Annotated in this window: 49 protein-coding genes, 1 tRNA gene and 1 pseudogene (1 of these 51 running past the window's edge); 30 read left to right on the top strand and 21 right to left on the bottom strand. The window is 51.5% G+C overall.

Annotated elements, in window-relative coordinates:
* From AAC086_RS00255 to AAC086_RS00190, 14 genes are all read left to right on the top strand, one after another.
* On the top strand, positions 1–392 hold the 3' portion of the coding sequence (locus AAC086_RS00255) for a sugar ABC transporter permease (protein WP_339774010.1). 547 nt of this gene lie to the left of the window's left edge; 392 of the gene's 939 nt are visible here — the last part of the coding sequence; its start codon lies off the left edge, out of view; it ends in the stop codon at positions 390–392.
* A gap of 15 nt (positions 393–407) precedes the next feature.
* A complete protein-coding gene (locus AAC086_RS00250) occupies positions 408–1,253 on the top strand; it encodes a carbohydrate ABC transporter permease (protein ID WP_339774008.1) in 846 nt (281 codons plus the stop codon).
* 28 nt (positions 1,254–1,281) lie between these two features.
* On the top strand, positions 1,282–2,400 hold the full coding sequence (ugpC, locus tag AAC086_RS00245) for a sn-glycerol-3-phosphate ABC transporter ATP-binding protein UgpC (protein WP_339774006.1): 1,119 nt from the start codon (positions 1,282–1,284) through the stop codon (positions 2,398–2,400).
* Between the two features lie 306 nt (positions 2,401–2,706).
* Entirely contained in the window at positions 2,707–3,792 is a 1,086-nt protein-coding gene (locus tag AAC086_RS00240) for an extracellular solute-binding protein (protein ID WP_339774004.1), read from the top strand.
* Between the two features lie 121 nt (positions 3,793–3,913).
* Positions 3,914–5,077, top strand: a complete 1,164-nt coding sequence (locus AAC086_RS00235; protein ID WP_339774639.1) for an ABC transporter ATP-binding protein — start codon at positions 3,914–3,916, stop codon at positions 5,075–5,077.
* Positions 5,074–5,955: an ABC transporter permease gene (locus tag AAC086_RS00230; protein ID WP_339774002.1), complete on the top strand. Its 882-nt coding sequence runs from the start codon at positions 5,074–5,076 to the stop codon at positions 5,953–5,955. The genes AAC086_RS00235 and AAC086_RS00230 overlap by 4 nt, the downstream gene beginning before the upstream one ends.
* Positions 5,956–5,965: 10 nt before the next feature.
* Positions 5,966–6,826: an ABC transporter permease gene (locus tag AAC086_RS00225; protein WP_339774001.1), complete on the top strand. Its 861-nt coding sequence runs from the start codon at positions 5,966–5,968 to the stop codon at positions 6,824–6,826.
* Positions 6,827–7,273: 447 nt separating this feature from the next.
* A complete protein-coding gene (gene ugpB / locus AAC086_RS00220; RefSeq protein ID WP_339773999.1) occupies positions 7,274–8,572 on the top strand; it encodes a sn-glycerol-3-phosphate ABC transporter substrate-binding protein UgpB in 1,299 nt (432 codons plus the stop codon).
* Positions 8,573–8,657: 85 nt separating this feature from the next.
* Complete coding sequence (locus AAC086_RS00215; protein WP_339773997.1) at positions 8,658–9,536, top strand: ABC transporter permease subunit; 879 nt, start codon at positions 8,658–8,660, stop codon at positions 9,534–9,536.
* 9 nt (positions 9,537–9,545) lie between these two features.
* Positions 9,546–10,400, top strand: coding sequence for a sn-glycerol-3-phosphate ABC transporter permease UgpE (ugpE, locus tag AAC086_RS00210; RefSeq protein ID WP_339773995.1), 855 nt, complete (start codon positions 9,546–9,548; stop codon positions 10,398–10,400).
* A 69-nt stretch (positions 10,401–10,469) separates the two neighbouring features.
* Positions 10,470–11,540, top strand: coding sequence for a sn-glycerol-3-phosphate import ATP-binding protein UgpC (locus AAC086_RS00205; protein WP_339773994.1), 1,071 nt, complete (start codon positions 10,470–10,472; stop codon positions 11,538–11,540).
* Positions 11,541–11,720: 180 nt separating this feature from the next.
* The gene (locus AAC086_RS00200; protein WP_339773993.1) at positions 11,721–12,194 is read left to right on the top strand and encodes a GAF domain-containing protein; all 474 of its coding nucleotides are present in this window, start codon (positions 11,721–11,723) and stop codon (positions 12,192–12,194) included.
* 68 nt (positions 12,195–12,262) lie between these two features.
* A complete protein-coding gene (gene ssb / locus AAC086_RS00195) occupies positions 12,263–12,796 on the top strand; it encodes a single-stranded DNA-binding protein (RefSeq protein ID WP_339773992.1) in 534 nt (177 codons plus the stop codon).
* 172 nt (positions 12,797–12,968) lie between these two features.
* Positions 12,969–13,415, top strand: a complete 447-nt coding sequence (locus AAC086_RS00190) for an NUDIX domain-containing protein (protein ID WP_339773990.1) — start codon at positions 12,969–12,971, stop codon at positions 13,413–13,415.
* Positions 13,416–13,480: 65 nt separating this feature from the next.
* Here AAC086_RS00190 and AAC086_RS00185 read toward each other — a convergent pair whose 3' ends face one another.
* Both AAC086_RS00185 and AAC086_RS00180 read right to left on the bottom strand, forming a co-directional pair.
* Positions 13,481–14,473 (bottom strand): histidine phosphatase family protein, encoded by a 993-nt coding sequence (locus AAC086_RS00185; protein WP_339773988.1) that lies wholly within the window; start codon positions 14,471–14,473, stop codon positions 13,481–13,483.
* Positions 14,474–14,710: 237 nt separating this feature from the next.
* The gene (locus AAC086_RS00180; protein WP_339773986.1) at positions 14,711–15,133 is read right to left on the bottom strand and encodes a YchJ family metal-binding protein; all 423 of its coding nucleotides are present in this window, start codon (positions 15,131–15,133) and stop codon (positions 14,711–14,713) included.
* A gap of 578 nt (positions 15,134–15,711) precedes the next feature.
* On the opposite strand from AAC086_RS00180, the gene rpoH reads away from it, so the two are divergent.
* Positions 15,712–16,581, top strand: a complete 870-nt coding sequence (gene rpoH / locus AAC086_RS00175) for an RNA polymerase sigma factor RpoH (protein WP_339773985.1) — start codon at positions 15,712–15,714, stop codon at positions 16,579–16,581.
* Between the two features lie 89 nt (positions 16,582–16,670).
* On the opposite strand, the gene AAC086_RS00170 is transcribed toward rpoH, so the two are convergent.
* Together AAC086_RS00170 and AAC086_RS00165 are read right to left on the bottom strand one after the other, a co-directional pair.
* Positions 16,671–17,123: an NUDIX hydrolase gene (locus tag AAC086_RS00170; RefSeq protein WP_339773983.1), complete on the bottom strand. Its 453-nt coding sequence runs from the start codon at positions 17,121–17,123 to the stop codon at positions 16,671–16,673.
* Entirely contained in the window at positions 17,124–17,396 is a 273-nt protein-coding gene (locus AAC086_RS00165) for a hypothetical protein (protein ID WP_339773981.1), read from the bottom strand.
* A 198-nt stretch (positions 17,397–17,594) separates the two neighbouring features.
* Between AAC086_RS00165 and AAC086_RS00160 the strand changes: the two genes are divergently transcribed.
* Positions 17,595–18,473, top strand: coding sequence for a DUF502 domain-containing protein (locus tag AAC086_RS00160; RefSeq protein WP_339773979.1), 879 nt, complete (start codon positions 17,595–17,597; stop codon positions 18,471–18,473).
* Between the two features lie 131 nt (positions 18,474–18,604).
* Here AAC086_RS00160 and recG read toward each other — a convergent pair whose 3' ends face one another.
* Entirely contained in the window at positions 18,605–20,692 is a 2,088-nt protein-coding gene (gene recG, locus AAC086_RS00155; RefSeq protein WP_339773977.1) for an ATP-dependent DNA helicase RecG, read from the bottom strand.
* A gap of 247 nt (positions 20,693–20,939) precedes the next feature.
* On the opposite strand from recG, the gene AAC086_RS00150 reads away from it, so the two are divergent.
* Entirely contained in the window at positions 20,940–21,215 is a 276-nt protein-coding gene (locus tag AAC086_RS00150; protein WP_339773975.1) for a succinate dehydrogenase assembly factor 2, read from the top strand.
* A gap of 4 nt (positions 21,216–21,219) precedes the next feature.
* Entirely contained in the window at positions 21,220–24,717 is a 3,498-nt protein-coding gene (gene mfd / locus AAC086_RS00145; protein WP_339773973.1) for a transcription-repair coupling factor, read from the top strand.
* Positions 24,718–24,775: 58 nt separating this feature from the next.
* On the opposite strand, the gene AAC086_RS00140 is transcribed toward mfd, so the two are convergent.
* The 12 genes from AAC086_RS00140 to AAC086_RS00085 all read right to left on the bottom strand — a co-directional run bounded on the left by AAC086_RS00140 (position 24,776) and on the right by AAC086_RS00085 (position 37,417).
* Positions 24,776–25,441, bottom strand: a complete 666-nt coding sequence (locus AAC086_RS00140) for a DsbA family oxidoreductase (protein ID WP_339773972.1) — start codon at positions 25,439–25,441, stop codon at positions 24,776–24,778.
* Positions 25,442–25,474: 33 nt separating this feature from the next.
* Positions 25,475–26,695: a phosphopentomutase gene (locus AAC086_RS00135; RefSeq protein WP_339773970.1), complete on the bottom strand. Its 1,221-nt coding sequence runs from the start codon at positions 26,693–26,695 to the stop codon at positions 25,475–25,477.
* Between the two features lie 79 nt (positions 26,696–26,774).
* The gene (gene deoC / locus AAC086_RS00130; protein WP_339773968.1) at positions 26,775–27,611 is read right to left on the bottom strand and encodes a deoxyribose-phosphate aldolase; all 837 of its coding nucleotides are present in this window, start codon (positions 27,609–27,611) and stop codon (positions 26,775–26,777) included.
* Positions 27,612–27,708: 97 nt separating this feature from the next.
* Positions 27,709–28,848 (bottom strand): succinylglutamate desuccinylase/aspartoacylase family protein, encoded by a 1,140-nt coding sequence (locus tag AAC086_RS00125; RefSeq protein ID WP_339773967.1) that lies wholly within the window; start codon positions 28,846–28,848, stop codon positions 27,709–27,711.
* A 75-nt stretch (positions 28,849–28,923) separates the two neighbouring features.
* Entirely contained in the window at positions 28,924–31,113 is a 2,190-nt protein-coding gene (locus AAC086_RS00120; RefSeq protein ID WP_339773965.1) for a methyl-accepting chemotaxis protein, read from the bottom strand.
* Between the two features lie 72 nt (positions 31,114–31,185).
* Positions 31,186–31,932 carry an ABC transporter permease subunit gene (locus tag AAC086_RS00115; protein ID WP_339773963.1) on the bottom strand — a complete coding sequence of 249 codons (747 nt, stop codon included), beginning with the start codon at positions 31,930–31,932 and terminating at the stop codon, positions 31,186–31,188.
* Positions 31,933–31,934: 2 nt separating this feature from the next.
* Positions 31,935–32,627 (bottom strand): ABC transporter permease, encoded by a 693-nt coding sequence (locus AAC086_RS00110; protein ID WP_339773961.1) that lies wholly within the window; start codon positions 32,625–32,627, stop codon positions 31,935–31,937.
* A gap of 89 nt (positions 32,628–32,716) precedes the next feature.
* Positions 32,717–33,514 (bottom strand): transporter substrate-binding domain-containing protein, encoded by a 798-nt coding sequence (locus AAC086_RS00105; RefSeq protein ID WP_339773959.1) that lies wholly within the window; start codon positions 33,512–33,514, stop codon positions 32,717–32,719.
* Between the two features lie 86 nt (positions 33,515–33,600).
* Positions 33,601–34,374: an ATP-binding cassette domain-containing protein gene (locus AAC086_RS00100; protein ID WP_339773957.1), complete on the bottom strand. Its 774-nt coding sequence runs from the start codon at positions 34,372–34,374 to the stop codon at positions 33,601–33,603.
* Positions 34,375–34,756: 382 nt separating this feature from the next.
* Entirely contained in the window at positions 34,757–35,476 is a 720-nt protein-coding gene (locus AAC086_RS00095; protein ID WP_339773955.1) for a response regulator transcription factor, read from the bottom strand.
* A gap of 29 nt (positions 35,477–35,505) precedes the next feature.
* The gene (locus AAC086_RS00090) at positions 35,506–36,654 is read right to left on the bottom strand and encodes a HAMP domain-containing sensor histidine kinase (protein ID WP_339773954.1); all 1,149 of its coding nucleotides are present in this window, start codon (positions 36,652–36,654) and stop codon (positions 35,506–35,508) included.
* A gap of 469 nt (positions 36,655–37,123) precedes the next feature.
* Entirely contained in the window at positions 37,124–37,417 is a 294-nt protein-coding gene (locus tag AAC086_RS00085) for a hypothetical protein (RefSeq protein ID WP_339773953.1), read from the bottom strand.
* Positions 37,418–37,703: 286 nt separating this feature from the next.
* Here AAC086_RS00085 and AAC086_RS00080 point away from each other — a divergent pair, with 286 nt between their 5' ends.
* Positions 37,704–39,494: an autotransporter domain-containing protein gene (locus tag AAC086_RS00080; protein WP_339773952.1), complete on the top strand. Its 1,791-nt coding sequence runs from the start codon at positions 37,704–37,706 to the stop codon at positions 39,492–39,494.
* Positions 39,495–39,972: 478 nt separating this feature from the next.
* Here AAC086_RS00080 and AAC086_RS00075 read toward each other — a convergent pair.
* Positions 39,973–40,062 (bottom strand) — tRNA-Ser (locus AAC086_RS00075).
* 171 nt (positions 40,063–40,233) lie between these two features.
* Here AAC086_RS00075 and AAC086_RS00070 point away from each other — a divergent pair.
* The 10 genes and pseudogenes from AAC086_RS00070 to AAC086_RS00025 all read left to right on the top strand — a co-directional run bounded on the left by AAC086_RS00070 (position 40,234) and on the right by AAC086_RS00025 (position 49,509).
* Positions 40,234–40,737, top strand: a complete 504-nt coding sequence (locus AAC086_RS00070; RefSeq protein WP_339773951.1) for a hypothetical protein — start codon at positions 40,234–40,236, stop codon at positions 40,735–40,737.
* Between the two features lie 12 nt (positions 40,738–40,749).
* Positions 40,750–41,064, top strand: a pseudogene (locus tag AAC086_RS00065) (ElyC/SanA/YdcF family protein); the annotation flags it as partial.
* A gap of 36 nt (positions 41,065–41,100) precedes the next feature.
* Complete coding sequence (locus AAC086_RS00060) at positions 41,101–42,108, top strand: lytic murein transglycosylase (protein WP_339773949.1); 1,008 nt, start codon at positions 41,101–41,103, stop codon at positions 42,106–42,108.
* A 40-nt stretch (positions 42,109–42,148) separates the two neighbouring features.
* Positions 42,149–43,210, top strand: a complete 1,062-nt coding sequence (locus AAC086_RS00055) for a septal ring lytic transglycosylase RlpA family protein (protein ID WP_339773947.1) — start codon at positions 42,149–42,151, stop codon at positions 43,208–43,210.
* 125 nt (positions 43,211–43,335) lie between these two features.
* Entirely contained in the window at positions 43,336–44,511 is a 1,176-nt protein-coding gene (locus tag AAC086_RS00050; RefSeq protein WP_339773945.1) for a D-alanyl-D-alanine carboxypeptidase family protein, read from the top strand.
* Complete coding sequence (tmk, locus tag AAC086_RS00045; RefSeq protein WP_339773944.1) at positions 44,508–45,176, top strand: dTMP kinase; 669 nt, start codon at positions 44,508–44,510, stop codon at positions 45,174–45,176. The genes AAC086_RS00050 and tmk overlap by 4 nt, the downstream gene beginning before the upstream one ends.
* Entirely contained in the window at positions 45,173–46,276 is a 1,104-nt protein-coding gene (locus AAC086_RS00040; protein ID WP_339773942.1) for a DNA polymerase III subunit delta', read from the top strand. Before tmk ends, AAC086_RS00040 begins: the two co-directional genes overlap by 4 nt.
* Positions 46,277–46,361: 85 nt before the next feature.
* The gene (gene metG / locus AAC086_RS00035; protein WP_339773940.1) at positions 46,362–47,927 is read left to right on the top strand and encodes a methionine--tRNA ligase; all 1,566 of its coding nucleotides are present in this window, start codon (positions 46,362–46,364) and stop codon (positions 47,925–47,927) included.
* Entirely contained in the window at positions 47,924–48,742 is an 819-nt protein-coding gene (locus AAC086_RS00030) for a TatD family hydrolase (protein ID WP_339773939.1), read from the top strand. Before metG ends, AAC086_RS00030 begins: the two co-directional genes overlap by 4 nt.
* Positions 48,739–49,509 carry an MBL fold metallo-hydrolase gene (locus AAC086_RS00025; protein ID WP_339773937.1) on the top strand — a complete coding sequence of 257 codons (771 nt, stop codon included), beginning with the start codon at positions 48,739–48,741 and terminating at the stop codon, positions 49,507–49,509. Before AAC086_RS00030 ends, AAC086_RS00025 begins: the two co-directional genes overlap by 4 nt.
* Positions 49,510–49,702: 193 nt before the next feature.
* Here the strand turns inward: AAC086_RS00025 and AAC086_RS00020 are convergent, their stop codons facing one another.
* Positions 49,703–52,894, bottom strand: a complete 3,192-nt coding sequence (locus tag AAC086_RS00020; protein WP_339773936.1) for a multidrug efflux RND transporter permease subunit — start codon at positions 52,892–52,894, stop codon at positions 49,703–49,705.
* Positions 52,895–52,918: 24 nt separating this feature from the next.
* The gene (locus tag AAC086_RS00015; protein WP_339773935.1) at positions 52,919–54,145 is read right to left on the bottom strand and encodes an efflux RND transporter periplasmic adaptor subunit; all 1,227 of its coding nucleotides are present in this window, start codon (positions 54,143–54,145) and stop codon (positions 52,919–52,921) included.
* 921 nt (positions 54,146–55,066) lie between these two features.
* Here AAC086_RS00015 and gndA point away from each other — a divergent pair.
* Entirely contained in the window at positions 55,067–56,485 is a 1,419-nt protein-coding gene (gene gndA / locus AAC086_RS00010) for an NADP-dependent phosphogluconate dehydrogenase (protein ID WP_339773933.1), read from the top strand.
* Between the two features lie 723 nt (positions 56,486–57,208).
* On the opposite strand, the gene AAC086_RS00005 is transcribed toward gndA, so the two are convergent.
* A complete protein-coding gene (locus AAC086_RS00005; RefSeq protein ID WP_339773931.1) occupies positions 57,209–57,502 on the bottom strand; it encodes a hypothetical protein in 294 nt (97 codons plus the stop codon).
* Positions 57,503–57,671 lie beyond the last annotated feature (169 nt).

Here is a 57,671-nt window from a genome sequence, read left to right as displayed (position 1 = left end):
CGATGATGCTGATTTACGCGGCCTTGCTGGCCATTCCCGACGATCTGGTGGATGCCGCCATTGTCGATGGCGCAACCCATTTCGAGGTGTTCTGGCATATTAAAATGCCCTTGATTTTGCCCACGGTCGCCATGGTTTCAATTTTAACATTTGTCGGTAATTTCAATGCCTTCGATCTTGTTTATGCGGTGAAAGGTGCGCTCGCCGGGCCGAATTTCGCCAGCGACATCATGGGTACGTTGTTTTACCGCACCTTCTTTGGCTATCAGTTGCAGCTTGGCAGCCCCACACTTGGCGCGACCGTCGCATCGCTGATGTTTATGATCATTCTTGCCGGGGTGTTGTTTTACCTGTTTGTCGTGCAGCGCCGCATGTCGCGCTATCAACTGTAAAAGGGGGCTGCATCCATGGCTTTAAATCTTCGCAAGGATCAGGCATCCCGTGCTGTCATCGTCCACGCGGTCTTGCTGAGTTACACGCTGATTGCACTGTATCCGGTGTTTTTAATCGTGATTAATGCGTTTAAATCCCGTAAGGGCATTTTTCGCGAACCAATGGCGCTGCCAACCACCAAGACTTTCAGCCTTTCCGGGTTTGAAAAGGTGTTGGCCAAGGCCGATTTCGGGACTTATTTTTTCAACAGCATCTCGGTGACAGTCGTTACGATTGTTGTGGTTCTGTTGCTTGCGGCAATGGCGGCCTGGGCCTTGTCGGAATACAAGTTCCCTTTCAATACCGCCCTGGCAATCTATCTGGCGATTGGCATTATGGTGCCTATTCGCCTTGGCACCGTTTCCATTCTCAGCCTGATGGTCGATTTGGGGCTGGTCAATACGTTAACATCGCTGGTTCTGGTTTATGTGGCGCAAGGGTTGCCTCTGGCGATTTTCATTCTGACCGAATTCATGCATCAGATCCCCAAGGATTTGAAGGAAGCCGCGCGTTGTGACGGGGTTGGCGAATTCAAGATCTTTTTCGCGGTGATTTTGCCGCTGGTACGCCCGGCTGTGGCAACGGTTGCGGTGTTTACCATGATTCCGATCTGGAATGATTTGTGGTTCCCGCTCATTCTGGCACCGGGCGATGGCAAGCAAACCATTACCCTGGGGGTACAACAGTTTATCGGGCAATATGTAACGGACTGGAACGCGGTTCTGGCGTCGCTCAGTCTCGCCATTATTCCCATCCTGATCCTTTATCTGATTTTTTCCCGCCAACTGATCCGCGGCCTGACATCTGGCGCAGTGAAGTGATTTACGGGTTACAGGAGCACTTTAAAAAATGGCCGATTTGAAACTGGACCAGATCCGCAAAAGCTATGGCGCCGTTGATGTCCTGCATGGCATTGATCTGGATGTAAAAGACGGGGAATTTGTTGTTTTTGTTGGCCCGTCGGGCTGTGGCAAATCAACACTTTTGCGGATCATCGCCGGGTTGGAAGACATCAGCAGCGGCGACCTTATGATTGATGGCGAGGTTGTAAACAATAAAACCCCCAAAGACCGTGGTATTGCCATGGTGTTTCAGTCCTATGCGCTTTATCCGCATATGACGGTTTACAAAAACATGGCCTTTGGCCTGAAACTGGCCAATACCGACAAATCCGCCCTTGATCAGCGCGTACGTGCTGCGGCATCCACCCTGCAACTTGATAATTTGCTGGATCGACGCCCATCCGAACTGTCGGGCGGGCAGCGCCAGCGTGTCGCCATTGGCCGTGCCATTGTGCGCCAACCCAAGGTTTTCCTGTTTGATGAACCGCTGTCAAACCTTGATGCTGCCTTGCGGGTGCAAACCCGGATCGAAATTGCCAAGCTGCATCAAAAGCTGAAATCAACCATCGTTTATGTCACCCATGACCAGATCGAAGCCATGACGCTGGCCGATAAAATTGTGGTGATGAATGCGGGCCGGGTCGAGCAGGTAGGGTCGCCGATGGATTTGTATCATCATCCCAAAACCCGGTTTGTTGCCGGTTTTATCGGGTCGCCGGCAATGAATTTTACCCGGGTCAAAATTACCGCGACCAGCGCCGAAACCGTTACCGTCGAAATGCCTGGTGGCGGCAGCGCCATTTTGCCATTCGTTGTTTCGAGCGGGCAGGTGGGCAAGGAAGTTGAACTGGGCATTCGCCCCGAACATCTTGAACTGAACCGTGAAGGTGACCTCCCGGTCAGCGGCGAAGTCGAGGTTGTCGAAAAACTTGGCGACTCCACGTATCTTTATGTCGGTCTGGCAAATGGTGATCGGGTGACATTGCGGGCGCCGGGCCACAGCCGGGTTAAAATTGGTGAAAAGGTTACCGCCGCTGCCGATGGCGGGGCGGCACATCTGTTTGACGATAACGGTCAGGCTTTTGCCAAGGTGAATTGCCCGGCAAAATATAGTGCCACCGAATAGGGGCTTTTTATTGCGATATTTGTCTGTTTGGGGGCGGTCCTTGGGGCCGTCCCTTTTTCATTGATAATCCGGGATAACACTGACGGATCATCCGATATTTTGTTGCAGAACTTTAACTTGCGGTTTTGATGGAAACATGGCGAAACTTGTAACGAAAAGTTCAATAGAAAATGAAATCAGTCTTTTTGGTTTCATTTCAACATAAAGTTTGCTGATAATATCATTTGGCGGTGCTCCATTGCGCGGGCTGTGGGGATCGTGACTGGTGGCAGATTTTGAATTTCGTCAACAAAGGGGTTCGTTACAATGTCTAAAAATACCGGTTCGCTGCGCGCAACCATGCTGGGTGTTTCTGCACTGGCAGGCGTGATGATGCTGGCAGGCGCTGCCCAGGCAGAAGAATTGCGTTTGCTGACCTGGGGTGGTTATGCCCCGGATGACGTTATCGAAATGTTTGAAAAGGAAACCGGCATTAATGTCGAAGTAACCCTTTCAACCAATGAAGACATGATTTCAAAATTGCGCGCTACCGGTGGCGGCGGTTTTGACCTTGCCCAGCCGTCACAGGATCGCATTGCCGGTGCCCAGATGGAATATCGCATCTACAAGCCGCTCGATCTGTCAAAAGTTGACACCGCAAAATTCATTCCTTCCATGCTGGCAGCAACCAAAACCAACACCACCGTTGATGGTGAAGTTTATGGTTTGCCCCATATCTGGGGGACCAGCGGCCTTGTGGTTGATACTAAAAAAGCACCCGACGTTAAGGACTATACCGATCTTTGCAATGACAGTGTTGCAGGCAAGGTTTCCTACCGCCTGAAACGGCCGACCCTGATCGGTTTTGCCTTCGCCATGGGCATGGACCCGTTTGCAGCCTATAGTGACGAAACCAAATATCAGGAAATCCTCGACAAGGTTGAGGAAAAGCTGATCGACTGCAAACCCAATGTTAAAACTTATTGGGAAGGTGGCGATGCGCTGCTAAACTTGGTGCGTTCGGGTGAAGTTGTTGCAGCCATGGCGTGGGATACCGGCGGGTGGAAGCTCAATAACGATAATGCCGACATCACCTTTATCGCCCCGAAATCGGGTGCATTGGGTTGGGTTGATACCTTTGCTTTGCCGCGTAAATCCGAAAACGAAGATGCGGCCTACAAATGGATCAACTTTGTCATGCAGCCTGAAATTGCGGCCAAAATTACCGCAAGTGCCGGTAACTTTACGGCCTCCAAAGGGGCTGATGACTTTGCCGAAGACAAGTTGAAAGCCCAGTTCAAGAACAGCTTCCCGCAGGAAGCCCTTGATAACATCAAATGGTATCCGCCGGTTCCGGCCGGTCTGGAAACCCTTGAAGGCAAGACGCTGGACCGGATTAAAGCCGCCCAGTAACGGCAATCTTTCATGGCATCCCCGGCATCAATCCGGGGGTGCCATATTTGTTAAAAAACAAAAGATGCGATCCATTTCGTACCAAAATAACTAAAAATATTCAGGATGATTCGGGGTGAATATGGTCGACCAGTTTGATTTGGAATGCCGTGACGTTGTCAAAACATTTGGCCAGTTCAAAGCCGTGGATAAGGTTTCGCTGACCATACCGCCGGGATCGTTTTTTTCCATTCTGGGGCCGAGCGGCTGTGGCAAAACAACCTTGTTGCGCATGCTGGCAGGGTTTATCGAACCCACAGCGGGCGATATCCTGATCAAGGGAAAATCGGTTCTGGGCGTTGCCCCTAACCGGCGACCCGTCAATATGGTGTTTCAACATCTGGCACTTTTTCCGATGATGAATGTTGCGCAAAATGTTGCCTATGGCTTGCGCCGTCGCGGGGTAGACCGGGCGACAATCGATAAAAAAGTTGCTGAAACGCTGGCGCGGGTTGGCTTGCCCGATTCAGGGCCAAAACAGATCCATCAGCTTTCTGGTGGGCAAAAACAGCGTATCGCCATCGCCCGTTGTCTGGTGCTTGAACCTGCCGTGTTGCTGCTTGATGAACCGTTGGGTGCGCTTGATTTGAAATTGCGCGAACATATGAAGGTTGAACTCAAGCAGCTTCAGCACGAAATTGGCACCACCTTTGTCTACATCACCCATGATCAATCCGAAGCCCTGGTGATGTCTGACCAGGTGGCGGTGATGAATGCCGGTCGCTTTGAGCAGGTCGGCACCCCGCAGGAGCTTTATTATAAGCCCGATACACCTTTTGTTGCCGGATTTGTCGGCGAAAGCAATCGCTGGCAGGGCACGCTGGAAACCATTGCCGACGGTCAGGCCATTATCCGCCTTGATAGCGGCGGGGTAATTTACACCGACCCGGAACAGGTTGCCAATATCTCCCATGGTGTGGGGCAACGGATGGATGTTTTTGTTCGCCCCGAGGCCATCACAATTACGGCCAAAGGGCAGGATGGCCCCGCCGCCGCACCGGGTATCAACGCCATGCAGGGGCGGGTTGGAAACCTGTTATTTAACGGGGCTGCCAGCAGCGTTCAGTTGCGCGAAACCACAACCGGCCACGAAATGAATGTGGCCTTGCCCCAAACCGGGGCATTTGCGGGCCTGCGCAACGGCGATGAACTTGATTTAAGCTGGAGTGCCGGGCAGACAAAGTGTTTTGCCGTGACAAAAACAGGGGCGGCCAGTGCCAGCGCCAGTGCCGAGGCCGTCGCATGAAAAACACATCGGGTTCTGTTGCCGGTGGCGGATTAAAACTGGGCGTGTTGCTGATGGCAACGCCTTTGCTGCTATGGCTGGTTTTGCTGGTGATATTGCCGCATCTTGATTTGCTGATGGTGTCGCTGCGCGAACGGATTTCATACGGAAAATACGCGTTCAGCTTTGCCAATTACATCGAATTTTTTACCGAACCGCTATACTGGAACACCTATGTTCGAACTGCGACGATGTCGATTTTGGCAACGGCGCTGACATTGGTGATCGGCTTTCCGATTTCCTATTATATTGCCAAGGTGATGCGGGGCAGGGGCAAAAGCGTTTTGTTCCTGATGTGTCTGATCCCGTTTTGGGTCAGCGAACTTGTCCGCACATTCGGCTGGATGATTTTGCTGCGCGAAAGCGGCGTTATCAGTCACTTTCTGCAATGGGCGGGGCTGGTCGATGGGCCGGTTGAAATGCTGTATAATGATGTGACCATTATGGTGGGGCTGGTTTATACATCGATGCTGTTCATGGTGGTGCCGCTGGTGTCCGTCCTTGATAGCCTGGACGACAGCCTGATTGAGGCCGGTTATGATCTGGGCGGCAATGCCTTTACCGTTACCCGCGATATTGTCATCCCTCATGCCATGCCCGGTATCGCATCGGGTTGTATTGTTGTTTTCATGCTGACACTGGGCAATTACCTGACGCCAAACCTGTTGGGCGGCAAAAGCAGCCTGTGGTTTACCGAACAAATCTATACCCAGTTCATCACCCGGTTTAACTGGGAATCGGGTTCGGCTTTCGGGTTTTTGTTGCTGGTTTTGTCATCGTTGATTGTCTGGCTGGGCTTAAAGCTCAGCCGTCAGACATTGTCCGATACGGTCGGCTAAGGGGGCCATCATGATACCTTCCATTCCGCAATCGCGTTATGCCAAGGGCATTTATGGTGCCTATGTAACGCTGTTTTTTATCTATCTGGCGGCACCTTTGGTGGTTGTCGGCGTGTTTGCCTTTAACGATAGCCAGTTTCCCTCGATGCCATGGGAAGGGGCGACGCTGGCGTGGTTTTTTGGTGATACCGCGCCCTATATCGGCATTTTCCACGATAGCGCATTGTTACGCAGTATCGGGACATCGGCCTTTGTCGCGGTGTGGGTCACGCTGTTATCCGTCACCGTTGGTACCTGTAATGCGTTTTTGTTCGAACGCGCCCGCTTTCCCGGTAAAAACCTGCTTTATATGTTGGCGATTTCACCGCTGGTTATTCCTGGTGTGATTTTAGGTATTTCGATCCTGGTATTTTCCAACGCCATCGCCAATGGTGTCGAAGATGCCATTGGCTGGGATCTGGACTTTTTGCGTCCCGGGCTGTTTTTGGTCATTATTGGGCAATTTGCCTTTATCACAACCATCACGACACTGGTGATATCGGCCCGCCTGCGCAAATTTGACATCACCCTGGAGGAAGCGGCCCTTAATCTTGGGGCGACCCGGGCCGATGCCATTCGCACCATTACCATTCCCTATTTGAAACCGGCTCTGATCGGGGCGGCCATCGTGTCGTTTTTAATGTCGTTTGAAAACTTCAATACCACCCTGATGCTGGTGGGATCTGATGCGCCGTTAACAATTGCCATGTTTGACCGGCTAAAGCAGGGGTCAACACCCGCGCTTAATGCCTTGTCTGTGCTATTGATGGTGGTATCGGGCGGGCTTGCGCTGATGTCGGTCTTTGCCCAGCGTGATCGCAGTTCAAAATAGTCGTTGCAGCGATGTCGTCAAAATTTTGAAACTGAACAGACGTACAGGAAAGCGGCTTTCGGGCCGCTTTTCATTTGTCCATTCGTCAACAAAGCGGTTTGGTTTTGATTTCAGATAGGAAATTCGACTTTTTGAACGCAAAAAATGCCGTTTTCTGCAAAAAAACAGGCGCAATTGTTGATATTGCAAGTTAATGACATTTTTAGATTCCTGATTTTTGGAGATTGACGGCGCATTTTAGATTTGATTTGAATTTTCAAGATGCTCATATGAACAAAAATTTCAAATTCTATGATGCAATTGAACATTAATTTTGTCCGAAATAGAAGTTTCCGAAAACTGTCATTTGAGTGATCCGCCATCGCATTGGATAAACATCCGTGTTGTTTAGGCTGCGACAGGGCAGCCAAAGCGAGCGATGTATTTTATTTGGGAGATCACGGAATCATGTTTCGCAAAACGCTGATGGCTGCGGCTGCGTTGCTGGCAATGGCAACTTCTGCCAATGCGGCAACGCAAATCACCTGGTGGCACGCGATGGACGGGGCGCTGGGCGATGTTGTTAACACGCTGGCCGACCGCTTTAACAAAAGCCAGGACGAATATGAAATAGTCCCGATTAACAAGGGCAGCTATCAGGAAACCATGACGGCCGGTATTGCCGCGTTCCGTGCAAAAAACCAGCCCAATATTATTCAGATTTTTGATGCCGGTGCCGCAACGATCATTAATGCCAAAGGCGCTGTCCTGCCGGTTCAGGAGTTGCTGGAAAGCGACGGTGTGAAGTTCGATATCAATAATTACATCCCGGGTGTTCGGTATTTCTATGCTGATGCTGATGGCAAAATGATCGGGATGCCGTTCAACAGCTCCACCCCGCTTTTGTATTTCAACAAAGATGCCTTTGCAAAAGCAGGCATTGAAAACCCGCCGAAAACCTGGCAGGAATTTGAAACGATTGCGCCGAAGCTCAAGGAAGCAGGTTATACCGGGCTGGCCCAGTCCATGAGCACATGGATTTTCTTTGAAAACTTCATGTCGCGCCACAACCTGCCACTGGCCACCGAAAATAACGGCTATGACGGCACCGATGCCAAGCTCCTTTATAATAACAAGGACCTGAAGGCATTCTGGTCAAATGTGAAGAAATGGAAAGACGAAGGTTATTACGGCTATTATGGCCGCGACTGGGGCCCCAACCAGGATGCATTTTTGCAGCAGAAGGTTGCCATGTGGATCGGTTCTTCCGGCTCTTTTGGCGGTTTGCGCAAAAGCGCTCAATTCAAGTTTGGTGCGGCTGAACTTCCTTATGTTGCCGGTGTTGGCGATGCCCCGACACACACCTTTATTGGTGGTGCCGCCCTGTTTGCGCTCTCAGGTCATCCGGCTGAGGAAAACAAAGGCGTTGCCAAATTCTTTGAATTTCTGACCCAGCCGGACATCCAGTATTATTGGCACAAAGAAACCGGTTACGTGCCGATTACCAATGCTGCCTATGAACTGGCGCAAAAAGATGGCTACTACAAAGAAAGCCCGGATGCCGAAGTGGGTATCAAGCAGCTTTCCGAAAAAGGTGGCGAATGGACCAAAGGCTATCGCCTGGGATTTTATCCGCAGATCCGTAACGTCATTTACGGCGAAGTTGATAAAATGCTGAGCGGCGAAGAAACCGTAGATGCGGCCTTTGATACCATTGAAACCCAGGGCAATGCCTTGTTGAAGCGTTTCCACGATACCTACAAATAAATCAACCTGAGTGATTATCGCAGGGCGCCTGTTACAGGCGTCCTGCCTTCATTGTTGGTCAATGTTTTAAATACGGTTATTTAAAATGAAGCGCGTTCAATTCGGGCACAGCGCGGTGCCTTACCTTTTTGTGGCACCCCAAATTATAATTATCACCATCTTTTTTCTTTGGCCGGCGGCCCAGGCGATTCACCAGTCTTTTTTGCTCGAAGATGCGTTTGGGCTGTCGTCACAGTTTGTCTGGTTTCGTAATTTCAAGGATGTGTTTGCCAATCCTGCGTGGTTGCAATCGGCAAAATTTACAGTCGTTTTTTCCTTTTTGGTTGCGTTTCTTTCCATTGCCATTGCCCTGGTGCTTGCTGTTCGTGCCGACGAAATTTTACGAGGGGCAAAAATGTACAAAACCCTGCTGATGTGGGGCTATGCCATTGCGCCGCCGGTCGCCGGATTGCTGGGCATTATGATGTTCAACCCTTTGATGGGTGATCTTTATATTCTGATCAACAAAATCGGGTTTTCCTTTAACCATATTGAAAGCCCGAGAGACGCCGCCTTTGTGGTGATCCTGATTGCCGTCTGGAAGCAGGTGAGTGTGAATTTCATTTTCTTTCTTTCCGGGTTGCAAGGTATTTCAAAATCCGTGATGGAAGCAGCGACCCTGGATTGTAAAAGTTCGGGACGACGGTTTTGGACCATTACCTTTCCGTTGCTTGCGCCAACAACCTTCTTTCTGCTGATTACCAATCTGACCTACGCCTTTTTTGAAACGTTCGGCATTATTGACGTTTCAACCAAAGGGGCACCGGGCGGGTCGACCGCGACCCTGGTCTACAAGGTGTATCAGGACGGGTTTCTGGGGGCTGATCTTGGCGGAAGCTCTGCTCAATCGGTCATTCTTATGGTTATCGTCAGCATCTTGACGGTCTTTCAGTTCCGTTTCATTGAACGAAAAATCCATTATTAAGGGGGCGTCATGTATCAGTCCAAATGGCGTGTTCTAAGCAATCACATCATTCTGATTTTAGGGGCAATTTTTATGATTGCGCCGGTTTGGGTGGCTTTTGCATCATCCACCCACACGCGGGAATACCTGTTTCAACATGGTTTACAGTGGCTGCCTGGGGGGTATTTTTTCGAGACCTATAGTGCGATCCTGTTTGATCCGGCGGCAACAAAAGGTCGGGTTACAGCATTGCAAATGCTGTTTAACAGCATGGTGTTGGGGCTGGGGTTTGCCATTGGCAAAGTTATTATTTCGATGATGGCGGCCTATGCCATCGTGTATTTTCGCTTTCGCCTTGCTGTTCCGTTGTTCTGGATCATTTTTTCGACGCTGTTACTGCCACTTGAAGTGCGCATCATCCCTTCCTACGAGGTTGTTTCGTCGTTGGGAATGCTCAACACGTATACGGGCCTGATTTTGCCCCTGATTGCATCGGCAACCGGCACATTTTTCTTTCGGCAATTTTACCGTTCCGTTCCCGATGAACTTCTGGAAGCGGCCCGTCTGGACGGGGCAGGGCCGTGGCGGTTTTTCGTCGATATATTGGTGCCGCTATCGATCACCATGATTGCTGCGATATTTATCATCATGTTTGTGGTGGGATGGAACCAGTATCTGTGGCCGTTGCTGATGACAACGGATGATAAACTTTACACCATCGTTATCGGTATCAAGCAGGTCTATCAGTCGCTTTATGAAGGCGGGCAAATCCCTCAGTTTCCCAAGGCGTTCGCCTTGACCATTCTGGCAACCATTCCGCCGGTTCTGGTGGTGGTTATCTTCCAGCGCATGTTCATCAAAGGGTTGGTCGAAACCGAAAAATAACCAGCCATTCAAAACATTATGCGGGTTTTCGGACCCGGACATCGGAACCGGATACGACAGGACAAAGTCATGGCGACGCTAAATTTAAAGCAGGTCGAAAAGACCTATGTAAACGGATACAAGGCAATTCACGGGATTGATCTTGAAATTGCAGATGGCGAATTCGCCGTGCTGGTGGGGCCATCGGGCTGTGGCAAATCCACCTTGCTGCGCATGATCGCCGGGCTTGAAACCGTTTCTGCGGGCGAGATTAAAATTGAAGACAGGGTGGTGAACAATGTGGCCCCGGCGGACCGCGATATTGCCATGGTGTTTCAAAATTATGCGCTTTATCCGCATATGACGAACTATGCCAATATGGCCTATGGCCTTAAAAACCGGGGCTACAGCAAGGAAGAAATTGACCGCCGCGTGCGTGAAGCTGGCACCATTTTGCAGCTAACCGAATTGCTGGACCGCAAACCCCAGCAATTATCAGGCGGCCAGCGCCAGCGCGTGGCAATGGGGCGGGCGATTGTGCGCGAACCTAAGGTATTTTTGTTTGATGAACCGCTGTCAAACCTGGATGCCAAGCTGCGTGTTGATATGCGTCTTGAAATTAAAAATCTGCAACAACGCCTTGGTATTACATCGGTTTATGTTACACATGATCAGGTTGAAGCCATGACCCTGGCTGATCGTTTGATTGTGATGAATGGCGGTGTGGCCGAGCAGATCGGTTCGCCGATTGATATTTACAATGCGCCGACGACCCGGTTTGTCGCAAGCTTTATTGGCTCGCCGTCGATGAATTTCCTTGATGGCCGCGTCTCAAATGATTGCAGCCATGTGGTGCTAACCGACGGCACCCAGCTTGATCTTGATTATAATGTCGAGGCAAACCGTGACGTGGTTGTCGGCATTCGCCCCGAACATCTTTCCATTACCACCCCAACCCGCAGCAGCATTGCCGCAAAGGTGCGCATAACCGAAATTCTGGGGGCAGAAACGCTTGTATATCTGACATTTGGCAGCAAAAACGAAGCCATTACCTTGCGTATGCAGGGAACCCATAAATATGCCGCAGGGGATGAATTGACGCTCTATTCAAATCCGGCGCAAATTCATCTGTTTGATCAGGCCAGCGGCCATCGGATCTGATATCGCGCACGCTGATCATGCTCTTTCGTGCCACATTTGAAAGCCACCCGTGACCGGCGCGGGTGGTTTTCTTTTGTCCGGTACATTTGATCATGCCGGTTTGATCAAAAAGCGATTTTGTCCTTGTTTCTGCCGTGCCGAAACGTTAGTTCCATGCCTGAGCAAGACAGGAGCACGACAGTGAACGCGGATCAGAAAAACGCACTTTATGCTGACGCCACAAAAGAACTTGCCAGCATTACCGAAGGCGAAACCAATGTGACAGCGTTGATGGCAACGGTAAGCTGCGTTCTGGCTGAAAAGTTCGACTATTATTTCTGGACCGGGTTCTATATCGTTGATCCCATCAAACAAAATGAATTGGTGGTTGGTCCGTATCAAGGGACACTTGGATGTTTGCGCATTCCGTTTGGCCGTGGGGTTTGTGGCAGCGTTGCCGCAACACGCAAAAGCTGTGTGGTTGACGACGTACATGCTTTTCCAGGGCATATCGCCTGTGATAGCCGTTCCAACTCGGAAGTCGTGGTGCCGGTGCTTGACCGGTCCGGGGCATTGATTGCCGTTTTTGATGTCGACAGCGTTGAAACCGGATCATTCGACGGGATTGATCAAACCGCGCTGGAAGCTATAATGCAGCAGATTTTCGCGCGCTGACCGCATATATTTATTCGCCGGTTCTGAAACGGAATCGCAAACTAACAACGAACTTTGGAAGATAACCCATGGCAGGCAGTGTCAATAAAGTCATTCTCGTTGGCAATCTGGGCCGCGACCCGGAAATCCGTTTTACCCAGGCGGGCAAGAAAATTGCCAATTTCAGCATCGCGACCTCCGAACAATGGCGGGACCGCCAGTCCGGTGAGCGCCGTGAACGTACCGAATGGCACCGGATTGTTGTTTTCAGTGAAGGCCTGGCCGATGTTGTTGAGCGCTTTGTTAAAAAAGGCAGCAAACTCTACATCGAAGGCGTTCTGCGCACCCGCAAATGGCAGGGGCAGGATGGCAAGGATAACTATACCACTGAAATCGTCCTTGAAGGCTTTAACAGCACGCTAACGATGCTTGATGGTCGTGGTGAAGGTGGTGGCGCCGGTGGCGGTTCTTCGTCAGGTGGCGGTTATGGCGGTGATTCCGGCGGCTATGGTGGTGATACCAGTGGCGGCGATGCAGGCTGGGGTAATTCTTCCCCGCGCAGTGGCGGCGGCGGATCAGCACCGGGTGGTGCCCCGGATCTCGACGACGATATCCCGTTCTGATCAATAGGCGGCGGCTGTTAAGAACAGTTCAAACGAAGGCAGTACCGATCATGGTGCTGCCTTTTTTATCGTTACAAAGTTAACGCTTGTTGATATGAAAAATCACAAGGTTCACTTTGCCGCGTCCTGCTGCAAGGTCATTTGACATCGTTCTTTTACGGAGACCTCGCATTTGATCGGTCCTGTTTTTGGCAGCCCCGAACCGGGTAAATTTTATAACATCAAGGATTGTGCCTATGCCGTTATTCCCGATGGCAAAGGTCGCCTTGGTGTGGTCAAAACACCCAAAGGCATCATGCTGATCGGGGGAGGGGTTGAACGCGGAGAGTCAGTCCAGGTGGCATTGGCGCGTGAGGCGATTGAGGAAACCGGGCGTGCCCTGCGCATTATCTCGCAGATTGGCATTGCGACCCAATATGTAAATAACCGCGCCAAGGGAAAATACCGCTTAAAACGCGGCGTGTTTTTTATTGCGGAGATTTTGCCAAAAACAGTCGCCCAAATTGACCTGGACCACGAATTTTTGTGGATGCCAGCACGCGATGTTGAAAAGAAACTGGTGCGATCATTTCATCGCTGGGCCGTACAGCATTGTCGCGAACAGACTGCGGCTCAATAAAGTTCTGTATAGGCGATTGCAATTAATCAGGGGGCGATTATAAGGCCTTAAGAAGGGCACATAACCTAACTTACAAAACGGTCTTTCTGGTCGTTAAATGCCTTTAGAACTTTCCGCAGCCCCTCTTCCTTGACTGTTTCAATTGCTTCGTTCAGGGGAACCCATTTGCGGCCTCGATGGGATTCTTCCCATTCGACATCGGGTAAGAGCTGTTCAACCCTCATGGCAAAGACTTCAACATCACATCGGGCACCCCATTTCTGGTAATGGTATTTCCCAACCGACGGTTCCAGTGCCGTGCCAATGCAGCCTGCTTCTTCGCGTGCTTCTTTAACAGCGCTTTCAATCGCGGTTAAGCCAGGGTCGATCGCCCCTTTGGGGATGACAAAATGCTTGCCGCCGCTTGATAACGTCATCAGGACTTCAAAATCGCTATCACCATTATCGTGGTTTGTTACCCGAAAGGGAATAACCGACGATTGACGGTAAAAATAGGCTGGCCGTTTGCGTTTTTGCGAACCGTTTCGATCCGGCCAGGGAAAGTCCTGCGGCACATTGGCCGCGTCAACCATTTGAACGATCCGTCCCGATGCCGGTGATAAACTCGGCCAATCACATGTAATCTCGATCATGATGATTGAAGCAGGCTTTAGCGATGGAAACAGACGTTTTTTGCGCATGTCAGTGCCCGCGATCAGGGCAGGAAGCGCGCTGATGCCGGGGTTATGGCCCACGATCAGGACATGCTTTGTTTCGGCGTCAAGGGCTGTCAGGGCGGACAGCAGGGTCTGCGCTGAGGCATTATAAAAATCAGGGTTGATTGTAATATCGGGCGCTACGCCGGGATAAAGCGTTTTGTGCAGTTTTTCTGCCGAATGCAGTGTGCGTTCGGCAGCGGATGCGATGATTTTGTCAGGATGCAGGTTCTTTTTGTCAAGAAAGGCCCCAATGCGCTGTACGTCCAATTTGCCGTCTTCGGTTAACGGACGGTAAAAATCGCCCCTGGCGTCGTAGGTGACAGTTTCACCGTGCCGCAAAAGGGTGATCAAACGTTTCATTCAGTTGTCCTTGAAAAAAGAATTATATTGCCCGTCTCATGCATACGGACAGACAGCCTGGGTGCAGACCTATAATATGGGATCAAATTGGCGCGTTAAAATGGCGCACAAGGCTACTTATGCCAATAACTTCAGCAATCCGCCTTGCCTGGCGCCGTATTGCACAGATTAGAAGGTGAATCTATGAAATTTTTATGATCATCGCGTTTGCGCGTTCAAAAACCGTGCAGAACGCGCTTAAGGCAACATTTCTCCGTCGACATATAACCACTTCCCGTTGTGACGCAGAAAACGCGAATTTTCGTGCAATGTGCCGCGGTGACCATTCTCAACAAAGCTGGCAATAAATTCGACAAACCCGACATTTTCAAACAGGCCACCGGCCTTGGTATTGACGATTTCAAGACCGACCCAACAGGCTTTCTGCCGTGCGACCGTCCGGTCTGCAAAGTCGCGGGCTTTTTCCGGCGGTACAGTGTCGACCAGATACGACCCCAGGCCAAGCGCAAAGGCGCAATAACGCGAACGCATTAGCAAAACAGCCGTTGCCGGAAGTCTGGTTCCAAGGTGAAAAGGCTGGCAACATTGTCCGTAAGGTTTGTTTGTGCCGCACGGGCAGGCAGAAGTGGATGTTACAGTACTTGATTTCGATTTTGGCATGGGCGGGCAGGGTCCGGGTTAAAAGCGCAGAATACGGCGAAAAATCATGGAACAGCCAGAGCTTCACAGCGTTGTGAACATAGAGTGATTGTCCCGGAAAGCAAATTGCCTTTTTTTAGCCTTATATCGTTTCTACCGTGACATTGCAGGAATTGATTATATCCGACTTGTTTGGTCGGGTATAATCGATAAAAGCTTGATATTTAGTCCAAATGTTGATGTCAGGATGTGTGGTTTTATCTTGACAAAATTACTCAGGATTAGATATGTTAACCATATAAAGCGGGTGGGGGCCCATTAGGCACCGCCGGATTTAAGTCCGGCCAGGTTTGGCGGACATAATGTCGATTTGCTTCAAAGTAAGGATGAGACACATCATGAACAACAAGTTTTGCATCAGGCGTCCTTTTCCATAGGCACTCATCGAAATGGCCTCGTTATGCTCTCGTTGCATATTTAGCCATTTTTGCCTGTGACGTGTTTCAATTGCACATGATTGAGGTTGCGTAAATATTCCCGGGATTAAACGTCTTGTATGACGATACCGGTTTACGTTGACCTCTCAGGAGGACAAAACCATGAGCTCACTTAAAATGCCTGCTGTTCCCCAGGATGACGGATTCTCTGGATATCTGCGTCAGGTATGGAAATTTCCGATGCTGACCGCTGACGAAGAATATATGCTGGCCCGGCGCTATGTCGAACATGAAGACACAGACGCTGCCCACAAAATGGTCACCAGCCATTTGCGCCTTGTTGCCAAAATTGCCTTTGGTTATCGTGGTTACGGCTTGCCAATCACGGATCTGGTGGCCGAAGGCAATACCGGCCTGATGCGTGCCGTGCAAAAGTTTGACCCCGAACGGGGGTTCCGCCTGTCGACCTATGCCATGTGGTGGATTCGTGCAGCTGTGACAGAATATATTCTGCATAGCTGGTCGATGGTTAAACTTGGCACCATGGCCGCACAGAAGAAACTTTTCTTTAGCCTTCGCAAGGCCAAAAAGCAGCTGAATATCTATGACAATGGTGAATTGACGCCGGAACAGGCTGGCCAGGTTGCCGAGCGTTTGGGCGTGACCGATAAAGAAGCGCTGGATATGAACCGTCGTCTGGCGGCGCGTGATTTCTCTCTCAACACGCCGATGCCCAAAGACGAAGGTATGGAATATCTTGATACTCTTGCATCTGATTCACCTTCGCCAGAAGCTCTGGTTGCAGATTCTGAAGAAAAAAGTCTGCATAACGGCATGCTGAAAAACGCACTTGGTGAATTGCCAGACCGGGAACGCGAAATTATTCTGGCCCGTTTTCTGAGCGATGATCCGATCACGCTGGAAAAACTGGGCGAACGGTTTGGCGTAAGCCGGGAACGTGTTCGTCAGCTTGAAGCCCGTGCTTTCAAAAAGTTACAAGAATCTGTTCTTACACAACATCAGGCTGCCTAACGGCAAATTGTCGAGCCTGTTGGATATGACAACTTCAAGGGTGGCATTTCGATGCCGCCCTTTTTTGCATTTGTAGTCGGGGACGGGGATCAGCACTTGCGCAATTGCCGGGATTTTTTAATCACTTCAATGGTTCTGGCCCATAAACCGTATGTCTCAAGGGTATCCGGGTTGGCCCAAATGGCCGATACGGCATCATCACCGGGAACGGGTGTGATGGTTTCAGGGGCGGCATCGGCACTAAAATCAAGTAAAGTGTAATGATATCGCGGTTTGCCCGCGATGTTTCCGGGAATAATCAGATCAACGATTTCAAGGAATCGGATATTTTCAATCTGCACCGATGTTTCCTCGAATACTTCGCGGATCAAGGCCTCGTTTACGGTTTCGCCCAATTCTTGCGCACCGCCTGGCAAGCTCCATTCACCTTCTTTCGGGGGCTTGCCCCGGCGAACAAGCAGAACCTTACCATCGTGCCAGACAACGGCACCAACCCCGATAAGGGGGCGGGCAGGGTCCTTTCGATCCGTTTGGTCTGTCATTTACCTGGCACTACCGTCTTCATCTTCGTCTTCAAGATCCGGATCCGGCAAATCGGTAACGATTTTTCCCGTCATTTCATGCGCTTGAATAACAGTATGACCCAGAAATTGGTCGTCTGATTGCGGGCGTAATGACATGACAAATTCGGTCGCGGGTGCACTGTCCGCGGCAAATTTCCGGGCTGTCTCATAGTCGCTTGCCCGAACAGTGGTGGTCGTGATGCGAACGGCACCGTTATCGTCGTAAATATATTCAACAATCCAGACCTGCAAAACGGCTCCATTTCATTGGTTACAGTTTGTTTGGTTGCACTGCAAAAGCGCTTGCTGTTATCAGTATTCTAAATATGCAGGCTGCGACCGGCGTCATAGTCGGGGAACGATCGTCGCAGCAATGCCATATTGTTTCGGGCAATGTTTAAAGACATATTTGCAGTGTGTTAACGCACTACAACCTATCAAAGGTGATAAATGAACGCCAAGCGTGATGATACTCCCGATAACAATAATACGTCGCCAACCCCGCCATTACCATCGTTAGGTGTTTTTGGCCGGTTGCGGACATACTTTTTGACGGGGGTTCTGGTTAGTGCGCCACTGGCGATAACCTTTGGCCTGGCATGGTGGTTTATCGAGTTTGTCGATGGGTCGGTAATGCCTTTGATCCCGTCAAAATATAACCCCGAAATTTATCTGCCCCAAGCCTATCAAAGTTATGGTATCCCCGGCTTTGGCCTGTTGGTTATCGTGATCGCCATCACACTGGTCGGTTGGCTAACCACCAATTTCGCCGGACGTGCGCTGATCAAGATTTATGAACGCATTCTTGGCCGTATCCCGGCGGTGCGCAGCATTTATGGTGCGATCAAACAAATTCTGGAAACTGTGCTGGCAAACCAGTCCAACGCATTTCGCCAGGCCGTGTTGATCGAATATCCGCGTCGCGGCATGTGGGCCATTGGCTTTATCACCGGAGAAACCAAGGGCGAAGTACAGAACCTGACCGAAGATCAGGTTATAAACGTGTTTTTGCCGACCACCCCAAACCCGACATCGGGCTTCTTGCTGTTTGTTCCCAAACGCGACGTTGTCGTGCTTGATATGACGGTGGAAGAAGCCATTAAAATGGTCATGTCGGGCGGGATTGTTACCCCGGTTGATCGCCGTTCCAATGAATTGCAAGATAAGCCGGTTGTCTCGGCCAGAACTTACGAAGACATGGACGTCCTGCGCGAAAAGGAAAATGCACCCATCCTTCTTTCGCGCAATGAAGCGGACAACAAACAGTCTGACAAGGATACGCCCGATGGTGCAACGGTCCCCAAAACCGACAAGAGCGAAAACGCGTAAAACCATCCGCTCTGAGATCGTAAAAGCATAAAGAACAGGGCTGGAACATGATGTGTTTCAGCCCTGATTTTAAAGGAAATATGCTTTATTTTAACAATTTTGCATCATCTGTATTTGCCGTTATTGAGCGGTTACCCGGATCGAAAATACCGAACGGCTTCATCTCGTTCGAACAGATACAGCAACAAGCGCAATGACTGTCCGCGCGGGCTTTGCAAATCCGGGTCGCGATCAACAATCAGCTTGGCATCGTCACGCGCAATGGCCAGTAAATCGCCATGTAAATCCAGGCTTGCCAAACGATAGGCCTGAAGGCCGCTTTGCCGGGTTCCCAAAACTTCACCGGCCCCACGCAATCGCAAATCTTCTTCGGCAATGACAAAACCATCCTCGGTTTCGCGCATGATTTTAAGCCGTGCTTTCGATATTTCGCCCAAGGGGAAGCCATATAGCAACAGGCAGGTCGATGCCCCGCTGCCGCGCCCAATACGGCCCCGCAACTGGTGTAACTGTGCCAGGCCAAAACGTTCGGCATGTTCGATGACCATGATGGTGGCTTCGGGCACATTTACCCCCACCTCGATTACCGTGGTTGCAACAAGGATCGATAAATCGCCATGGGCAAATCTGTCCATGACAACATCCTTGTCCTTGCCCTTCATTTTGCCATGTACAAGACCGACGCGTGCCTCACCAAACATATCCACCAAAATGCGGTGTCGTTCCTCGGCCGCCTGCAAATCGATGATTTCGGAATCTTCGACCAGTGGGCAAACCCAATAAATCTTGGCCCCCTGGTGCATTGCACGGCCAATACCGGCTGTTACATCCTCGACCTTGTCAATCGGCAGCACCCTTGTATCCACCGGCTGGCGTCCCGGTGGTTTTTCGTCTAACCGCGATACTTCCATATCGCCAAATGCCGTTAGCGTCAGGGTGCGGGGAATAGGGGTTGCCGTCATCACCAGCACATCAACAGCTGTTCCTTTGCCTGCCAGCATCAGACGTTGATGCACACCAAACCGGTGTTGTTCGTCAACCACGGCAAAAGCCAGATCGTGAAAGGCAACACGATCCTGAAACAGGGCATGGGTGCCAACCGCCACAGCAAATTCACCGCTGGCCAAACCATCAAGGATTTTTTGCCGCGCCTTGCCCTTGTCACGTCCGGTCAAAAGGGTACAGGTCACACCGATTTGTTCAAGCATCGGCGCAATGGTTTCAAAATGCTGCCGGGCCAGAATTTCGGTTGGCGCCATCAAGGCAGCTTGCCGCCCGGTTTCAACGGCGTTTAACATCGCCATCAAGGCCACCACCGTTTTGCCCGAGCCGACATCGCCCTGCAAAAGGCGCAACATACGGCCGGTGCTGGCCATATCGTCGTTAATCTCGTTTAAGGAACGTTGCTGCGCCCCGGTCAGCGAAAAGGGCAACAATTTGCCAAGCAATTGGCGCAGCCTGCCATCGCCGACGATCGACCGGCCGCCCAGCTTTTTCATCTTCGCCCGGATCAGAGTCAGGGCCAGTTGATTGGCCAGCAACTCGTCATAGGCCAGTCGGCGGCGTGCGGCGTGGTCGGGCAAAAGGTCGCGGTCATCTTCGGGTTTGTGAGCCTGAAACAGGGCGGTTTTAAAATCGGGCCAGCCATGGCGCTTTTGCAAGGCCGGGTCATGCCATTCCGGCAGGTCGGGAACATGGCTCAGTGCACTTTGAACGGCTTTGGTCAGGGTTTTTCCGGTTACCCCGGCGGACATCGGATAAACCGGCTCTACCGTCTGGATCGCGTCGCGTTCAGCGTCGGTGCCGATCCGGTCGGGGTGGGTGATCTGGTATTCACCCCGGTAATGGTCAATCTTGCCGGAAATGATCCGCTTTTCGCCTTCGGGCAAGACCTCGTTAAGGTATTTTCCCCGGGCATTAAAAAATACCAGCGTGACAAACCCGTCATCGGTGCGGCAAATGATGCGATAGGGGCGACGGCGGTCTGGCGAGGGTTCATGGCGCTCGACAAAAACGTCCATGGTCACAATCGACCCGTCGATGGTTTCCGACAGGGGCGGCGAGAATCGCCGGTCAATCAGACCGGTTGGCAAATGCCATAACAAATCTACCAGATGCGCACCGCCAATCAACCGTTCGACCAGCGGTTTCAAGCGCGGGCCGATACCGGGCAGGCTGTCTATTTCAGCAAAAAGCGGGAACAGGATTTCCGGGCGCATACGTTTGTGACTTAAGCTTTAAAAATGGAACATTAGAAGAACAAAGACTTGTTTCTGTTCGGTATACAGCATATTTTCACGCTCGCAACCATCGAGTTGGGCCGGGGAGGCAATTCGCACCTTCGCAGCATGGACCAAATTCGTAAATTGCCTTACAACGCCAGGCCTTGACCCCAGGCCATTGCCGCAAAGCGACATTGTGCCATATGTGGACATGCGCGCAAACAGTGACAGGAGAATATGGCCCATGACTGATCATGATAATGAACTGGAATTGCGGCGCAAGAAGCTGCAATTTCGGGGTGCCCATCGCGGGACCAAGGAAAACGATATTCTGGTGGGCCGCTTCATGGATGCCCATCTGGCAGCCCTGACCGAACGTCAGCTTGACGATTTTGAAGCCCTGATTGTTGATGTACCCGAGGCCGATTTTTTCAAATGGGCCACCGGCAAGGAAAAAGCGCCAGTCGCCTATGATACCGACGTTCTGGCGATGATTAATGAACTTAGCAACGCCAGATAAAGCATTGAATAATCTTAAAGATATCGTCACACGCACGGATCGTGCCCGGCTGGGCGGGGTTCCCGAAGGTTTTGATGCTCTTTTGCTGCGCGAACTTATGGATGCAGCAAAAGACAACTGCACCATTTTGCATATTGCGCGCGATGATAAACGCATGGCGCAAATGGCTGAAGGGTTGCATTTTTTTGCCGGTGAAGTCGAAATACTGACATTTCCGGCATGGGATTGCCTGCCATATGACCGTGTTTCCCCCATTGCCGATGTCACCGCACGCCGGGTTGAAACCCTGACCATTCTGGCCGACCCCAAACAGCGGGCGGGCGAGTTTGGGCGGATCGTGCTGACAACGGCGGCGGCGGTAATGCAGCGTGTGCCGATGGTTGATGTGATGCAACGGGGTAAATTGACCCTGACGACCAACCAGGAATATTCCCGCACCGATCTGACCGCCTATTTTGAACGCATGGGATATGGTCGTGCGGAACAGGTGATGGAACCGGGCGATTATGCGGTGCGCGGCGATATCGTTGATATTTTTGCGCCGGGCATGAAAGAACCTGTCCGTCTGGACTTTTTTGGCGATGAAATTGAAAGCATTCGCCGGTTCGATGTTGAAAGTCAGCGCACCGTCGGGCGCATCGGTGAAATATCGCTATTGCCGGTCGGTGAAATCTTTCTCGATCCCGATACGATTTCACTGTTTCGCAGTAAATATCGCGAATTGTTTGGCAATGTCTCGCAAACTGACCCGCTCTATGAATCGATCAGTTCCGGCCTTAAATATGGCGGGATGGAACATTGGTTGCCGTTGTTTCATGACGGGCTGGATACCCTTTTCACCTATCTGCCCGATGCCATTATCAGCCTGGATCAGCAGGTAGACGAAGCCATTGATAACCGCATGGAAATGATCGATGATTATTTTCAGGCCCGCCAGAATATCAAAGGTGGCGGCCTGTCGGGCGATAGCGTTTATAAACCGGTTCCGCCTGAACGCCTTTACCTGGATCATGCCGAATTTTCCCGCAATCTTGCCGGGCGGCTGGTGCTGGATTTGTCGCCTTATGTCGAAGAAGAAAACGCCGAACGCGGCATTTTTGACATGGGGGCACGCAAGGGGCGTGATTTTGGTGATATTCGCGCCCGTGCTGATGTTAATCTTTATGATGAATTGCGCGATTTTATTTCTACACAGCGGGGCAAACAGCACAAGGTTGTCATCGCATCCTATTCGGATGGCTCGCGCGACCGTATGGTATCGCTTTTGCGCGAACACGGGGTGGGCAAGGTTGTTACTGCCGAATGCTGGGAAGACATCGCCGATGATTTGACGTTTGAGCATTGCGCCGTTGTTATCCTTGATATTGAACACGGTTTTCGCCGCGAGGGCCTGTGGTTTTTAACCGAACAGGACATTATGGGCGAGCGAATGAGCCGCCCCGGCGGGCGGCGCCGCAAAGCTGAAAACTTTCTGCGTGAAGCGTCCGAAATTGCCGAAGGCGACCTTGTTGTTCATATCGAACACGGGATCGGCCGTTATTTGGGCCTGATGACGGTTACGGCTGGTGGTGCCCCGCATGATTGCCTGCAACTTGAATATGACGGTGGCGACAAGCTGTTTGTGCCAGTCGAAAATATTGAAGTTCTGTCGCGTTACGGATCGGACGAGGGCTTGTCGATCCTGGACCGTCTTGGCGGTGCCGCATGGCAGGCCCGTAAGGCCAAACTGCGCGAACGTATTCGCGATATGGCCGACAAGCTGATCAAGGTGGCTGCTGCCCGCCATTTGCGCAAGGGCGAAGCCTTGACCGTGCCCGAAGGCGCCTATGATGAATTTTGTGCCCGGTTTCCCTTTACCGAAACCGAAGACCAGGCCCGCGCCATCGAAGATACACTGGGTGATTTATCGGCAGGCAAACCAATGGACCGGCTGGTATGTGGCGATGTTGGTTTTGGCAAAACCGAGGTTGCCCTGCGCGCCGCGTTTGCTGCTGTTATGTCGGGCAAACAGGTTGCCATTGTTGCCCCAACCACATTGCTGTGTCGCCAGCATTACCTGAATTTCAAGGAACGGTTTAACGATTTACCCGTTCGGGTCGAACAGCTTTCGCGCCTGGTAACCGGCAAGAACGCCAAGCTGGTGAAAGACAACCTTGAAAGTGGCCATGTTGATATTGTGTGTGGCACCCACGCGCTTTTGGGGCAGGGCGTAAAGTTTAAAGATCTTGGCTTGCTGATTGTCGATGAAGAACAGCATTTTGGTGTCAAGCACAAGGAACGCCTGAAAGAACTTAAAACCGACGTTCATGTGCTGACCTTAACCGCAACGCCCATTCCGCGCACCTTGCAACTGGCCCTGACCGGGGTTAAGGAACTGTCGATCATTGCGACCCCGCCGGTGGACCGTTTGGCCGTACGAACCTATATCACGCCTTATGACCCGGTTGTGGTGCGCGAAGCCATTTTGCGCGAACGTCATCGCGGCGGGCAGATTTTTTACGTTTGTCCAAGGGTGTCCGATATTGGCCGGGTGGCAAAGGAACTTGAAACGCTGGTTCCCGAAATCAAGTTTGACATTGCCCATGGGCAAATGGGGGCGCGTGATCTTGAACAGGTCATGACCAACTTTGTCGAACGCAAATTCGATTTGCTGCTGGCCACCAACATCATCGAATCGGGCATTGATGTGCCCAATGCCAATACCATGATTTTGCATCGGGCCGATATGTTCGGTCTGGCACAGCTTTACCAGCTGCGCGGGCGGATTGGTCGTTCCAAACAGCGGGCTTATGCCTATTTGACGCTGCCGAATGGCAAAAAACTGACGGCAACGGCGATGAAGCGGCTTGAAGTTATGCAGACCCTCGACAGTCTGGGGGCCGGTTTTAACCTGGCATCCCATGACCTTGATATTCGCGGGGCTGGTAATCTTCTGGGTGAAGAACAATCGGGCCATATCAAGGAAGTCGGGATCGAACTTTATCAGCAAATGATCGAAGAAGCCGTGGCAGAGGCCAAAGGCGAAATCGAGGATGCCGCCGATGCCGGGTTTGTACCGCAAATCAATATCGGGATGCCGGTTTTGATCCCCGATCGTTATGTGCCAGACTTGGGGGTACGCTTGGGCCTTTATCGCCGTTTGTCTGAATTGCGCACCCGCGAAGAAGTGGATCAGTTTGGCGCAGAAATGATCGACCGTTTTGGCAAATTGCCCAAGGAAGTCGAAAATTTGCTGGATGTGGTGACAATCAAGCTGTGGTGCCGGGCTTCCAATATTGAGAAACTTGATGCCGGGCCCAAGGGGGCCTTGATCACGCTTCACAATAACGAATTCCCCAATCCTGCTGGTTTGATTGGCTTTATTCAGCAACAGGTTGGTGTGGCTCGTTTGCGGCCCGACCATAAAATTGTCTATACCGCAGGCTGGGATGGCCCGATGGACCGATTGGACGGCGTTAAACGCCTGATGCGCCGCTTATCTGAAATTGCGGCACGCGCCTGATACAAAAATGGCGGCACCGGAAACGGGCCGCCATTTTTAATATAAGCTATCGGATTTTCTATAGCGCAATCAACGTGTCTTCTTGCCGGGCGAGGCGGATCATCCGTTGTAAAATACCGGGTTCCTGTGCCCCGGACAAAGCATGACGTCCGTTAAACAGGAAACAGGGAACACCACTTACGCCCAGCTGATGGGCAAGACGGCTTTCTTGCACCACAAAGTCATAATCCATGTCGCTATGAAGATAATCAATGATTTCACTGCGATCGGCACCATGGCGCATGGCAATATCCACCAGCACATCGGGGTGACCAATATCGCGCCCGCGCAAAAAATAGGCGGCAAAAATGTCTTCGACCAATGCATTGCCAATATCTGGACGCTCGGCGCACATTTTATAAATCAGACGATGTGACAGGGTTGAATCCGGTGTGATGGCAATGGCATCAAAGTTAAAATCAATACCAACGCTGGCACCGGCGAGAGCAATGGATTTATAGACACGTTTGGCACTTTCAATGCCGCCAAACTTGGTCGAAAGATACCATTTGCGGTCAACCCCGCCCTGGGGCATGTCGGGGTTAAGCAAAAACGGTCGCCATTCAATGGCAAAACCCGATAAGCCCTCGGTCTCGAGTGCTTTTTCAAGCCGTTTTTTACCGATATAGCACCACGGACAAACCGTATCGACGATGGCTTCAACGCGCAGGGCGGAAAGCTGCATGGTGTCATCTCCCTTGTCCGTGGTGGTGTTATCTTAACCGTGTAAAAATGACGTACCCGTGGCAATGGTGATCCCCAAATGTTCAGCCACCGTCTGGCCGATATCGGCAAAGGTATCACGCGCGCCAACCGGGCCGGGCGCAATCGCCGGGCCAAAGGCCAGAATGGGCACCACCTCGCGGGTATGGTCATTGCCGCGCCAGGACGGGTCACAGCCATGATCGGCGGTGATAATCACCAGATCGCCCGGTTTTAAGGCCGCACGCAATTCGGGCAGGCGGGCATCAAATTCTTCCAGTGCATTGGCATAACCTGGCACATCTCGGCGATGGCCAAATTCCATGTCGAAATCCACCAGGTTGGTAAAGACAAGGCTGTTATCAGGCGCTTGGTCAATTTCGGCCATCATGGCATCAAACAGGGCCATATTGCCCGCAGCCTTAACCTTTTTGCTGATCCCGCGCTGGGCATAAATATCGGCAATTTTACCAACTGAAATGACTTTGCCACCGGCATCGCTAAACACATCAAGCAGGGTTGGTCGGGGCGGGGGAACCGCCAGATCGCGCCTGTTTGCGGTGCGTTTGAAATCGGCGGGCGATGATCCGACAAACGGGCGGGCAATAACCCGGCCAATATTATAAGGTTCAACCAACGTGAAAGCGATTTCACAAACTTCCATTAAACGATCAAGGCCGAAATGTTCTTCATGGGCGGCAATTTGAAACACGCTGTCGGCCGATGTGTAACAAATCGGCTTGCCGGTTCGCATATGCTCTTCACCCAGTTTGGCGATAATCTCGGTACCCGAGGCATGGCAGTTGCCCAAAATGCCGGGAATTTTGGCACGTTTGATCAATTCGTCGGTCAGTTCGGCGGGAAAGGTTGGCACGTCGTTGGGGAAATAGCCCCAGTCAAAATCAACAGGAACCCCGGCAATTTCCCAATGGCCACTGGGTGTATCCTTGCCCCGCGATACTTCACGGGCAAAGCCATAGGCACCAATAATGGCCCCGCCATGTTCCAGCCCGGGCGGAATATGCCCGGTCACTTCCCGCGCGGCTTCGCCAAGGCCAAGTGCTGTCATGTTTGGCACACGCAACTGACCTTTGCGGAAATTGGTATCGGCCTGACCTTTTGCACATAATTCGGCAATATGGCCCAGCGTATCCGAGCCCACATCGCCAAACTTGCTGGCATCCGGGGCTGCCCCGATCCCAAAGCTGTCAGCAACAATTAAAATGGCGCGTGCCATGGAAAATCCTTTCCTGGTATTCTCATATGCGCCCTGGCCCAAAACCGGGATGGGGCTAGCTCACAGATAGGTATTTGGGTTAATAGTTGCCAGCATCTGTCGATAATGAGCCGCCGGTATTTACACCGCAAACAGCCAAAAGGTCGCTTAAAACGCTGCTGGCCCCAAAACGGAACGTCGTCGGCGTTGCCCAGTCCGGCCCCATAACGTGATCGGCGATGGCCAGATATAGCCCGGCATCATTCGTTGTTTTAACACCGCCCGATGCCTTGAATCCGCAATTCAGTCCTTGTTCTGCCTTGGCATCGCGAATGGCCGTCAACATAGCAACAGCGGCTTGCGGTGTTGCGCCGGTTGGCACTTTGCCGGTCGAGGTTTTGACAAAATTTGCCCCGTTGGTAATCGCCAGACGGGCGGCATCATAAATGGTTTGTGCATCGGGGAATGCGCCGCTTTCCAGAATAACCTTTAAGGTTATGAAAGGACCACAGGCCTGCCGGGTGGCGGTAATAACCTCGGCGGCACGATCAGGGGCGCCCGCAAGAAAGGCACGATAGGGCAAAACAACATCAATTTCATCGGCACCGGCGGCAACGGCATTGGCGGTTTCATCGGCAACACGCTGGGCATTTTGCCCGCCATCCGGGAAGTTGACCACAGTGGCAGTTTTAATGCCGCTTTGACCCAAAGATTTCCACGACGTTTCAATAAACGGTGCATACACACATACCGCCGCGATATTGCCAACCGGGGTTTGGGCTTTGGCGCACAGGGCTTCTATGGTTTCGATTGTATCGTCATCATTCAGGCTGGTCAGATCCAGAACCGAAATGGCCCGCTTGGCAGTTTCTTCATTCACGACGACAGACTTTTCTGCCAATTCAATCGTTTCCGGTATTTTTTTGATGTCGAACATTATATTGCCCTGTGATGTACCGTAAACAGGCAAGGTCCGGACAACCGCCCGGACCCCGCAAACAATATATTCTAGCTATCGCTTCAGCCTGCAGTCGTCAACGCGCAGTTAGCAGATTGCCGGTTTTGCCTGGCAACACGCTTGGCCCCGCGACCGAGCATAACAAGCCGCCCGGTACCACAAGTCGCCCGCCGACACGGGCATACATGAAGCCATCTGTTTTGCTGCTAAACGGGGTTTTTTCACCGGTTTCGGTATCAAGGACATATCCCAGTTCCTGACCGGCCTTGACCATACCGCCCGGTTTTGTTGAAAAGACGATCATGCCGCCATGGGTGGCGGTAACGCGGTCCACCCCTGCCAGGGGGGTTGCATCGCATTTGGCTGCGGGCAGGGGGCCGGGGTCACCCGCGATTACGCCGCGCCGTTGCAAGAAACAAAACAGGTTTGCCGCATCCTCGGTGGCGTAATGATCATACACATCCTGTTCGCCGCGCAATTCAATGGTGGCTGCCAGTGTTGCCATCGGGATGGGAAATGCCTCGCCATATTCACGGCGCATCACCACCCACGGCAGACTAAAGGCTTCGTCAAACGGATTATCACCGGATTCCTCGGCGATCAGGCAGGCTCCCGCGCCAATTTGAGCACTAAGATCAGCCGCAGCGGGCCAGCTGGAATCACTGGTATAAAGATGCATGGCGGCTTCCCAGTCACAATGCAGGTCCATAACCAGATCGGCATCAATAGCCAGTTCCGCCAGGGTAAAGCGTAAATCCTGCAAATCGGTCAGAGGCCCCAATGATGCCCGGCGTTCCTTGATCAGGCGGCGCAGTTCAGTGCGGATGACGGTAACATTTTGCACGCCGTCCTGGCCAAGTTTGCCTTTCACGGCAACAATCAGGTCGTCGCACAGATCAGGGTAATGACGGTTAAAATTTTGCCCGGTCCGCATGTCAAACCGGCCCAAAGGTTTCATATCGACATATTGGGTAAAGCCAATCGGGTTGGCAAACGGAACAATCACGACTTCGCCAATGATATCGCCTTTGGCTTCGGCATCGGCCAGCAGTTTTTCAAGATGGTGCAATACCAGCACACCGGGCAATTCATCGGCATGAAGGGCGGCTTGAAAATAGGCCTTGGGGCCTTTTCCCGGCGTTCCATAGGTGCGCACGGTCAGAGTGCGGCAGGTACCCATCTGGGGGCGAAGAAGTTCAATGCGCTGTTGCTGCATTTGAGACCTTTGGGTTGCTAAGCCGGGCGTTGGTGGCGCCGACATGTTGAAAACAAGTAAATAACAGATATTAGATCAATTGCGACGAACGCCAGACAAAAAACCATCCACGGCTGATTTCAGGGAAATGGCTTGCTGGTTTAGCTCGTCAGAGACGCGTGTTACTTCGCGCGACGCATCTTCTGATTCTTCTGACGCACGGGCCACACCATCAATCGAGGAAATAACAGACTGCGTTCCCTGAGCCGCCGATGTTGCACTTTGTGATATTTCGGCTGTGGCACTGCCTTGCTGTTCAATTGCAGCTGAAATGCTGCCGGTTAGCGTGCTGAGTTCGCCAATTGTCTGGGTAATGGTTTTAATGGCTTTCACCGCTTCGGCGGTTTCACCCTGCACTTCGCCAATCTGGGCGCTGATTTCCTCGGTCGCCCGGGCGGTTTGCGATGAAAGGTTTTTCACTTCACCGGCAACCACGGCAAATCCTTTGCCTGCATCCCCGGCGCGTGCCGCCTCGATGGTGGCATTAAGGGCTAAAAGATTGGTCTGCTCGGCGATGCCGCTAATCAGGGCAACGATTTCGCCAATCTTGCCGACGGACTGATCAAGGTCGAGAATTTTGCCATTGGCGGCCTCGGCTTCTGTAACGGCTTCCCTGGATTTGGTGCGCGCCGTTAATGAATTGCGACCGATTTCGTCAATCGAGGATGACAGTTCGGCCGTGGCCGTTGAAACTGTCGTCACGTCGCCAGCTGCATTTTGCGAATGACCCAGGGCATCGGCCCCCAATGAACGGGTTTTGTCGGCTGCCGACATCATGGACTGGCCAGCATGGTTCAACTGACCCATCGAGGAATTCAACGTGGACAGAATATTGGTAATGTCATCTTCGAATTTTTCGGTAAGCGATTGAAGATGCTGACTATGGGCAAGTTGCTCGGCCTTCTTTTCTTCTTCTTTACGCCGCATGGTGCGCCGTTCCTGAATATTGCGTTTAAACACCGCCAGGGCGCGGGCAAATTCGCCAATTTCGTCGGTCCGCTCGGTCGAGGGAATTTCGGCAGCCAGATCATCATCCGCCAAACGGACCATGGTGGCACGAATTTCATCAAGCTGGCGGATAACCCGGCGAACAATAAATTGTCCGACCAGACCAATCACCACCAGAATGGCAATCGCGCGCAGGATCATGGAATTACGCAGCTTGGCAATCGGTGCCATGATTTCGCTTACCCGGGCTTCGGCGATCATTGCCCAGGTCGCCCCGCCATATTGAATGGGCTGATAGGCGGCAACCCTGTCGACATTGTTGGCATCACGATAGGTCATTACCCCGGTTTCACCACTCAGGGCCGCGCGTACCGGTGTGGTGTCGCGCATGACAGTCAATACCGACTGATTGTCGTCATTTGCTGCGTTCAGTTGCCGGTCAACTGTTCTTAACATATGGTCGGGTCCAACCAGATAAATTGACCCGGTATCACCCAGGCCGGCTGGGTCGGCAGTGACATCGTTAATTTCCGAGACCGGTTCCTCGACCACCAGAAACCCGCGTACATCGCCTTTGTCCGCAATGATGGGGGCGACAATGAACCGTGAAATCATATCGGGAACGTTGCGCAAAAAGTCGCCAAAGGCGACCGGGATGTGGGTGGGGTCGGCCATCACACCTTTTAACAGGGTCGACAGGCCGGGATAGGGGAACTGCGTATCATTGATGTTGCGGCCAAATTCATCGCGTTTATTAACGGTGTAAATAACATCGCCCGTTAACGAGACCAGCATCAGGGATCGATATTGGCGTTCTGTTGCGATGGCATGCAGATCAACATGGAAACGGTTATGATAGCGGGTATAGGGTGTCCGTTCGTCGGGCTTGATCAACGCAGCACGCTGATCAGCAGGGTTTGGATTTTCATCAATAAACAGACGCCGCAGGTTTTTTTCCCGTCCATCGCCTTCAAGGGCCCAGCCTGAGGCAAAACTGTCGTTGGCTTCCTTGATTTGCAGGCTCCCCGCGAGGCGTTCGACCGACTGGTTTTCGACCGTCAACAGCCGGTTCAGGGTTGATGTTCGCGCATCAAGCAACGCGGTCAGCTTGTCGGCTGACAAGCTGCGGATATCGTTGGAAGCCAGCCAGTAATCCGCCGCCCCAAGAACAAGAATGGATATCAACGAGCTAATTGCGACCAGCAAAGGCAGCTTGACTGCCAGTCGCATGTTTTTACGCGGGCGTAGGGACGCACTTGCCACGGATGAACGGGTCATGATCGTCGGGAACCTTAAAAGGACGACCGGTGGCAGGACACCGGTCGCTGTCTATGTGGAAACAGGTTGCACTCAGGCCTGGGTGCCAATTTTTACAGTCGGCTTTTTGTCTGCCTGGCGGAATTCATTGCGGCGCAGATATTTTTCAATACCTTTAAAACCAAAAGTCAGCACGTAAACAATGATCAGATAAATAACCCCGGCCGAAATAAAGGCTTCATAGGGCAGGGCGGTGCGGGCCACAATTTTGCGGGCGGCTCCGGTTAATTCCATCATTGTTACGGTCGATGCCAGTGACGTTGCTTTGAGGGTGAAAATGACATCGTTGGTATAGGCGGGCCAAATAATTTGCCACATCCGCGGGAAAATGATCCGGCGATAGGTTGTCAGCGGCGTCATGCCGCAGGCTCGTGCGGCCTCGACCTCGCCACCGGGCACGTTATTGATACCACCGCGCATAATTTCAGCAACATAGGCCGCCGTATTAAGAATAAAGGTTATCAGGCAGTACCAATATGGATCGCGCAGATATGTCCATGTCCAGCTATCTTGAATGCCATCAATATTGGCGATCAATTGCCCAACGCCGTAATACATCATAAAAAGCTGGGCGATCAGGGGTGTGCCACGGAACAGATAGATAAACCCGAAAGGAACAGCCTGAATCCACAGTTTTTTGGATGTTCTGGCTATGGACAAAGGAACGGCCAGCAGGCTGCCGAAAATGACTGAAATGACGAGCAGTTGCAGGGTGAGCAGCAAGCCGTCAAACAGCCAGCCATGGTATTTTTCCAGAACATAGATCAGATCTTCAAACATGACTATGTCCTCGCTATGCCGCGGGAAGCCCGCTTTTCAAGACGATTAAACGCGATCAGCGACACGGTCGTAAAAGCCAGAAACATAAGCATTGCGACCAGATAAAACGTAAACGGTGCCTTTTCCGTGCCCGCCCCAACCGCTGCCTTGCGCAGGATTTCCTCAACCCCGACCACAGAAATCAGCGCGGTATCCTTGATTAAAACCTGAAACAGATTGTTCAGGCCGGGCAGGGCAAAGCGCCACAGTTGTGGCAATTTGATACGGTGAAATATCTGAAAGGGGGTCATGCCGGTGGCAATGGCCGCTTCGATCTGGCCTTTGGGAATGGCCAGCATGGCGGCACGAAAAACTTCAGAAGCAAAAGCCCCCTGTACCAGCGCCAAAGCCGCAACACCAGACCAGAAAGCCGGAATATCAACACGGGCTTCTTCGCCGCTGATCATTTCAGCAATGTTTTGAACCGCAATGGTGCCACCAAAATAGATCAGTAAAATAACCAGAAGTTCGGGAATGCCACGGATAATAACCGTATAGCTTTCTCCGATGACGCGCAGGGTTTTAAAACGCGACAATTTTGCCGACGCACCCAACAGGCCAATAACAATCATAAAAGGCAACACCGTCAGGCACAGTTGAATGGTGACAATTCCACCATCAAGCATTTGCCAGCCGCGGCCATATAAATCAAACATGATCTCTCCCGCATGCCTTGATGTCGGTAATTATTGTCCGACAATAAGGGAAGGGCGACACCGCAGTGTCGCCCCTGTTTCTGAACCGATCACCGCGGGTGAAGGTTAATCGTCGGAAAATATTTTTTGTTCAGTTTTTCATAGCTGCCATTGGCCAGCATTTCGGCCAGGGCTTTGTTAAACAGTTCTTTCAGGTCCTGGTCTTCCTTGCGCAGACCAATACCTGCACCTTCGCCAAACCATTCAGCCGGCGCAAAAGTGTCAGAGACAAAGCTGTAGCCTTTGCCTGCATCGGAATTAACCCATTCCAGCAAAACGCCCGAATCTGCCAGGGTCGCATCAATACGGCCTGCCGTCAGGTCCAGCAAGGCGTTGTCCTGGGTGTCATACATGCGGATTTCAGCATTGGGGAAATTGTCTTCAAGGAAGTTTGCGTGGGTGGTCGAACGCTGAACGCCGATAACCATGCCGTCAAGCGCATCTTCGATGACTTCGCCATCTTTATAGGCTTCGATCTTCATGCCGTCTTTGCCAACAAAAACAGCCGGTGTGACGCAGTAATAGTTGGTGAAATCGATCGAACGTTTACGTTCTTCAGTAATCGACATCTGAGCAATGACAGCGTCATATTTTTTCGCCAGAAGGCCTGGAATAATGCCGTCCCAGTCCTGTGCAACGATTTCACATTCAACGCCTGCAGTTTTGCAAAGCTCTTTGGTGAAATCGACATCAAAACCCTGTAAATTGCCGTCTTTATCGACAAAGTTAAACGGAGGATAAGCACCTTCTGTTGCAACCACAACCTTTTCCCAGGCGGCACTTGCGACAGATGCACTAAATGCAATACCGACAGCTGCAATCGCAGCGGCCTTGATCCAGTTCTTCATTCATAGTCTCCCTTGTTGTAACGAGAAGACAGCTTATGCTGCACCCTCCCTGTTCCGGCCCGCCACCGCTCACCGAAACGTCCAGATCAGTAGTCACGCTGAAGGAATTGCCTCATGCGTTCTGATTTTGGATTTTCGAAAACCTCTTTGGGGTCTCCGGCTTCTTCGACAAGTCCCTGATGCAGGTACATCACCTTGTTCGAAACACCCTTGGCGAACCCCATTTCATGGGTCACCACCAGCATTGTCCGGCCTTCTTCGGCCAGATCGGTCATGACCTTTAAAACTTCACCAACAAGTTCCGGGTCCAGCGCCGATGTCGGTTCGTCGAAAAGCATAACTTCGGGTTCAATCGCCAGCGCCCGGGCAATGGCCGCACGCTGTTGCTGTCCGCCAGAAATATGACCGGGATAATAATCGCGGCGTTCATACATTCCGACCTTGTGCAAAAGGGCGTCGGCTTGCTCGATCGCCTGTTTTTTGGGAACACCCAGCACATGCACCGGTGCCTCGATGACGTTCTCAAGTATTGTCAAATGGCTCCACAGATTAAAGCTCTGGAACACCATCGCCAGCTTGGTACGAATACGCTGTAACTGTTTTTTATCGCCTGGTTCCTGATTACCATCAGCCAGGGCACGCATCTTGATCAGTTCGCCATGAACATAAACATGACCGGCATTGGGCGTTTCAAGAAGGTTGATGCAGCGCAGGAAGGTACTTTTACCAGACCCCGACGAACCGATAATGGAAATCACATCACCGGTATTGGCAGTCAGATCAATGCCTTTGAGCACTTCGTGATCACCAAACCTCTTATGCATCCCTTCGACTTTAAGGGCGGGTGTTGCTGTGCTCATAACGTAAAAAAGAGCCCCCTGTTGCTATTTTGCGTCTTGATATGACGTTTGAAAAGGGGAGCCAGGCAGCATCGCCGCCGTAAAATGAGTCCCCCGAGTATCATCTTGTCCGTCAATAATGACGCGTGATGCCCCCGTATTTCTACTGATTTTTTACATATCTATGAAGAAAATGATGGAACCCGCACGATATGCCGCCCGGCTTTACCGGTTTTGGCAAAGATTCTGCGGAGATACGGGATTTTACGCAATAAACCATCTGCATATATTGCATGCACCATGGGTCACTGGTTAAAATGTAACCATGTATCGCACCATCAAGATTCGAATCTTACCGGTCTGAACAGACAATCTCTAACATCAGGTGGGCGGGGATATACATTTAGCGCGAAAAATTCCTTGGTTGCCCATGGATGGTGATGCCGGAAAGAACATATCCAATACTGCGTGCCGATTTTAACGGCAAAGAATGCGACGTTCCGACAAATTTTCGACGCAGCCGCGATACAATGACATCCAGGCTGCGGTCATCACTGCTGATTGTTTCTTTGCCCAGGCCGGCAAACAAATCGTCCCGGGAAACCGGTTGTCCGGGAATTTTACTCAAGATGGTTAAAATGGCATATTCCGCAGCCGATAGCCGAACCGAAACGTTGTCTGGCGAGATAAGCAGCCATTTTTCTGCATCAAAGATCCAGTCTGCATTTACCTCTTGCACAGGAGGGCCGATTCTTTGCGACAAATTTCGAATAACAAGTGCCAGCTCTCTGACATCAAGCGGTTTTTCCAAATAGCTGTCTGCACCAAGGGTTAACCCCAAAATGCGATCATTTACACCACGCCGTGCGGTTGCCATGATCAAGCCAGCCTTGGTATCGTTGCGTAATCGCTCTATTGCTGCCAGGCCACTTTCGCCAGGAAGATTTATGTCGAGCACAATAATATCAGGGTTGAAGGCCGCAACAAGCGGCGAGAGTTCTTCAATAGACCCGGCGGCCTTAACATTCATGCCGTGCTTGGTTAAAAAGCGCATGACGGGAATGCGGAAGTCTTCTTCATCATCCACAAGGATGACACGGATCTCGGTAGGGCTATGAAGCATGGGATATCCGTTTCACATTCTAACTATTTTCAAGTGTCGGCAGGCTGTTCGTTAAATGAAGCAGGGAGCTCAATTTGAAAAACGGTGCCATTTTTAAGGCACTCAGGAAGGTTTTCGAGATCAAAAGCGTTGCCGATTTTAACGGTTCCGTGGTGCAATTCGACAATTTTACGCGCAAGGTATAATCCCAACCCCGTGCCCTGTTTTTGAAGGGTTTTGGGAGCCCGGTAGTATTTTTCAAAAATGCGGTCGGCGTCAGCCCTGTCAATTCCCGGTCCGTCATCAAGAACATTGATAAGCATTACCGGATTTGGATTTTCACGCATTTCAACAATGATACGAACATTTTTAGATGATTTGGCATATTTGCAGGCATTGTCGATAACAGAAGATATGGCGACCGGAAGCAGATAAGAATCGGAATTAACCAATGGCGTTCTTTCAAACCGCCATTCAATCGTGACATCATATTCAATCGCCAGGTTTTCCAGTATTTCCCTGATATCCAGACGATGTTTTTGCGATATGTGCGATGTTGACGCCAGCCATTCATCGGCAAGGCATCCTTCCATCAGGTTCGCCAGACGGCGTGTGGCGCGTCGAATACGCGAAATTTCCTCAATGGATTCTGTGTTGTTATCGTTGGGTTCCAGGTTACAGGAAATGACTTCACTTGATGCATCAATGATGGACAAAGGTGTTCTGAACTCGTGCGAAATCATGGTTAAAAAATTGCGTTGTTCGGTTAAAGCTGATTCCGCCACATGCCGAGCAAAATCCAGTTCGGAAACACGTAATCTCAACTGGTTACTTAGTCTTTCTGTAACCAGAACGGGAAAACCGCTTGCGATGCAACAGGCAAATAAACAGTTCCAAAGGTAATACCAGGCGGTAACATTACCTTCCCACATCGACAAACCTGGTGTGGGCTCACCGAACACAACCGCACCGACCCTGAATAAATTAATCGCCGCATTGAACAAAAAAGCACCTGCGACAAGATAGATGACGAAGGCTTCGCGCGGGTTCGTTTTTGTTGGTATTTTTAGCAATGGCAGTCCGGCCAGAAACGAAAAAACCATGAGGGCTGTGGCGCTAACACCAACACGTACACCAAACGCTTCGGGTTGATCATACAATAGAAAAAACGGAACTGAAAAGCCGATCACCAGAAACACCAAAAATCGGGTGGGGGGGCTTCGTTCAGCGAATATATTGTTTCCCACAGCAATAAGTGTCACCCCGACAAGAAGCAGCGTGTTGCCCCCGAAAACAGAAACAAACATGGGAACGATACCGCGCCCAAACAGCAAAATGCTGCCGATCACACTGATGCCCATGCCGATGGCCCATATGGAAAGGCCTTTTATTTGCGGATGCATCCACCATAACGCTGCCAGCAGAAGTGTTGAAAATGCCGACAGGATCACGAACATAAGCATCAATGTGCGAGCATCAGGCTCCATTTGGGCATCCGTTTTGGTTGGACAGGGATCAATCCTTAAATACTGGTGCGATCTGCGCGGATCAATCGAATTCCGGTGGTTTGAAACCGTCGCAAGCAAAAATGCAGTATGCCAGACTCAAATTAGATCGTGTTTATTTAAAGATCCCAACGATGGCGATATTTGTAACGTAATGTTTCATTTAATTACTTTGTATGTCGTTTCCTTGTTTTCCCTTTCTTGTTATTACAACAATATCATTTTTGCTTTGTAATGGCATTGCAAACACGTTGTTTAGGGGAGTTTTTCTAATGAAGAATATTAAAATTTCTGGCGGGTTAAGGTATCGCTTGATGCTGGGGGCATCGCTTGCCGTGATTGGCAGTTTTTCCCTGGCCACGCCGCCTGCCGTTGCCGGAAGCTGCGAGACGAAATATGCAAGTAGTAATACCGTTTCTAATTCAATAAGCTGCGCTTTTTGGCTTTCTGGCGGCAACCTAACGATTAAATCTAATGGATATATTGGCCCAGGAGAAGAAAAGAGTGCTTTAAAAGTTATCGCCTATGTTGGTAGATTATATGTGGATGGCACAATATACGGCGATTCTCGGGACGGTATTTTAGTACAAGAAAATACTTTTATTAATCAGATTACAAATAACAAATCCATCAAATCAACCTCAAAAAATGCCATTAATAATAATGGAACAATCTCACAACTCTCTAATACCGGTACAATTTCAAGTAATGAAGCGGCTGCAATAAACCTTAGTGGTGGTACGTTGATCACCCTTGATAATAGCGGCATAATCGTTGGGAAACATGCGATAAAAGCAGATGAAGAGTCAACGATTGGTTCAATTACCAATAGCGGGACGATATCTGGTAAGATTTCAAACGACGCAAATAAAGGATGGACGATTTCCGGTGGAAACGACGATCAGTCTTATGGTCTGTTTACCGGTTCTTCCGGAGAAACCGTCGCCTCTGATGTTGGTCAGATTAACCATAAAAACGCTGATTTAACGTTTGGTAGCGGTTATATCTGGCTGAATGATAATATTAATCTCGAAAATAGTACGCTTAAGGTCGCGAACGCCACGATTAAACTGACAAACAAAATAAAAATTATTGGTGATTATGCGCAAACCGGTGGCGGGCTGGTTTCGCAAGTGACAAGCGATAATCAATATGGTGCCCTTGACGTGGCAGGCAGAGCCAATATCAGCAACAGCACTTTGGTCATTCAGGGCAGCAATCTGCAAGCTGGCGACACATACACAATTGTTGGTGTTGATGACAATTCTGGCACGATAGCGTTTACGTCCAGTTCGGTTGTTGGAACCAACGGCCTTACAGCTACCGCGTCACAGGACAATGGCGGCAACCTTGTGGTGACCTTGGCAAGTTCCGGTTCGTCCTCGGGCAAATACACACCAATAGGCGACGCCACAGGCGGCGCTGCGTCTTCGCTGGGTAGTGTTCTTGACAAAATCAATGGTGCCAGCACGCCTGAAGCGAAGGCGTTTCAGACCAATGTATTGGCCGCCATTGACAGCCTGCCATCCAACCAGCGTGGGGTTGCCATAAAAGAACTTGCCCCGGCCAATGGTGCCAACACCATGCAGATGGCGTCGCAATCAACCTCGATTGTTGTGTCGGCCATTGATGCCCGGCAGCAACTGGCGATGTCAGACGACGTAAAGGCCTATGGCACGACAGGACTGGCAGCAGGGGCGGCCACGGCGCAAAGCGCGCTTTGGGGGCAGTTTCTTGGTGGATCTGCGCATTTGTCGGGTTCGTCAGAAAATGACGGGTTTAGCAGCAAAAGTTTTGGTCTGACCTCGGGGTTTGACCATAAGATCACCCCTGATCTTATGGCGGGTGTTGCGCTAAGCTGGTTGCGGTCATGGACGGATGGCAGCAATGCTGCCAGTGGTTCGTCGCAGCGTCTTGACAGTTTTCAGCTGAATTTCTACGGCACGTATCGTATGGACCGCTTGACTTTTGATGGTCAGATCGGGGCAGGGTGGAACCATTTTGACCAGAAACGCAACGTTTTGTTTTTGGGGCAAACCGCCAAGGCTGATTATAGCGGCCAGCAATATTTGGGACGTGTTCGTGCGGGCTATGATTTCGTACTTGGCGATACCACAACCGTAACCCCGTTTGGTGGTTTGCGCTATATTTATGCGCGCAATGAAAGCTATGACGAAAACGGGGCGGGATCGGCAAACAATGCCGTCGACAGCCAAAGTAGCGATAGCCTGACCCAGGAACTGGGGGCTCGGGCGATGTGGCAGCTTGATACCGACTATGGGGTCCTTACCCCCGAAATCTCTGCCGCGTGGGTGCATGATTATACCAGTAATATCCAGGATGCCAGCGGTGTCATTGGTGGGCAGGCCTATTCCATCCACACCGAAGGGTTGCCCTCGGACGGAGTGCGTCTGGGGCTGGCATTGGCTCTGACATCCCCCGGTGCAACAGATTTACGTGTGGAATATAATGGTGAATTGCGCAGCGGCTACCAAAGCCAGACGGCAACCGTCAAGGCATCGTGGAACTTCTGATCAGGCATGATCCTGGCGGGTATTGTATTCGTCGACAAAACAAAAAAACGGCGGCCCTGGATTTTCGGTCGCCGTTTTTGCTTGCGGAGGAGACGAACCCCACGCCATGCCTTTTTCAAGGCGTTACCGGCATGATTTAACGTTTAAGTCGAGCTACTTGACACATAGCAGAGCAATAGCCGGGCGCGCGTTTGGCAAGGCTATATCGCCTCTGCGAAGAGGGAATGAACTATGGATTAGCTGTTTTTTTGAGATACAATAATAAAATCACCACTTAACGCTCGCAGCGGTAATAATATCTGCAATTCCCCAACGTAAATATTGGTGCCCGTTATCTGTCATTTGTGTCCCAGTTTGTATCCCGTTTTGTATCCCATTTTCCGGGGATATAGTTGGGTTAAACCGGGAAATCAGTCAAGAAACACCATATAACCAATTGAAAATATTGAATTTTATTGACGTTGATTTTCTGGGAAAATGGCGGAGAGACAGGGATTCGAACCCTGGGTACCCGTAAAGGCACGCCGGTTTTCAAGACCGGTGCATTCAACCACTCTGCCATCTCTCCGCAATGTGGTCGGTTTTGGTGCGGCCATTCAATAAGGGTACGATGCGACTGTGTCAATATGTGTTATTGCGTCAAGGCACGATAAAATTTCATTTCTTTTGCGCACTGCGATTAGACAGCCTCCGCCCGGCCCTGTATTGCAGACAGGGTAACTACGGGTGGGGCTGTGTGATGTTTTTTGGACTTTCCAAGATTTCAGCATTTTTTTTAACATCGGGCAATCTTGTAACGCTTGGTTTTCTGGTTGCACTTCTGGCTTTGATATTCGGCGCAACCCGGCGCTTTGGGCAGAAATTGCTGATCGTGATCGCTGTGACATGTCTTGCCGTAACACTTATTCCTGTTGGGGAGTTTGGGGTTCAATTTCTTGAAAACAGATTTTCCCGCCCTGGACCCGAATCGATAGATACGCAGAATATTGCCGGTATCGTGGTTTTGGGAGGTGCCGTTGATGGTTCCCAGTCTGTTGAGCGCGGGCTGGCCGAATATAACGGATCGGCTGACCGGGTTCTGACGATGGTGGAATTGGCCCATCATTATCCGGCGTTGCCGGTTATTTTTAGCGGGGCTGATGGTGCGCTGATGGCGCGTGGTTTTAACGAAGCCGATGCCGTGCGCGAGGATATGGCGCGCAAAAAGATTGCGGTACCCAATATTGTTTATGAAAACAGGTAGCGCAATACCGCTGAAAATGCTGCTTTCAGCCATCAATTGATGATGAAAAACTGGCCTGAACGTGCGCAAGGCAAATGGTTGCTGGTAACATCGGCACGACATATGCCGCGCGCCATGGGCGTATTTCGTAAATCGGGATGGTCCGTTGTGGCCTGGCCGGTGGATTATATCGCATCTCCGCGCCGTCATTTAACAGATATTAACGTCTCACACTCTATCAAGATGCTAGATGACATGTTGAAAGAGTTTGCAGGCCTGACCGCCTATTACTGGACAGGACGCACAGCAACGTGGTTTCCGGCCCCCGAGGATGACGGGGCCATGTAAAACGGATTTATTCTGACAAGGTATAGGGCGATCACGATGAAAATTAGGACACTCGGAACTGCCGCCACGATCCTCGGTGCGCTTCTTGTTGCGACCCCCGTCATGGCTGCTCCCGCAGATGCCCCGTTGCCTGCCTTTACAACAGAAGGTTTCGATACATGGCTGGCGGACTTTAAAAAGGACGCCCTGAAAGACGGGATCTCGCAGAAAACCCTGGATGAGGCCTTTGCCAACACCAAACCGATACCGCGCGTGATTGAACTTGATCGTAGCCAGCCGGAATTCAAACTGACATTCGAGCAATATTTGCAACGCGTTGTCCCGCAATCGCGCATTGACGAAGGGCGCCGCAAATTCGCCGAGAACCGCGACGTCATTGAGGCCGCTGCCAAAAAATATGGGGTGCCGGCCCAATACCTGACGGCCTTTTGGGGCATTGAAACAGGTTTTGGTAAACATACAGGCGGATTTTCGGTTATCGATTCCCTGGCAACCCTGGCCTTTGAAGGTCGTCGGGCCAGCTATTTCCGCGGCGAACTGATCAAAGCCCTTAAAATTATCGATGCCGGGCATATTTCGGCCGATGCCATGGAGGGGTCCTGGGCCGGGGCAATGGGGCAGGCGCAGTTTATGCCGTCTACCTTTATGGCTTATGCCACCGATGGTAATGGCGATGGTAAAATCAATTTGTGGACCCAAAAAGAAGACGTTTTTGCCTCTGCTGCCAATTACCTGTCATCGGTTGGCTGGAAACAAGACGAACGGTGGGGCCGCAAGGTAAGCCTGCCCAAGGGGTTTGATGCCAGCAAGGCCGGGCGCGATGTGCGCAAGCCGATTGCAGATTGGCAAAAAACGGGTGTCCGTATGCCCGATGGCAGCAACCTGCCGTCAGCCGACATGAAAGCAGCCATTGTGCTGGTAAATGACGGTGCTGGACCTGCCTATATGGTTTATAACAATTTTAATACTATTATGCACTGGAACCGCTCGACCTATTTTGCCATTGCTGTTGGTACGCTTGCCGATGCAATTGCCGGTCGTTGATCAACGACTTGACGATCATGGAATGACAAGGAAAAACGCGATGCCAAAATCAGCTCTCGGACCGGCTCACCCGTTGTGGCGCCTTGGCTGTCAAATGACAGGACTGGCGACCATACTGGTGATGCTGGCGGGCTGCGCGGAAACCCAACTTGCCGTTCACAGCGTTAAACGGATTGGCAGCCAAAATCAGACAGCCACAAGCCCCCAGATCGGGGCCTATAAAATTGGCAAGCCCTATGAGATTGCCGGGCAATGGTATTATCCTGCTGCCGATTATGAATACCGTGAAACCGGTATTGCATCCTGGTACGGGCCGAAATTTCATGGAAAATACACCGCCAATGGCGAAATTTTCGATCAGAATGAGGTTTCTGCCGCACATCGCACATTGCCATTGCCCAGCATCGTGCGTGTCACCAATCTGGAAAATGGCCGGTCTTTGAAAGTCAGGATCAATGATCGTGGCCCGTTTGCGCGCAGCCGGATTATTGATATGTCCCGCAAGGCAGCACAGCTTTTGGGGTTCGAACAAAAAGGCACAGCTAAGGTGGTTGTTGAGGTTTTGGAAGCCGAAAGCCAGCAGGCAGCCCTGATTGCCCAAGGCAAAGCTTCGTCCTCAATGGCGACGGCTGCCGAAAAGGAAACTGTTACTGCGGCACCACGGGCTTCGGTTGAAACTGTTTCACTTGACGCGCCCCCAAGCAATAAAAGCCCAAACGATTTTGATGATAGCCCGACACCGGTCAAACGATCCAAATTTCAGCAAGCCCCCCCCGCAGATAATGTTGCCGTAACAGCACAGGCCAATCCGGAAGTAAATGTATCTGCGATAGCACCCAGCGCAATATACGTTCAGGCCGGGGCATTTTCGGTATACGATAACGCGTTGAACCTAAGAAACCGGCTCTATAATCTTGCACCAACCAAAATCGAACAGATCGACGTGAAGGGGACGACGTTCTATCGCGTCCGCCTCGGGCCGATGGCGACAGTCCCGGAAGCCGATGTTTTGCTTGACCGGGTTTTGGCAACCGGGCAAACCGGGGCCAGGGTTATTGTTGAATGCGCAGGCGCAGGGGAAAGATCTGCTGCCGGGTGTTAATTTGACTTTGAAATATCGGCAAAAAGCGTGTTTGCACATTTTTGCCCAATTTACGACATAGGACAGCCCTGTTGGCCATCGGCCAATCCTTCGGGGACGAAATAAATCAACAGGACAAGGACGTTATGAATTTACTTCCGTCAATTCCGTGCAAAGCCACATTCAACCGGCTGCTTGCCGGGGCCGCGCTTCTGGGGACCGCGATGGCTGCAACTGCCAGCCACGCTCAGGCGATCGATACCATCGCACGTGAAGCCTATCTTGTTGATTATGACACCGGCGCTGTTCTTTTGAACAAAAATGGCGACGATCTTGCCGAACCGGCGTCATTGACCAAGATGATGACGATCTACATGCTGTTTGATCGCATCAAGAATGGTAGCCTGACCTTGAAAGATACCTTCCATGTGAGCGAAGACGCATGGAAAAAAGGCGGGTCAAAGATGTTCGTCGAGGTTAATTCCGACGTTTCGATCTATGACCTGATCCATGGCATTATCGTGCAGTCTGGCAACGATGCGGCCATTGTGGTGGCCGAAGGCATTGCGGGCACCGAAGATGCCTTTGCTCATGAAATGACGGAAAAAGCCCGCGAAATTGGCATGACTCAGTCGGTGTTTAAAAATGCTACCGGCTGGCCCGCAGACGGGCATGTGGTTACGGCACATGATCTGGCTGTTCTGGCACATCGTACCATTCATGATTTTCCCGAACTTTATAAATTTTATAACGAGCCGGTCTTTACCTATAACGGCATTCGCCAGCACAACCGCAACCCGCTTCTTGGCACCAGTGCCGGTGTTGACGGCATGAAAACCGGCCACACCGAAGCCGCCGGTTTTGGTTTGACCGCCACGGCGAAACGCGACGGGCGTCGTTTGATCCTGGTGGTCATGGGGCTGCATTCGATGCGCGAACGCCGCACCGAAGGGCAGAAACTGCTTGATTGGGGTTTCCGCGAGTTTGACAATTATCATCTGTTCAAAAAAGGCGATGTTGTCAGTTCTGCTGATATCTGGCTGGGCGATACCGGCAAGGTTGACCTTGTGACCGACCAGGACGTTACCCTGACGATCCCGCGCAAGGATCGCAAAAACATGAAAGTTTCTGTCGTTTATGAAGGCCCGATCCCGGCTCCGGTCAGTGCAGGTCAGCAGGTCGCAACCCTGAAAGTCGACATTCCCAATCAGGAAGCCAAGTCCTTCCCGCTTTATGCCAAAACAGGCGTGGAACGCCTTGGTCTGGTTGGGCGCATTGGTGCTGCTATCAAATATCTCATCTGGGGGGGCAGCAACGGGTGAGCACCCCGGACGGAATTTTTATCAGCTTTGAAGGCGGAGAAGGCAGTGGAAAGTCTACCCAGATCCGTCTTTTAGAGCAATGGTTTCGCCATCGCGGGCATGACGTTATTGTCACCCGCGAACCAGGCGGGTCACCGGGTGCGGAGGAAATCCGCGCCCTTTTGCTTACGGGCGATCCGGGGCGCTGGGATGCGGTTACCGAAGCGCTTTTGATGTTTGCGTCACGGCGTGACCATGTTGAACGCACCATTCGCCCGGCTTTGGCGCGTGGGCAGGTGGTGCTGTGCGACCGGTTTGCCGACTCATCTGTTGCCTATCAGGGCTATGGTCATGGGTTGGGGGCCGATTTTATTCGCCAGTTGTGGAAACTGGCAATTGGTGATTTTAAACCTGACCTGACATTGATGATGGATTTGCCGATTGAAACCGGGCTGGAACGGGCAGGGGCGCGTTTTGCCAATGTCAGCGCCGCCGAAGACCGGTTTGAAAAAATGGCACTGGATTTTCACCGGCGCCTTCAGCAAGGATTTCACGAAATCACGGTCGCCGAGCCGCAACGATGCCGCGTGATTGACGCCGATGGCGATGTTGATACGGTGACGAAACGCGTCGCAACTGTTGTTGAGAATTTTCTGGAAAATCGGCGGGCAGGACAACCGGTATGACGGCAGAGGATGACGATGATCGCGGTTATCCGACCCCGCGGCAAAATCACCAATTAAAGGGCCACGAGGCCGCAGAACAGGTGATTGTTGATGCCTGGAACAGCAAACGCATGCATCACGCCTGGTTGCTGTGTGGCCCGCGCGGTGTGGGCAAGGCAACACTTGCCTATCGCATGGCGCGGTTTGCCTTGTTGAATGGCGGTGAAAATGCCGGTGGGGGCTTGTTCGGAGACGTACCAACCAGTTTGTATGTGTCGCCAGAGGACCCGGTGTTCCGTCGGATCGCGGGTGGCGGGCATGGCGACCTAAAAGTCATCGAACGCCTGTATGATGAAAAGAAGAAGCGCCTTCAGGGTGAAATCGTTGTCGAGAATGTACGGGCTGTCGGCAGTTTTATGTCCAAAACCTCGGCCGAGGGGGGCTGGCGTGTGGTGATTGTGGATGCCGCCGACGAGCTAAACCGCAATGCTGCCAACGCCATTCTCAAGGTTTTGGAAGAACCGCCAGCAAATGCCATGATGATCCTGATTGCCCATCAGCCTGGCAGGCTGCTGCCGACCATCCGGTCGCGTTGCCGACGATTAAATCTGGGGACGCTAAATGACGATACTTTAACCTCGCTTCTGGCACAATATTGCCCGAGCATGGAAACGGACGCCATCCATGCCCTGAGCGGGCTGGCAGATGGCAGCATTGGCCGTGCCCTGCAATTAAATGCCGTCGGCGGGTTAGAGCTTTATACAGAGCTGGTTAAGCTGATTGCGACATTGCCTGAAACCGATGTTGCCGCCCAGCACACGTTTGCCGAACGTTTTTCGCCTGCGGACCGCGACGAAGCCTTTGTGACGGTAACGGCACTGCTCAACTGGTGGCTTGCCCGGATGATCCGTTTTGCTGCAACGGGAACGGCGCCGCGTGAAGTGGTTAGCGGTGAATTGCCCGCCATGCAACGCATGGCTGCTGCGCAACCGCTTGATCAATGGCTGGAGGTGTGGGAAAAGATCACCGACCTGATGTCGGCGACGCGGGGACTTCACCTGGACCGCAAGCAGGCGCTGTTAAATGCGTTTTTCATGCTTGAAGAAACCATTCGAAGCTAGCGCAGCTAGGCTGATGTAAATATATATGACCGCACGGCCCGCGAGGGCCGTTTTGCGTCATGCTTTAATACGAAGGATTGCGATCATGACCGGGCACAAACCGCCCTTCTACATCACTACACCGATCTATTACGTCAATGACAAGCCCCATATCGGCCATGCCTATACCACGCTGGCTGTTGATGTGATGGCACGTTTCAAGCGTCTGGATGGTTTTGATGTGATGTTTCTGACCGGAACAGACGAACACGGTCAGAAAGTTGACGCGTCGGCCGCTGCTAAAGGCATTGATCCGCAAACCTTTACCGACCAGGTTTCGCAAAATTTCCGCGATCTTGCGGTACATATGAATTATTCCAACGATGATTTCATCCGCACCACCGAGGAACGCCACAAAAAAGCCTGCCAGGCTTTGTGGAACACGCTGGTGGAAAAGGGCGAGATTTACCTTGGGTCCTATGACGGCTGGTATTCGGTTCGTGACGAAGCATTTTATGCCGAAAAAGAACTGATCGAAAAAGACGGTCAGAAACTGGCACCGACCGGAGCACCGGTCGAATGGGTGTCTGAACCCAGCTATTTCTTTAAATTGTCGGAATGGGGCGATCGCCTGCTGAAATTCTATGACGACAATCCCCGTTTTATCGCCCCCAATTCGCGCCGCAACGAAGTTATCAGCTTTGTTAAAGGCGGCATGCACGATCTGTCGGTTTCGCGCACCAGCTTTAAATGGGGTGTGCCGGTGCCGGGCAATGAAGACCATGTGATGTATGTCTGGGTTGACGCGCTGACCAACTATCTGACTGCGGTTGGTTACCCCGATGCCGACCCTGAAAAACTGGCGAAGTACTGGCCGGCCGATCTGCATATGGTGGGCAAGGACATTGCCCGTTTTCATGCGGTTTACTGGCCAGCCCTGTTGATGGCCGCAGGTATTGCACCGCCCAAACGGGTATTTGCCCATGGCTGGTGGACCAATGAAGGCCAGAAAATTTCCAAATCCATCGGCAATGTGATTGACCCGTATGATCTGACGGCTAAATACGGGCTGGATCAGACCCGTTATTTCCTGTTGCGCGAAGTGCCGTTTGGCAATGATGGTGATTTTTCCCATCAGGCCATGGTTAACCGCATGAACAGCGAACTGGCCAACGATCTGGGCAATTTGTGCCAGCGTGTCTTGTCGATGATTGCTAAAAATTGCAATGCCAAGGTGCCGACACCGGGCGAATTTAGCGATGCCGACAAGGTTATTCTGACCAAGGCGCATGAATTGCTTGATGCAGCCCGGGTCCAGATTGAAGCCCAGGCATTTAACAAAATGATTGATGTCATCTGGTCGCTGGTGGGCGATGCCAATCGCTATGTCGATGAAATGGCACCCTGGGGCCTTAAAAAGACCGATCCCGCGCGGATGGAAACCGTTCTTTATGTGTTGGCCGAGGTCATTCGCCATGTTGGTATTCTGGTGCAACCGTTGATGCCGGAATCTGCGGCGAAAATTCTGGACCAGTTGGCACTGGGCGATGATGAACGCGGTTTTGATCGTATTGGCGCAGAACATGCCCTGGTGGCGGGAACCGATCTTCCCAAACCGGCCGGTGTGTTCCCGCGCTATGTTGAACCGGAAACAGAAGGAGAGAAGGCATGAATGTCGCCCTTGTCGACAGCCATTGCCATCTGGACTATCCCCAGTTTTCTGACGATTTTGCGGGCACCATGGCGCGTGCCCGCAATGCCGGCGTTGGCATGATGGTCAGTATCGGGGTGCGCATTTCGGCCTTTGATCAGGTCCATGCGATGGCGGACCGTGCCGATAACATTTATTGCACCGTCGGTGTTCATCCGCATGAAGCGGGTGAAGAAGGATTGTCGAACCCCGATATCCTGATTAAAAAAGCCAATGACCCGAAAGTTATCGGCATTGGTGAAAGCGGGCTGGATTATTTTTACGACAATGCCCCGCGCGATGCGCAAAAGCAAAGCTTTCGCGCCCATATCGCTGCGTGCCGCGCAACGCAGTTGCCGCTGATCGTGCATACCCGCGATGCCGACGACGACACCATGGATATTCTGGAAGAAGAATATGCCAAAGGTGCCTTTCCCGGCGTTATTCACTGTTTTAGTTCGTCAGCCGAACTGGCACAGCGGGCCTTGAAAATCGGGTTTTATATTTCCTGTTCGGGGATCATTACCTTTAATTCCGCCCAGGCCATTCGCGATGCCGTTGCCGATGTGCCGCTGGACCGGTTGATTGTAGAAACAGATTCACCCTATCTGGCGCCGGTGCCCAAGCGTGGCAAATCCAACGAACCATCGTTCATTGCCCACACGGCGGCGAAACTGGCTGAAATTAAAGGTGTTAGCACCGATGAAATTGCCCGGATCACGACAGATAACTTCTTTGCCCTGTTTACCAAGGCAGACCGGTCGCATCTGAGCGTTGTGGGGGCAGGCGAACAGTGACGAAAATAACCATCCTTGGCTGCGGATCCTCAAACGGGGTGCCTTCCGTTGGTTTGGGGTGGGGGGCGTGCAACCCGGATAACCCCAAAAACCGACGTTTGCGCAGTTCGATCCTGATTGAAGAAGCCGGACAGAAAATTCTGGTCGATGTCGGACCGGACTTTCGCGAACAGGCCTTGGCGGCTGACATCAAACATATCGATGCCATTCTGTTTACCCATGCCCACGCCGACCATGTTCATGGCATTGATGATCTGCGCTGGATCAATGTTGTCATGCATCAGCCGATAAACATATATGCCTCGGCCGAGACGATCCAGACACTGGAACAACGGTTTGCCTATGTGTTGCAGCCTTTGGCCGAAGGTGTTGATTTTTATTATAAGCCGGTGCTGATACCTCATCAGATCGATGGCCATCTTGATATTGGCGGCGTGCCGATCAAGGTCTTTCCCCAGGACCACGGTTTTTGCGAAAGCCTGGGGTTTCGAGTGGGCAATTTTGCCTATTCAACCGATGTGGTCAATTTGCCGGAATATTCACACCAGTTTTTATACGACCTTGATGTCTGGGTTGTGGATTGCATGCGGTTAACCCCCCATGCCACACATGCGCATCTTGAAAAGGTTATGGGCTGGGTGGATGAATTTAAACCGCGACAGGTTTATTTCACCCATATGAGCATTCAGGTTGATTACGACCAGATCAATGACATGACGCCTCACCATGTTGGCCCGGCATATGATGGACTGATCATTGAAGTTTAGTCGAAATTAAATACTTTAAAATCAATAGATTGGTAAGTTAACGTCACCCATCGCGCGATCATTTTATATTATACATTGGTCTGGGCCGCCCCCCGGTAATAAGGCAGCATTTCGTGCATCGGATCTGACAGACGATCAAAGCCCCCGAATGACCGGGGGCTTTGAGATGTTTGTGTCATAATGACGTGATGATTTAATCGGGATGATGTGAAACAACCGGAATATGTTCGTTATCATGACCATGTTGGGTCAGTGGCCGGTTTCCCGTTAAACGACGCATCATCACGTAAAAGACAGGTGTTAGAAACAGGCCGAATGCCGTAACACCGATCATGCCGGAGAAAACCGCCATCCCCATGGCCTGGCGCATTTCAGCACCAGCACCGGTTGACAGAACCAGCGGGACAACGCCCATGATAAACGCCATCGATGTCATCAGGATCGGGCGCAACCGCAAGCGGCTGGCCTCAATTGCGGCCTGAATGGGGGTTCTGCCCCCAAACTCAAGTTCTCGGGCAAATTCCACAATCAGAATCGCATTTTTGGCTGATAACCCGACAAGCACCATAAGACCAATTTGGGTAAAGACGTTATTATCGCCGCCGGAAAGGTACAAACCGGTAAAGGCAGATAACAGCCCCATTGGCACAATCAGAATAATGGCAATGGGCAGTGTCAGGCTTTCATACTGGGCAGCAAGCACCAGAAATACCAGCAATAGTGCAATCGGGAAGACGATAACCCCGGTATTGCCCGCCAGAATTTCCTGATAGGTCAGTTCCGTCCATTCATATGAAATACCTTGTGGCAGGGTTTCATCGGCAATGCGTTGCAAGGCATCCTGCGCCTGACCCGATGAATATCCCGGGGCAGGGTTGCCATTAATATCGGCCGACAGGAAACCGTTATAGTGCATGGCACGCTCGGGGCCGAATGTGGGGGTCACATTCAGCACGGCAGAAAGTGGAACCATGTCACCATTGGCATTACGAACTTCAAGATCGCCAATATTGTCTTCATGAGCCCGGAACGGGGCATCCGCCTGGACCCGTACGCTATAGGTGCGACCAAAGATCGTGAAATCGTTGACATACATGCTGCCAAGATAAATCTGCATGGTTTGTAGAACATCACTGACGGAAATGCCGAGTTGGCGGGCTTTAGTGCGGTCAATATCAGCATAAAGCTGGGGAACACTGACCTGATAGGTTGAATACATGCCTGCGAGTTCTGGCGTTTGATAGGCCTTCGCCAGCAGGGCCTTACGGGCATCATCAAGGGCCTTGTACCCTAACGATGCACGGTCTTCGAGCTGCATTTTAAAGCCACCCGTTGTTCCCAACCCCTGAACCGGGGGCGGCGGAAAGATAACGGTGAAGGCTTGCGGGATGGTGGCGAATTGCTGGTTTAACTGGCCTGCAATCGCCCCGGCACTCATGCTGGGGTCTTTGCGTTGATCAAATGGTTTAAGAGTGGCAAAAACGATGCCGGAGTTCGAGCTGTTGGTAAAGCCGTTAATCGACAAACCAGGGAATGACAACGCATGTTCCACACCAGGATTAGCAAGCGCAATGTCGCCCATTTTACGAATAACGTCTTCGGTCCGGTCAAGGGTTGCCCCATCGGGCAATTGGGCAAAACCGATCAGATATTGTTTGTCCTGACTTGGCACAAACCCGCGCGGAATTTCACGAAACAGACCAAAGGTCAGGGCAACCAAGCCCAGATAAAGGCCCATCATCATGGTTTTACGGGTAACAATGCCGCCAACACCTTTGCTGTAACCGCTTGATCCCTTGTTAAAGACCTTGTTAAACCCGCGAAAGAACCAGCCAAAAGTCCGGTCGAGAATACGGGTAAGCAGGTCTTTGGGTTCATCATGGCCTTTAAGCAACAATGCCGCCAGAGCCGGAGACAGGGTAAGCGAGTTAACAGCAGAGATAACGGTTGAAATGGCAATGGTCAGGGCGAACTGGCGATAAAACTGTCCGGTAAGGCCACTGATAAATGCCAACGGCACAAACACCGCGACCAGAACCAGGGCAATGGCCACAATCGGGCCAGATACCTCGCGCATGGCACGATAGGTGGCCTGACGTGGCGAAAAGCCCAGTTCGATGTTCCGTTCAACGTTTTCAACAACCACAATCGCATCGTCAACAACGATCCCGATCGCCAACACCAAGCCAAACAGGCTGAGCGCATTGATTGAAAAACCAAACAGATACATGACAGCAAATGTACCAACCACGGATACAGGCACCGCAAGCACCGGAATCAGTGACGCTCGCCATGTTTGCAGGAAAACAATCACCACCAGAACAACCAGAATGATGGCTTCAAGCAGGGTATGGATCACCGCATCAATGGATGAACGAACAAATTCGGTCGTGTCATAGACGATCTGGTAATCAACACCTTCGGGCATATAGGCTTTGACTTCCTTCATCGTCTCGCGAACGTTATTGGCGATTTCGATGGCGTTGGAGCCAGGGGCGGCAAAAATGCCCAGACCAATGGCATCCTTGTTATCAAGCAAGGCACGCAAGGAGTAATCAGACGCGCCAATTTCAATGCGGGCCACGTCGCGCAAACGCGTTACCGAGCCATCCGGGTCCGACCGAATAATGATGTTGCCAAATTCTTCCGGGTCTTCAAGACGGCCCTGTGCATTGACCGACAGTTGCAGGTCGATATCAGGCGCAGAAGGCGAGGATCCGATCACACCAGCCGCCGCCTGAACGTTTTGCGCGCGAATTTCAGCAACGATATCACTCGCCGAAAGGCCTTGCTCGGCAACTTTTTGCGGGTCAAGCCAGATCCGCATTGAATAATCGCCGCCGCCAAATGCATTAACGTCCCCCACACCCTGAATACGGGCGAGGCGGTCCTTGATGTTAAGGACAGCATAGTTGCGCAGATAGTTCATGTCGTAACGCCCGTTGGGCGAAACCAGATTAACCACCAGCGTCAAGTCGGGCGAACTTTTGATTGTGGTAACACCCAGACTGCGGACTTCTTCGGGCAGGCGCGGTTCGGCCTGCGACACCCGGTTTTGCACCAGTTGCTGGGCTTTGTCAGGATCTGTTCCCAGGGCGAAGGTTACTGTCAACGTCATCAGGCCATCGGTGGTGGCCTGGCTGCTCATATACAGCATGCCTTCGACACCATTGATCGCTTCTTCAAGCGGTGTTGCAACACTTTCGGCAACAACCTTGGGATTTGCACCAGGATAATTGGCGCGAACCACCACAGACGGCGGTACAACCTCGGGATATTCTGACACTGGCAGCAGCGGAATGGAAATGATCCCGCCCAACAAGATAAGCAGTGACAGCACCGCCGCGAAAATCGGGCGATCGATAAAAAACTTCGATATGTTCATGTTATATGTGTTCCCCAACCCTGATTAAGAGCGGGAATCTCCGTTGGCTTTGGGGCCCGCATCGACCACAGACCGGCGATCCATCGAGACAATTTCGGGGGTAACAGTCATGCCGGGACGGATATGTTGCAGACCTTCAACAACGATACGGTCACCGTCTTTCAGGCCGCTTGTGACAATGCGCAAGCCGTCCTGTTCGCCGCCAAGGCTAATTTCGCGATATTCAACAACGTTTTTCGCGTTAACGGCCAATACGTATTTTTTGTCCTGATCAGTCCCGACCGCCCGTTCTGCAATCATAATTGCACTTCCGGCATTGGCCTGGCCCAATTCAAGCCGGGCAAATTGCCCCGGCACCAGACGGCCATTTTTATTGTCAAACACGGCCTGAACCCGAATGGTGCCACTGCGCGGATTGAATTCATTATCAATCATTTGCACATGTCCCTTAATCGCATCGGGGCCGATGAAATCGCTGCTCAACTGAACCGGGATCTGATGAATGGCATTAACGGACGGTTCTTCACTTTGATGCATAGCTTGCAACAAGGCCTGTTCGTTAACATCAAATGTCGCATAAATCGGATCAACGGAAACAAGTGTGGTCAAAATTTCGGAATTGGCTCCCGCAGCGACCAGGTTTCCCGGGGTTAGCCGGATGTCTCCAACCCGACCCGAAATGGGAGCGCGGATTTCGGTATAGCCAAGATTTAACTTGGCTGAACGCAACTGTGCCTGGGCGGCGCGGAGGTCAGCCTCGGCGTTTTGTTTTGTTTCCTGACGTTGATCAAGAACCGTGCGGGTAATCACCCGGGTTTTCCATAGCTCATTGCCACGATCAAGCTCGGTTGTCGCCAGTTTCAAACGCGACTGGGCCGAAAAGACCTGGGCTTCGACCCGGGCAACCTCGGTTTCAAACGGGGCAGGGTCCAGTGTGAACAGCAAATCACCCGCCTTTACCAGTTCGCCCTCGCGAAAATGAACCGCCGCAATGGCACCGGCAACACGCGGGCGAATTTCAACCCGGTCAATGGCTTCAAGGCGACCGGAAAAACTCGACCAGCGGGTGATTTTCTGGTCATGAATTTCAGCAACGGTGGCAGGAACAGCGGCAGGTACGTCCGGGGTAGAGGCGGTTTGCTGTTCTTCGGCGTGCGTAAACGGTACTGGAACCACACCGGCAACGCCTGCGGCAACCAGCGCAATTGCTGCAGCGCCAACCGCATATCTTAATTTCGATTTCGATGACATTACGTCTCTCCGGATTTCTATTTGGCATATCAATGCAACTTTGATGCGACCATATGCGCATGGTCAGGTTTGCAATAGCTGGCAATTCCAACACTTAGCGTTCCAAAATAAGAACGAACCTAATGTGCAGCGACAGATCAACCGATCAGGTCGTTCCTAAAAACGATCGCTAAAATGACGCACTGCAATGAAAGGAATGGGAATTCCCGCTTTGGCAAACCGGGATACTGACTGGAAATATAGAGGGAGTTTCGCGATATCAGGTAGACTGATCATCTTGGGTTTTTGCACAATCGCGCAAATTTGCGGCGACGCAGCACAAATTCTCCGCTCTTCTTACTCAGGATCGTTCCATTTGTACGAATTAATGACAATGGTCGAATTCATATTCCAGTTCTGAAGAAGGAAAGCGGAATAAAGGTTTAATTCTATACCGTTGCGTGACCCACTCGGGCTAAAACATGAAGGGGCACCGGAAGTTGGCTGCTGTACAGTTTCATTTTTGTCGATGAAAATCCTGGCGAATGTCACCCAATGAAAGATTGAGGAAAATTGGACGCAAATTTCCAATATCAACGTCGCAAACAGGTGCGAAACCCCAACAAGCACGCTATGTTAACTGTGAAGGCCGTGCCATACGACCTTCAATGATGCATGTTAACAGGCAATGCAGGGCGAATTGTGCCGTGCCTTTTATGCTGCGTGAAAGTCACCGGGTTTATTGTCAAAGACAGGATGCAAACGAATGCATATCAGCAAAACAGGTAATGGTTGCGCATTTTCAAGCCATAAAAATTGCGGCACCCCCTGAGCATCAATGCTGTTTTACAAGCATCCCGGTTGCAGATCTCAATATGGGCAGACAGATGAAAAACCTGTTCTGTCCTGGCTTCTACTAAATCAAAAAACAGGAAATTAAACATGTCGGAACAGCCTCAGCTAGGTCTGATTGGTTTGGGAACGATGGGCGCGGCTTTGTCGCTCAACATCGCTGAAAAGGGATATCCGCTTGCTGTTTATAACCGGACAGGCAGTGTCACCGATGCGTTTGTGAAAACCGCAGGCGATCTTGCGACGAGCTTGACTCCAACATATTCACTGGAAAATTTCGTTGCTGCCATTACGGCGCCGCGCGTCATTATCCTGATGGTTCCGGCCGGTTCGGTTGTTGACGACCATATTGACGCCCTTAAACCGCTTTTGGGTGCGAACGACCTGATCATTGATGCTGGCAATGCCAATTTTTATGATACGGAACGCCGCGCAAAGCGGGTGCAGGATGAAAAATTCGGCTTTATTGGCATTGGTGTTTCGGGCGGTGAAAGTGGCGCGCGACATGGTCCTTCCATCATGGCGGGCGGCACCGAGGCCGACTGGACCCGCGTGGCGCCGATGCTTGAGGCCATCGCGGCAAAATATGACGGCACACCCTGTGCGGCGCTGATGGGGCCGGGCGGTGCAGGCCATTTTGTGAAGATGGTCCATAACGGCATTGAATATGCCGACATGGAAATGATCGCAGAAGTTTACAGCCTGATGCGCGATGGCATGGCATATAAGGCGCCACAGGTTGCCGATGTTTTCGAGGGCTGGAACAAAGGACGCCTGGCATCTTACCTGATTGAAATTTCGGCAAAGGTCGCGCGCGCCAAAGACCCGATTTCAGGTGCCGCAATGCTTGACGTCATCCTTGATAAAGCTGGGCAAAAAGGAACCGGGCGCTGGACCGCGATTGAAGCACAGCAGTTGGCGGTGCCAGTGCCGGTTATTGAAGCTGCGGTTGCTGCGCGCAACCTGTCTGCACGGCTCCAAACGCGCCAGCGGGGTGCTGATCATTTCGGTGAGGCCCAGATCGCACTGGAGGGCGAGGGGATCGCTTCCGAAACGCTGGAAAAGGCCCTGATTGCGGGTAAAATCCTGTGTTACGCACAGGGGTTCGAAATGCTGGCCGGTGCCGCTGCCCATTTTAAGTGGGATCTTCCAATGCCCGCCATTGCCCGCGTCTGGCGCGAAGGCTGCATCATTCGTTCTGATATGCTCAACGATATGGCAACGGCCCTAACCAACAATCCCGGCGACAATCTGATTTTTGCCGAACCGTTTTCGGGTTTGCTGAAAGATTGCCAGAGCGCATTGCGCGATACCGTGATTGCCGCGACCAAGGCCGGCATTGCTGTGCCCGCATTGGCAGCAGGGCTTTCGTGGTTTGACACGGTTCGGACCCGTCGGACATCCGCCAACATGATTCAGGCCCAACGTGATTATTTTGGTGCCCACGGCTTTGAGCGCGTTGATGGCAAGGATGAACCACACGGTCCGTGGGCTGGCCACGAAGACTGAACCGGCATGTCAGGGGCTGGCGGCATCAAAAAATGCCGCCAGCCTTTTAAGTTTACCCGTGGCATCTTCAACCTTGTCCTCCTCTAAAACTACACAAATAATATTGCTTAATAACAAATACTTAATGTCATTATCCTAACGTAAAATACAGTGTCTTAGGTGGCGGAAATCCAATGATATTTTTCACATTTTGCAACCGCAAACAGGATTTTTACTGCGTGAGCGAAACACACAACACGTCGCCCGCCGTTCTGACTACGGAGGCACGCGCACCGGTCGCCCTTCACTTGGCCCGGCTATTTGATGGTGGTGGCTGGCGCGTTGTGATGGCCAAGAATGGTCCGCCGATAACGGGCCCAAGCGTGGTCAATGGCGTGCTTTTTTAGAAATGATTACGCGATCCATTTGTCACCGCTGCGACCTGCAACAAGCAAGCACCTGTGATATCGAAAAAATATGCCGGGTCTGGCACCTTAAAGTGCGATGACAGCGCACATTTTGCGGCAGCTTTTTGGGAGAGTTTGTTTGCCGTTAAAAAGATATATCCAGCCGGGCCGGGAGCAGACGAAACCTGGTGTTGCCAAGATTTTTGATCGTGAAATGCTCGAACCAAGCCCATTTTAGCTAAGGTCAAAAAGTTCTATAATATATATTACTGTATAGGTTGACGTTAATTTGTTCGCTATTTGATCTATACAAAAATAGAGAAAAGAGGGGCGGGGGCTACGCCGCCGCCCCGTTCATTGCTTTGTCTATATTGTCGTGCATTAAGACATAGTAAGTCTCTGCATTGGTGCCTTTTGACCGCCAATAATTAAGGTCAAGTAACGCCTTAAATGGATCGTTCCCGCCAAGTTCTGCCAATTTAAGCATTATTTGGTCGCCGGGTAGGCCGTGGCCGCGATGGTATCGGGTCATATTGATGCTTGTAATATCCAGCGCACGCGAAACAGCGTTGTTGGATGACAAGTTAGAATGACGACGGGCGTCGTCTATATAACTCTGGATTGTTTTCATAGCTCTAAACTCCGTTTCCCGCAGAGATTGTATGTCCAAAAATTACAGTTTGACAACCAACGGCAAGTTGCACTTATGTAATTGCATGCTGCATACATGAACTATGTAGTATATCCCGTTTCCCAAAAGGGGGCTGGCTACCCGGCTAGCCCCCGACCCGGAAACGGAG

Source organism: uncultured Thalassospira sp. (genome assembly GCF_963976115.1).
Classification (GTDB): Bacteria; Pseudomonadota; Alphaproteobacteria; order Rhodospirillales; family Thalassospiraceae; genus Thalassospira.
The sequence above is the reverse complement of the archived record's forward strand: the minus strand, read 5'-3'. Positions and strand labels throughout refer to the sequence as shown.

Bases quoted from the DNA above. Each gene is read 5' to 3' on its own strand.
- AAC086_RS00050 (WP_339773945.1), top strand. From the start codon at position 43,336: ATGAATTTACTTCCGTCAATTCCGTGCAAAGCCACATTCAACCGGCTG.
- AAC086_RS00105 (WP_339773959.1), bottom strand. From the start codon at position 33,514: ATGAAGAACTGGATCAAGGCCGCTGCGATTGCAGCTGTCGGTATTGCA.
- AAC086_RS00240 (WP_339774004.1), top strand. From the start codon at position 2,707: ATGTCTAAAAATACCGGTTCGCTGCGCGCAACCATGCTGGGTGTTTCT.
- AAC086_RS00185 (WP_339773988.1), bottom strand. From the start codon at position 14,473: ATGAAACGTTTGATCACCCTTTTGCGGCACGGTGAAACTGTCACCTAC.
- ugpE (WP_339773995.1), top strand. From the start codon at position 9,546: ATGTATCAGTCCAAATGGCGTGTTCTAAGCAATCACATCATTCTGATT.
- AAC086_RS00225 (WP_339774001.1), top strand. From the start codon at position 5,966: ATGATACCTTCCATTCCGCAATCGCGTTATGCCAAGGGCATTTATGGT.
- gndA (WP_339773933.1), top strand. From the start codon at position 55,067: ATGTCGGAACAGCCTCAGCTAGGTCTGATTGGTTTGGGAACGATGGGC.
- AAC086_RS00095 (WP_339773955.1), bottom strand. From the start codon at position 35,476: ATGCTTCATAGCCCTACCGAGATCCGTGTCATCCTTGTGGATGATGAA.
- AAC086_RS00110 (WP_339773961.1), bottom strand. From the start codon at position 32,627: ATGTTTGATTTATATGGCCGCGGCTGGCAAATGCTTGATGGTGGAATT.
- AAC086_RS00100 (WP_339773957.1), bottom strand. From the start codon at position 34,374: ATGAGCACAGCAACACCCGCCCTTAAAGTCGAAGGGATGCATAAGAGG.
- AAC086_RS00230 (WP_339774002.1), top strand. From the start codon at position 5,074: ATGAAAAACACATCGGGTTCTGTTGCCGGTGGCGGATTAAAACTGGGC.
- AAC086_RS00125 (WP_339773967.1), bottom strand. From the start codon at position 28,848: ATGCAGCAACAGCGCATTGAACTTCTTCGCCCCCAGATGGGTACCTGC.
- AAC086_RS00160 (WP_339773979.1), top strand. From the start codon at position 17,595: ATGAACGCCAAGCGTGATGATACTCCCGATAACAATAATACGTCGCCA.
- AAC086_RS00115 (WP_339773963.1), bottom strand. From the start codon at position 31,932: ATGTTTGAAGATCTGATCTATGTTCTGGAAAAATACCATGGCTGGCTG.
- AAC086_RS00040 (WP_339773942.1), top strand. From the start codon at position 45,173: ATGACGGCAGAGGATGACGATGATCGCGGTTATCCGACCCCGCGGCAA.
- recG (WP_339773977.1), bottom strand. From the start codon at position 20,692: ATGCGCCCGGAAATCCTGTTCCCGCTTTTTGCTGAAATAGACAGCCTG.
- rpoH (WP_339773985.1), top strand. From the start codon at position 15,712: ATGAGCTCACTTAAAATGCCTGCTGTTCCCCAGGATGACGGATTCTCT.
- ssb (WP_339773992.1), top strand. From the start codon at position 12,263: ATGGCAGGCAGTGTCAATAAAGTCATTCTCGTTGGCAATCTGGGCCGC.
- ugpC (WP_339774006.1), top strand. From the start codon at position 1,282: ATGGCCGATTTGAAACTGGACCAGATCCGCAAAAGCTATGGCGCCGTT.
- AAC086_RS00020 (WP_339773936.1), bottom strand. From the start codon at position 52,894: ATGAACATATCGAAGTTTTTTATCGATCGCCCGATTTTCGCGGCGGTG.
- AAC086_RS00170 (WP_339773983.1), bottom strand. From the start codon at position 17,123: ATGACAGACCAAACGGATCGAAAGGACCCTGCCCGCCCCCTTATCGGG.
- AAC086_RS00015 (WP_339773935.1), bottom strand. From the start codon at position 54,145: ATGTCATCGAAATCGAAATTAAGATATGCGGTTGGCGCTGCAGCAATT.
- AAC086_RS00250 (WP_339774008.1), top strand. From the start codon at position 408: ATGGCTTTAAATCTTCGCAAGGATCAGGCATCCCGTGCTGTCATCGTC.
- AAC086_RS00055 (WP_339773947.1), top strand. From the start codon at position 42,149: ATGCCAAAATCAGCTCTCGGACCGGCTCACCCGTTGTGGCGCCTTGGC.
- AAC086_RS00120 (WP_339773965.1), bottom strand. From the start codon at position 31,113: ATGACCCGTTCATCCGTGGCAAGTGCGTCCCTACGCCCGCGTAAAAAC.
- AAC086_RS00060 (WP_339773949.1), top strand. From the start codon at position 41,101: ATGAAAATTAGGACACTCGGAACTGCCGCCACGATCCTCGGTGCGCTT.
- AAC086_RS00140 (WP_339773972.1), bottom strand. From the start codon at position 25,441: ATGCAGCTTTCCGCCCTGCGCGTTGAAGCCATCGTCGATACGGTTTGT.
- AAC086_RS00135 (WP_339773970.1), bottom strand. From the start codon at position 26,695: ATGGCACGCGCCATTTTAATTGTTGCTGACAGCTTTGGGATCGGGGCA.
- AAC086_RS00005 (WP_339773931.1), bottom strand. From the start codon at position 57,502: ATGAAAACAATCCAGAGTTATATAGACGACGCCCGTCGTCATTCTAAC.
- metG (WP_339773940.1), top strand. From the start codon at position 46,362: ATGACCGGGCACAAACCGCCCTTCTACATCACTACACCGATCTATTAC.
- AAC086_RS00180 (WP_339773986.1), bottom strand. From the start codon at position 15,133: ATGCCAAAATCGAAATCAAGTACTGTAACATCCACTTCTGCCTGCCCG.
- deoC (WP_339773968.1), bottom strand. From the start codon at position 27,611: ATGTTCGACATCAAAAAAATACCGGAAACGATTGAATTGGCAGAAAAG.
- AAC086_RS00070 (WP_339773951.1), top strand. From the start codon at position 40,234: ATGTTTTTTGGACTTTCCAAGATTTCAGCATTTTTTTTAACATCGGGC.
- AAC086_RS00030 (WP_339773939.1), top strand. From the start codon at position 47,924: ATGAATGTCGCCCTTGTCGACAGCCATTGCCATCTGGACTATCCCCAG.
- AAC086_RS00235 (WP_339774639.1), top strand. From the start codon at position 3,914: ATGGTCGACCAGTTTGATTTGGAATGCCGTGACGTTGTCAAAACATTT.
- AAC086_RS00215 (WP_339773997.1), top strand. From the start codon at position 8,658: ATGAAGCGCGTTCAATTCGGGCACAGCGCGGTGCCTTACCTTTTTGTG.
- AAC086_RS00150 (WP_339773975.1), top strand. From the start codon at position 20,940: ATGACTGATCATGATAATGAACTGGAATTGCGGCGCAAGAAGCTGCAA.
- ugpB (WP_339773999.1), top strand. From the start codon at position 7,274: ATGTTTCGCAAAACGCTGATGGCTGCGGCTGCGTTGCTGGCAATGGCA.
- AAC086_RS00205 (WP_339773994.1), top strand. From the start codon at position 10,470: ATGGCGACGCTAAATTTAAAGCAGGTCGAAAAGACCTATGTAAACGGA.